Source organism: Moritella sp. JT01, from assembly GCF_001574435.1.
In the GTDB taxonomy this organism is placed as follows: Bacteria; Pseudomonadota; Gammaproteobacteria; order Enterobacterales; family Moritellaceae; genus Moritella.
This window is the reverse complement of record NZ_LOCN01000007.1, coordinates 513,543-571,213: the sequence shown is the minus strand read 5'-3', so window position 1 is coordinate 571,213 and position 57,671 is coordinate 513,543. Positions and strand designations below refer to the sequence as shown.

The following is a 57,671-nucleotide window of genomic DNA, read 5'->3' as shown; positions in this document are numbered from 1 at the left end:
GATGGAAAAAAACACATTTTGATTGTTGAAGATGATTTAGAGATTTGTCGTCTTCTCGACATGTTTTTACGTACTAAAGGATACCAAGTATCACTCAGTAATAGTGGTACCGAGGGGCTTGCGGATATAGTTCGATTACAACCAGATCTCGTGGTATTAGATATTATGATGCCGGGTATGAACGGTATTGAAGTGTGTAAGCAAAGTCGTGAAACGTATACGGGGCCTATTATTATGCTTACCGCTTGCAGTGAAGAGATATCTGAGATTGCCGCGTTGGATACGGGCGCTGATGGTTATTTACATAAACCGTTGCGCCCGCATATTTTACTCTCTCATATTGAAGCATTGTTGCGCCGCGGAAAAAGAAGTAAGAAAAACGATAATGCGTTAAGTCATACGGGTACGTTAACGATAGATACATTGAAACGTTTGGTTACCCGTAATAATGAAGAGATTATCTTAACCGGTGCAGAATATGAAATGTTGGAATATTTAGCAAAACAAGCAGGAATAATTGTTAGCCGTGATGAGTGTTACCAAGCGTTAAAAGGGGTTGAATTTGATGGTTTGGATAGAGCGCTAGATATGCGCTTATCCAGTTTACGTAAAAAGATAAAAGATGATGTTGCCCCGTATCAAATTATTAAAACAATCCGTTGTAAGGGCTACCTATTTGTTAAGCAATAATATATTTACGAATTTCAATCGAGTAATAAACCGTAATACGGCTCATACGCTTTTTTTTAAGCTGTATCTCAGTATTACTACTGTTATCATTGGTAGCATAGTATTATTTGTAATCATCATTTACAATTATTTTAGCTATGTTGAATTTGTACACAATGCTAATTTTTCTGCACGTTTACTGAATGATTTTGAGGAAGGTAGTGAACGCTGGGATATGGAAGTGGATCTGTTAAGCCAGTTCACGGGTTTTTCAATTCAAACGTTATCTGCGAAAGCAGTATTAGAATATCACCAACAACATCAATTATTGGATGTTATTGATATGGATAATGATACTCCACCTTTACCCATTGGTATTGGTCGGGGCGGCGTGCATGTATATGATAACGATAATGATAAACGCTTGGCTGTAATCATCCCGTCTCATGACAAGTCACTGCTCATTATTGATACTATTTCTAGTATGGACGCCCCCATGGATGGGCCTGATTACGATGATTCTGAATTTTTATTATTAGGCTTGATCTTTTTGAGTATCGCATTCGTGCTGTATTTCGCTGTGAAAAATATATCCGATCATGTTTATAAATTGAGTTTGGCAAGTCTGGCATTAGCAAATGGTCAGCTTGATACAAGGGTTGACGATAAGATACCCGCCCCCTTAAATCAAATGGCGGTAAGTTTTAATAAGATGGCGATATCCTTGCAGTACTCACAGCATCAACAAAAGGTTATGGCCAATGCAATTGCGCATGAGTTACGGACACCGTTAACGCGAATTCAATTAGTGATGGGATTATTAAGTGATGAAGAACATAGTACATATACGACTGAACTACATAATGATTTAAGTCGCTATACGGTTGAGATGGAAGCGTTGGCCAATGATATTTTGATGTTACAAACGATCGAACATAAACCTTCTTCGGCACATCAAATAGTCGATTTAAGTGAGTTGATGCAATCACGTGAAATTGAGTTTCAACGCCAATATCCTCATGTATTGCTTTCTTCATATATCGATGTGCTTGAGGTAGATGCAAATCCTCGTTACCTGCAACTTATTGTTGATAATTTGGTGAAAAATGCGTGTTTATATGCGGATTCAACCGTCAAGCTTAGCCTGAAAAGTGATCCTGAGTATTTCAGTATTGTTGTTGAAGATGATGGGGAAGGTATTTCGCCATTACAGCGTGAACAAGTATTGGATGCCTTTACACGCTTAGATAACAGCCGAAGTCGGCAAACGGGTGGTTTTGGCTTAGGTTTAGCGATTGTAAGTACGATAGTTAAAACAATGAAGGCAGAGATTAATATTGGCACTAGTGAGTTGGGTGGCGCTATGTTTGTCGTTAAGTTTAAGCTCGACGTTTAATTTAGAGGTTGTGGTTTAACGATCCTTAAAGTCTAGCTGTAGTGGTCGGGTTATTCCCGTATCAAATCATTAAACAAGCTATTGTAAGGGCTACTTATTTGTTAAGCAATCATATATTTACGAATCTCAATCGAGTAATAAACCGTAATACGGCTCATACGCTTTTTTTTAAGCTGTATATCAGTATTACCGCTGTTATTATCGGTAGCATTGTCATTGTTTCGATATTCATGGATTACTACTACGATAATCTTAGTGATGTTGGATTTGTGCACGATGCTAGCTTTGCCGCCACATTACTTGATGACTTTATCGAAGATAGTGACCGTTGGAATATGGAGGTCGACTTGTTGAGTCGATTTACCGGATTTACTATTGAAAAGATCTCGATTAAAAACGCATTGGCGTATCATCAAAAGCATGAGTTGTTGGACGAAATTGATATAAAGCAAGATAAACACTATCCACCATTACCTGCTGGGATTGGGAAGTGGGGCGTATATGTATACAGGCATGAAGAAGAAAGTGGACGTCTTGCTGTGATCCTTCCACATCATGAAGGGCTATTGCTTATTATTAACCGTTTAGAAAATATTTACCCGATAAATGGTCCAGATGATTGGGATGATGATGATGATAATGATGCCTCACTGTTTTTACTCGGTTTTATCTTTTTGAGTATCGCATTAGTGTTGTATTCCTCAGTAAAAACTATATCTGATCATGTTTATCGCTTGAGCTCAGCGAGTTTAGCCTTAGCAAATGGGCAGTTAGATACGCGAGTTGACGATAAAATACCTGCCCCGTTAAACCAGATGGCGGCAAGCTTTAATGAGATGGCGACATCCTTGCAGTACTCACAGCATCAACAACAGGTTATGGCCAATGCAATTGCGCATGAGTTACGCACACCGTTAACGCGAATACAATTAGTGATGGGATTATTAAGTGATGAAAAACATAGTACATATACGACTGAACTACATAATGATTTAAGTCGCTATACGGTTGAGATGGAAGAGTTGGCCAATGATATTTTGATGTTACAAACGATCGAACATAAACCTTCTTCGGCACATCAAATAGTCGATTTAAGTGAGTTGATGCAATCACGTGAAATTGAGTTTCAACGCCAATATCCTCATGTATTGCTTTCTTCAGATATCGATGTGCTTGAGGTAGATGCAAATCCTCGTTACCTGCAACTTATTGTTGATAATTTGGTGAAAAATGCGTGTTTATATGCGGATTCAACCGTCAAGCTTAGCCTTAAAAATGATCCTGCGTATTTCAGTATTGTTGTTGAAGATGATGGGGAAGGTATTTCGCCATTACAACGTGAACATGTACTGGATGCCTTTACACGCTTAGATAACAGCCGAAGTCGGCAAACGGGTGGTTTTGGCTTAGGTTTAGCGATTGTAAGTACGATAGTTAAAACAATGAAGGCAGAGATTAATATTGGCACCAGTGAGTTGGGTGGCGCTATGTTTGTCGTTAAGTTTAAGCACGACGTTTAATTTAGAGGTTGTGGTTTAATGATCCTTAAAGTCTAGTCGTAGTGGTCGGGCTATTCCCGTATCAAATCATTAAAACAAACCGTTGTAAGGGTTACCTATTTGTTAAGTAATAATATGTTTACTAATCTTAATCGAATAATAAACCGTAATACGGCACATACGCTTTTTTTTAAACTGTATATCAGTATTACCGCCGTTATTATTGGCAGTATTGTGTTTGTTACTATGTTGATGAATTATTATGACGATACTGATGTTGGGTTTATACATGACGTTAGTTTTACGGCAGCGTTACTCGATGATTTTGTCGAAGATAGTGACCGTTGGAACATGGCGGTGGAATCACTGAATAAACTCACTGGTTTTACTATTAAAAAAATGACCGTTAAACAAGCGTTTGATTATCAGCAGCAGCATGAATTATTATACGTAATCAATCTTAACAAGGAGAGCGACGCTCCGCCTTTACCAGCTGAAATTGGTAAGATAGAGGTATATTTACATACCGAAGAAGAAAATGATCTTCTTGCCGCGGTACTCCCGCACGATGATGGTTTGTTACTTATCATTGACAATCCTGAAATGATTTATCCTACGGGTGGTCTAGAAGATTGGGAAGATAGTGGGCCAGAACTATTTCTATTGGGTTTTATCTTCTTGAGTATCGCATTAGTCTTGTATTCCTCAGTAAAAACTATATCTGATCATGTTTATCGCTTGAGTTCAGCGAGTTTAGCCTTAGCAAATGGGCAGTTAGATACGCGAGTTGACGATAAAATACCAGCCCCGTTAAACCAGATGGCAGCAAGTTTTAATGAGATGGCGATATCCTTGCAGTACTCACAGCATCAGCAACAAGTTATGGCCAATGCAATTGCGCATGAGTTACGCACACCGTTAACGCGTATTCAATTAGTGATGGGGTTATTAAGTGATGACGTGCATAGTACATATACGACTGAATTACATAGTGATTTAAGTCGTTATACGGTTGAAATGGAAGAGTTGGCCAATGATATTTTGATGTTGCAAACGATTGAAAATAAACCTTCATCGGCACATCAAATCGTCGATTTAAGTGAGTTGATGCAATCACGTGAAATTGAATTTCAACGCCAATATCCTCATGTATCGCTTTCTTCAGATATCGATACGGTTAGGGTCGATGCAAACCCTCGTTACCTGCAACTTATAGTTGATAACTTGGTGAAAAATGCGTGTTTATATGCGGATTCAACCGTCAAGCTTAGCCTTAAAAATGATCCTGCGTATTTCAGTATTGTTGTTGAAGATAATGGGGAAGGTATTTCGCCATTACAACGTGAACATGTATTGGATGCTTTTACGCGTTTAGATAACAGCCGAAGTCGGCAAACGGGTGGTTTTGGCTTAGGTTTAGCGATTGTAAGTACGATAGTTAAAACAATGAAGGCGGAGATTAATATTGGCACCAGTAAGTTGGGTGGCGCTATGTTTGTCGTTAAGTTTAAGCACTCAAACTGAAGTTGAGTACTTAAACTAAAAATAGCTTTCGTTATTTATACGGTACGTAATTCACGACGTAAAATCTTACCTACGGCTGTTTTTGGTAATTCATCTATAAATACAATCTGCTTAGGCACTTTGTATGCGGTTAAGAAATTTTTACAATGTGAAATAACATCTTCTTCAGCAAGGTCTTGGTTTTGTTGTGATTTGACGATAAATGCTTTAACGGCTTCACCTGTTTTTTCCAGTGGTACGCCAATCACAGCTGCTTCTTGGATCCCCGCGTGGTTAGATAAAATCTCTTCGACCTCATTAGGGTAAACGTTAAAACCCGACACAATGATCATGTCTTTTTTACGGTCAACGATTTTGTAATACCCATTATCAAGTCGCTCTGCAATATCACCAGTTTTGAAGTAACCATCACTTGTCATTACTTCTGCTGTTGCATCATCACTACGCCAGTATCCTTGCATTACCTGTGGACCGCGAACGGCTAATTCACCAGCCTCTCCAGGCGCTACTTCTTTATCACTTTCATCAAGCAGTTTAATCTCTGTCCCTGGTACGGCAGATCCAATCGAACCAATCAAAGTTTGCCCTGGTAGGTTAAAAGTAACTACCGGTGCTGTTTCAGATAATCCATAGCCTTCACAGATATCGCATCCGGTTACTTCTTTCCATAGCTTCGCGGTTGAGCTCGTTAATGCTGTACCACCAGAAGTCGTAATTCTTAATTGACTGAAATCGAGATCTCTAAATTCAGGGAGAGAACATAAGCCTACGAATAAAGTATTAAGACCTGAAATCGCAGTGAATTTGACGGTCTTAATTGAATTAATAAAACCAACCATGTCACGTGGATTTGGAATCAATACTGAGTGAGCACCAGTGCTGAAGTACAGCAGTAGGGTGATATTAAATGCGTAAATATGATAAAGCGGGAGTGGTGATACAAGAATTTCTTCACCTTCAGTAATCAAGTTGGATAAACGACCCTTGGTTTGAAATGTATTACTTAATACATTGCTGTGACTTAGCATTGCGCCTTTTGATAAACCAGTCGTGCCACCTGTGTATTGTAAAACGGCTAAATCATCAAGATTACAAGTAACAGGTTGATAAGCGCTGTTTTCACCTAGGGCAATTGCATCGAGTAGTGAAATAGTATCTAGCTGCGTCGAGCCTTGTTCTTGTGGCGCAAGTAAATCGGCTGCATGCGTTGTGATCACTGTTCTGATGTTGGTATCAGGCAGGACTTTTTCTGCTACAGGGAGTAGATCTGATAGGATAACTAATGCAGTGGCTTCTGAGTTATTAAACTGGTGTAACATTTCTCTTGGTGTGTAAAGTGGGTTGGTATTGACTAATACTAATCCTGCACGTGTGGCACCATAAGCTACAATTGGAAATTGAGTGATGCTGGGTAACTGAATTGCAATTTTATCACCGGGTTTTAGATCAGTATGATTTTGTAAATAAGATGCAAATGCGGCAGAAAGTCGATCAATTTCTTTAAAGGTAAGTGTTTTTCCTAAGCAAGTATACGCTGGTTTATCAGCAAATTTTTCACATGTTTGTTGTATCAAATCTGCAATACAATTGATTCCATTCAATTCGATTTTTTCTACAGCGGCATTCGATAACATATAATTCTTCCTATCTATTAAGTTGTGTTGTGAATGTAAGGTGAAACCTAGTTTTGAAATTTGTTGCTACATACCCGTTACAAACGGGTTATTTAACCTGAAATTATTTGAATAATAAACTCAAACGCTTGTATGATTTATTATATTACTGTTGAATTTATGGATTACTACGATCAAAGCGATGTTTTTATAAATAGATTAACTGCAATCATCAATGGTACTGCAGTAAATTTAGATAATATTTGTACTTGGGCACTTATAAATCGAGGTACATCAACACTGGAATTAGAATAATATTAAAAACGACGAGGTAAGTTGCCAAGGTAAATATCTTTTTAACCTTGTTACAACGATAGATAAAGTATTCATCAAAATGATGTAGATGTTCATCACGGCGAATATAATGGAACAGTTGCATCTGCTTGCTGTAATTACCTTCGGTACTGAAAAATATGCGCCCATTAACACGTTGGTAAAGCAGCGGATCAATATCTTTCATGCGATATAGCAAGCAGCGTAATGATGATACTGCCCGTGCGATATTAACTAGAGTAATAATAGAGAAGGCGATAAAGATTAGATCACTATTATTCATACTATCTCCTCAGTGACGGCTTTCATTGTACCTAACTGATAATCCATCTTACTTTAATGAGTTTAATATAAATTCTAGTTTTCGGTAGGCATAAACCAGAAAAGCCGCGTTAATTTTGCTTAATCGTATTAGTGATGGTAAATATTTTTGAATTGAGTTCAGATTGTGATTGCTGTGCTGCAATTGTAAAACGGTAATTTCCTATTATCGGGTTATACCAGCGCGCTTGGTAGATCCCCATAGCCATGCCGATTGATGCGATAGTGGCGGTATTAAGTTAAGCTTTTTTTATGGTTGAGCATGCTGGCAAACAAAGTGTGATGACCAAGAAAACGAGGTTGAAGTAATTAAAAACTAGTGAGATATGCGACGTTGATAAATATATGTTTATCCATTAGTTAAACTAATGTTTTAGTGCGTAAAAAGTACGGTGTTAATACTTCTTTTTTACTTGCTCTGTGGTGGTTTCAAGATTATTATGCCGCTTGAAGTGCAGAGTAAGATATTGCATATATGGATTTAGCCTGTCACCAATCTTTTCATTATCAATCAAACTAGAGTTTAACTCTATAATCTACGGTTTTTAGTCATAAATCCCGATTTTTATTCGTAACTTATTGTGAGGGTATGGTTGTGCGTCAACAATCGTCTTCTGCCAACATGGCAAAATTACTATTTCTAATTATTATTCTGACCGCTGTTGGGCAAATGACACAAACGATGTATGTGCCATCTATCGCAGCAATGGCAAGCGATTTTGCTGTACAGCCCACGTATTTACAAGCTGTGATGGCCGCTTATTTGATCCCTTATGGGTTATCACAGTTTGTCTATGGACCATTGTCGGATCGTATCGGTCGACGTCCGGTGATCATCGTGGGGATGCTGATATTTTTACTCGGTACGTTAGGCGCGCTGTTTGCATCGTCTTTTGAACTGTTTCTATTGGCAAGCTTTATTCAAGGTACTGGTACGGGCTGTGCAGGTGCTATGTCGCGGACGGTAACGCGTGATTGTTATGATGGGGCATCATTACACAAAGCAAATAGCTTAGTGAGTATGGGCGTGATTTTTTCACCTTTACTTGCACCTGTGGTTGGTGGTTATCTGTCAATGGCGTTTGATTGGCATGCCAGTTATGTGTTTCTACTGATTTTTGGTGCCTTGGTTACATTAGCTATGTTTGTGATGTTTGATGAAACATTGCCCAAAGAAAATCGTCGTAATGAACGCGTTTGGACAAGTTATAGTTATGTGCTGAGTAATCGCCAATTTCAGGGGTATGTATTTTGCTTGATCGCAACATTTGCGGGTATTGCCGTATTTGAAGCGGCAGCTGGGGTATTACTCGGCAGCGTGTTAAAACTCGATCCAACGACAGTAAGCTGGTTGTTTGTATTGCCACTGCCGGGATATTTGCTGGGTGCGTGGTTATCAGCCACATTAACAGCGCGTATCGGTCAACGTCATCTATTTAATATTGGCATGGCGACACTGATCATTGGGGCCTTGATTATCTTTATACCGGGTATGGCTGGACTTGTTACTGTGGTATCGCTGATTGGTGGTGGGTTTGTGTCGTTTATTGGTGCTGGCATTATATTCCCTGCAGCAACGACAGCGGCTATTCAACCTTTCCCACATCACGCAGGTACAGCGGGCGCTATTTTAGGGGGCATGCAAAATTTAGGCGCAGGTCTTGCGACGCTAGCTGCATCTTTAATGGGCGCAAAGGATCAATTTAACCTTGGTTCTGTGATGTTAGTGACTGCTGTTCTGGTTGTGATGAGCTTACTTTGGGTTCGTCGTCGTTTCGCGAATGACGCAGCAATGACACCGAGTTTATAAATGAATGAAATGGGAACAGGGATGTTCCCGTTTGAATTAATGCTCATGTTCTCGATAATGAGGATCGGTCCAGCAGCGCGGTAGTTCTTCACCTGATAGAAAAATGAGATCTGATTTCTTAAATGATTCAGGGTCTTGTTGTTCTTCACCTACCTGATAACGGCCCAATACAGTATCGTGGAATAGATTAGTGAGATCATCTTGTCCTATTACTTCTATCATGTCGTTATTGCTTCTATGTTTAAAAAACATAATTCGCTCCACTCATTAGCTGTTTCCTCCTAGTAAAGTATAGCTTGCGATAACCTTTTATTTTCATTATCAGTTAAACTGCTAATACGAGTAATCATGGTCATGGACAACGGATGCAGGTGGAATATGACAAAACCGTTCTCACAATCTTGTGAAAATAATAAACACGCTATTTTAAGTGTACTCACTGGTGAGTTCATTCAACCCCAGCGCGTATTGGAAATTGGTACGGGAAGTGCACAACATGCTGTGTATTTTGCGGCTAAGTTACCGCATCTTACTTGGCAAACAAGTGATTTAATCTGTAATCATGCTGGTATACACAGTTGGTTAGACTGTGTGTCGTTGGTTAATTTACAGCGCCCTTTATGCTTAGATCTAAACCAGCCTTGGCCGATTGAAAAAGTGGCTGGTATTTTTACTGCGAATACTTTACATATTGTCAGCTGGCCCTTAGTTAAACGTTTCTTTCAAGGTGTTGGTGAACATTTGTCATCAGCTGGGAAACTGTGTATCTACGGCCCATTTAATTATCAGGGACAATTTACCAGTCAAAGTAATGCTGATTTTGACGTGTGGTTAAAGAATATTGATGCGGAGCGTGGTATCCGCAATATTGAAGCGATTAACAAGCTTGCAAATGAACAAGGACTCACATTAATACATGATCATGCTATGCCAGCTAATAATCGTTTATTAGTGTTCGTGAAGTCTTAGCTTTCGCTAACAGATTAACGTCTTTCACAAGAGGTGCAGCCACGACAAGCTGAGCGTGTTTTACTGCTGCGGTCTAGTCGGGCACGCTGCACTTTACAATAGGCATTCTTTAAACAGCGACGATAATCAAACCAATCCTGTGGTTTTGTTAAGAGCACATAACCGTTAAAACGTTTAAGCAGATCACCTTGCCATTCATGCATCAAGCCACTGTCGAAGCCAATATCAAAAAAGTGTAATAACGCCGAGATACTCGTTAATTGTTTTAATTTGTCTTCAATGCTGGTGGCGGGTGCTGTTGGCATGGCTATATGTATCTTAACTGGTTGTGGTGACGGTGAATTATGACAGTACACATTTTCTCATGTTGCTTGGTGAGCGTAAATGTAAATCAGAGGTTTGATTGAAGTAGATCAAAATAAATATTCTATCCGAGCATTTAGTATTATCTAAAAAATGCTTTACTTAATAATGATTATCAAATATAAATAAGAATTATTATCATTTGTAAATCATAATTAAACAGGATGTTTATGACTCAATCTTTCACCACCCATAAAATATTGACCGTGTTAACTCTTACTTTAGCGAGCCCGATGGTTTTGGCGCATTCAGGACATGATCATAGCGATCCACTTTCAGGATTAATTCATTTACTTTGGATTGCACCTGTTGTGTTAGCTGCTGGATATGCAGTATTTGCTATTCGTCGTGCTAATCGCATTAAATCAACGGAAAAATAAGGGAACAGTATGTTATTTAAATTAGTCTCGGCAATGGATAAGAAATTGTCATTTAGTCAGGTATCTGCGCATTGTGATATTCCATGCAAGATTTATGATCCTATCTCGGCGCAGTTAGCTGTACTCACAATGATACGTATGGTTGATTTATTGGATGAGTTTGGCTGTAAAGATTCTTTCAGCTTAAATGATCAAGCGCAATTTGGACGTTTAATTACCGAGAAAGAAGTGCATGGTTTAAAAGTGAAAGAAGAAATCCGCGTTATTTGGGGGGATTATATTAAACAGCCGCAACTAGAACAGTTTCCTGAACTACACGAGTTGACCCATAGTATTATGCTCGCAGCATCTAAAGCTAAGCAACATATAGATAAAGATGCGACACTGGACTTATTAGAAAAAGTAAATCGATTTGCCGAAATATTTTGGGCAACAAAAGGTGTAGACACATTTACCGCTACATCACCGTACCCACCAGCGCAACAACTTGTTTATCCTAAACTCGATTGCTAGGTTTTCATATTAGCCGAGTTCGGGGGACGAGTATGTCATCTTGTATTCCCGAAGGAAGTTATGTCTTGGTTAACTGTTGGCATTCTCTGCTATCGGTAAGACCAGGACGAATTATTAAGGTTCGCCATAACCGTTATGGCGATATTATAAAAACCCTTGATCATATTGATGAACAAGGGTTTTTATGGTTACGTGGTGAACATAAAAGCAGTATATCTACGCTTGACATGGGGCCTGTTAATCATCATCAAGTGATTGGTATTGTTAGTTTTGTTATTCGGTCTACACCTAAAGTAGCACTTTAGCACACACTTAAAGTATTAAATGATAATAATTCTCATTTGTATTGAGAAGTTGTTTATTCCTTGTTAGTATTATCGGTATTGGATTAATAACAAGGAATAAACATGCTTCGTCAGTTTGGTTTTACTACATCATTACTACTCTTCTTTTCTCTTTTTTTATCCACCTCAATTTGGGCTAACCCTGCTTTAAAATCAGGGCATAAATTTAAAGTTGTCACTACGTTTACTGTGATTGCGGACATGGCCAGAAATGTTGCAGGCGACGCTGCTATCGTCACATCCATCACTAAGCCGGATGCAGAGATCCATAATTATCAAACAACGCCGGGTGATATTCGTCGTGCGCAAGGCGCCGATTTGATTATTTATAACGGACTTAATCTTGAGTTATGGTTTGATAAATTTTTTCATAATTTACGTGATGTGCCTAGTGTTGTTGTTACAGAGGGAATCGTGCCGATGGGGATAGCGAAAGGACCTTATTCTGGAAAACCCAATCCTCACGCTTGGATGTCTGCCGATAATGCCTTGGTTTATATTGAAAATATTCGTCAAGCTCTGGTTAAATATGACAGTAAGAACACTGCTATTTATAATCAAAATGCCAAACGTTACAGTGCTCAGATTCTCGCTGCGGTTAAGCCATTTAAGCTGAAACTTGCAACCTTACCAAAAGACAAACGCTGGCTCGTCACTAGCGAGGGCGCGTTCAGTTATTTAGCGCGTGATTATGACTTGAAAGAACTCTATCTTTGGCCCATTAATGCTGATGCACAGGGCACTCCACAGCAAGTAAGGAAAGTCATTGATGAGATGAAAGCCAATAATATCGTCGCAATTTTTAGTGAAAGTACAGTATCAGCTCGGCCTGCACAGCAAGTCGCTCGTGAAACAGGTAGTCGCTATGCGGGTGTGTTATATGTTGATTCATTAAGTGCGATTGATGGACCAGTACCAACCTATATTGACTTGCTTAAAATAACGTTGAGTACTATAGCAGAAGGACTAAATCAATAATGATGGGATTAGAAGTTAACGATATCAGTGTGACTTATCGCAACGGTCATACCGCATTATTTAATGCCAGTTTTAGCTTACCTAAGGGGTCTATTACTGCGTTAGTGGGCATCAATGGCAGCGGTAAATCAACCTTATTCAAGGCGATAATGGGCTTTGTTACTTTGGCTAAGGGCTCTGTAAATATTTTGGGTTTACCGGTTAAAAAGGCGTTAAAAAATAATTATGTTGCTTACGTTCCACAGAGTGAAGAAATTGATTGGAACTTTCCGATTTTAGTCAAAGACGTAGTCATGATGGGACGTTACGGACATATGAATATGCTACGTATGGCAAAGCCAAATGATCACGATAAGGTCAATATGGCGCTTGATCGCGTCAACATGGGGGAATTTAAACACCGTCAAATTGGTGAGTTATCTGGTGGTCAAAAAAAACGGGTGTTTTTAGCACGTGCATTAGCCCAAGAAAGCCAAGTTATTTTGCTTGATGAACCTTTTACGGGGGTTGATGTAAAAACGGAAGAACAGATCATGGCGTTATTACGTGAATTACGCGGGGAAGGTAAAGTTATCTTAGTATCCACGCATAATCTTGGTACTGTCCCTGAGTTTTGTGACAGAACCGTGTTAATTAATCGCACCATATTAGGTGCAGGATTAACGAGAGAAATTTTTACCCAAGAGAACCTGCAAAAAACCTTTGGTGGGGTGTTACGTCATTTCATTCTCGCGGGTGATGACCTACATGACGATGATGATGCAAGGCAGGTGACGGTACTTTCTGATCATGAACGTCCGGTGATACTTTATGGTGAAGGTGAACAAGCACCTGTGGTGAGCGAACGATGCTAGACACATTACTCATGCCATTTAGTTATGACTACATGGTCAATGCTATTTTTATTAGTGCACTGGTGGGCGGCGTCTGTGCTTTTCTATCTGCATACCTGATGCTGAAGGGTTGGTCATTAATTGGTGATGCGTTATCACACGCGATTGTTCCCGGTGTTGCAGCTGCATATATGCTCGGTTTACCGTTTGCTTTAGGGGCTTTTTTCTCGGGTGGTTTAGCGGCAACCACTATGTTGTTTTTAAACCAACGCACAAAGTTAAAAGAAGACGCAATCATCGGCTTAATCTTTACCTCATTTTTTGGCTTAGGTCTGTTCATGGTGTCACTGGCACCGACATCGGTGAATATTCAAACCATTGTCTTGGGTAATATACTGGCAATTACGCCTGCGGATACAGTGCAGTTACTCTTAATTGCGGGCATTTCACTGTTTGTATTAATCTTAAAGTGGAAGGATCTAATGGTGGTTTTCTTTGATGAAAACCATGCCCGTAGCATTGGCTTAAACCCAAATGCGTTAAAAATATTATTTTTTACCTTACTCAGTGCATGCACCGTGGCGGCACTGCAAACCGTTGGCGCATTTTTAGTGATAGCGATGGTTGTGACACCTGGCGCGACAGCCTACTTATTAAGTGACCGGTTTTCTCGTGTGATCATATTAAGTGTAGCAATTGGGGCCATTAGTTCATTTGTTGGCGCTTACTTAAGTTATTTCATTGATGGTGCTACAGGTGGGGTGATTGTGGTCTTGCAGGCGATGGTATTTATTTTAGCGTTTGTATTCGCCCCCAAGCATGGTTACCTCGCCGCAAGGTACAAAGCCAGAAAAATAATAAGGACATTATAATGGTTACATTACTTGATACGTTATCTGAGACAATATTAAACACAGTATTAGAGCCTTTTTCATTTACCTTTATGCAGCAAGCATTCGTTATTGTGTTGTTAGTTGCGATTCCGACTGCTTTGTTGTCGTGTTTCTTAGTATTAAAAGGGTGGTCCTTAATGGGCGATGCAATATCCCATTCTGTCTTGCCAGGCGTGATCGTCGCTTATGTACTGGCCATTCCTTATATTATAGGTGCATTTGTCGCCGGCATGTTTTGCGCCTTAGCGACGGGCTTTATTAAAGATAATAGCCGATTGAAAGAGGATACCGTCATGGGCGTCGTGTTTTCGAGTATGTTTGGTTTAGGCTTGGTATTAATGACCAAAATAGAATCGGGTGTACATTTAGATCATATTTTGTTTGGTGATGTACTTGGGGTTACATGGCATGACGTTCTAGAGGTAGGTATTATCGCCTTTCTGGTCGTCGCGTTTATGTTGATTAAAGGTAAGGATTTACTGGTTTTTGTATTTGATCATCAACATGCTAAAGCCATTGGACTATCGACAACGATATTACATTATGGTTTGTTATCACTATTATCCTTAACCATAGTGTGTGCACTAAAAGCGGTTGGCATGATCTTGGTGATCGCGATGTTGATTGCCCCAGGTGCGATTGCATTTTTGCTGACAAGTAAATTTCAAAGTATGGTGTTTGTTGCCTTGCTAATTTCATTACTAACGTCGTTTTTCGGGGTTTATTTAAGCTTTTACCTCGACAGTGCGCCAGCGCCTACGATAATAATGTTATTGAGTATTACATTTATTTTGGTGTTTATTTATAGCAGCTACCAAGCGAAAGTAACTGCATCAAAATATTTACACAGTGATGTAGCGGGTGAGTTAAGCTGTTTGTAAGTCAGCAAGCCATTGCTGTTCAAAATCTTTCATCCGTAAGTGCTTACGTGAGTTTTCATGGGCTTGTTTGTGTTGGTCAGACGTAAATGGACCGGCTTGACAGTAATGACAGCAATCGTCACCTAATATTGGCTGTTGCGTGAGTTGGGAACTGAGTGCTTGTGTAAGCTGGTTCGCTGGTCGTTGACTCCATACGTAAGTAATACCTTTGGTATCTTTAACATGTTTATCACGATCGACATTACGTACACGGTATCCTGGGAAGTTTACAATGTCGAAATTCATTTCACCCAAGTAATTTATATCGGTATTGAGTATCAGCGAGTGTTCAATATTCCATTCAGAATAGGGTTTTACGTCTTTACTGGTGATATAACACAACTGTGGGCCTATGGGATCTAACAATTGTTCGCTTGCATTAATCAAAAATTGGCGTAAAAGCCGACGATTAAGCGTATTGATCCCAATACCCGCGCATTTTTCATTAAATTCTGTTTTAGACGTGAACCCTGGTACTAATGGAAATTGAAAAATAACCAAGTCAAAGCTATGTTTCGTCACTGTAGACCAAGTCTCTGGGTTGGTTATATCGAACTCAGTTAAAACTTGGCAATGGCGGTTTAATAGTTGTTGATGAAAATCATCACCGTACTTAGATTGTAAGGTGTTGAGAGAATCATAAATCGTTGCTGTTAAGTGTTGCGGAGCATGGTGTCGAAATAAAGCATTGGAGAATGATAGATCACCATCACCAACTGTTAATATGCGCCATTGTGGGTCAATATACATGGTCAGAAACACTCACTAATACTATAAAACAGAATATTATACGGTAGACCAGTCTAAAATTCACTTCCGCAATGCCAATATCATTATTATTTCTATACTTAGGTTAACTTTTTTGCTTAAGGTATCGCAATGAAACATATCGCGATTGTTGTTCCAGAATTTCCAATTGCCTCAGAAACGTTTGTTGTTACTGAGATACAGGCCTTAGCGAAGGCGGGGCACAGGGTCACGGTATTTTGTTTTATTAAGCGAGAGCTAGCCATTACATTACCTCAAAACGTCAGTGTGATTGATGTAAACAGCGCGTCAAATAGGGAAGTCTCAAAATTTGTAGCAAAAAGACCATTCGCAATGGTTAAGGCATTGATGTGTGCTCATAATCAGCATGCAATTTCAACCAAGTCATTACTGCTATATGGGGCAAAGCTGGCTTATCTTGCAAGTAAGTTCTGCTGTGCGCATTTTCATTGCCATTTTATGCATTGCAGTTTGGCCTATACTTTGGTTGCAGCCCGCTGGCTTGATATTGCCACGTCGAGTGTCGGTCATGGTCATGATGTATACGTGAATAATGATGATATTCAGTTTAAGTTATCTGCTTGTGATTTTAATATTGCGGTATGTCAAAGTATGGTTGATACATTTGAGAGGTTAGGGGCTAAGCATACCTATCTGTTACACAGTGGTGTTGATATATCTCGATTTGTTGCTCATCCCGCGCCTGTCCATAAGCAACTTGAGCTCCTTTTTGTTGGTCGGTTAGTAGAAAAAAAAGGCATTGTATATGCGCTTCAGGCGCTCGCTTTAATTGCTGAGAACCAACGACCTCATTTAGATATTGTTGGTCAAGGACCATCACACAAACAATTATATGACTTGGTTAAAAAACTAAAGTTGAACGCATTTGTACGTTTACTTGGCTACCGTTCCCCGCATTGGATAGGGCGAGAAGGCGCTAATTATGATGGCTTTGTTGCGCCGTTTTGTACTTCGGAAGACGGTGACCGTAATACGGAACCTATGGTCTTAAAGGAAGCTATGGCAATGGGGTTACCTGTGATCACGAGCGATGTGATGGGCTGTAGTGAAATAGTGACCAAAGATACTGGTTATATTGTTGCGCCGAAGGACACTATCGCGCTAAAACTCGCGATTGAAAGCTTTATGCAATGTCAAAATAATGTCAGGGAGCAGATGAGAGTATTAGCAAGGCAGCGCGTTGAACAATGCTTTAACGCGCAGGTACAAGCCCGTCGTTTATCTCATTTAATTGAAGGAACCAGAATTAAATGAATAGTCTGAGAGAGATGTTTATTTATGGTTTTGGTATCTTTCTGCTAAAAGGATTGGGTTTCATTATGATGCCCATCGTCACCCGAATATTAACGCAAGTTGAATACGGTGAGCTTAATTTTTTAGTCAGTGTTGCGTCGATGATTAGCTTGTTCCTGACATTAGGGCTTGGTGATGTATTATTCCGTTTTGCGAGTAGTCAGGTGAAAGAAGATAACGCCGCTGTAATGCGCCAATGTTTCCGATTATCACTCTTGTGTGCTGCTATATTTCTTGGTCTTGCTTTACCTTTAAGCGGGGTGATCATGACGTGGCTACCCATTAGCTTACGTTTATTTGATCTGCAATTATTACTCATTAGTTTATCTTTATCTTCATTACTTACCGTGCCGTACTGCTATTTTAGAATGACACATAGGGCATTGCCCTTTATGTTCTTTTCCATTGCGCAAGGCGGGCTACAAACCACGCTTTCGATAGTGTTCCTTTTATCAGGTTATGGCGTTACGGGGATGATGTTATCGAGTGCGCTTAGTAGCTCGGCTATTGCAATCGGGGTGTTAATCTATTTTCGCCGTCACTTACAAGGCAGGCGTGCTTCTTTTTCAATTCAGCATTATCGCTATATTGTATTTATTGTTTTCTCGGGTATTTTTGTGTACGGCCTTAATGGGGCTGAGAATTGGCTGGTGGTTATTCATTTAGGTAAGCAGCAATTAGCGATATTTTTTGCGGCAGGACAGTTTGGACTCATGATATCAGTCGCGTTTGAACCCTTCCGTATGTGGTGGTATGCGCGGCGTTTTCAGGTTCATGATACGGACCCAAAACAAGGCGCTAAATATGCAATGTTAGGTGTACAAATTGGCATGTTGTTAGCCGGAAGTATGTTATTTATGGCGCCGATTTTAATGGATGTAATGCTCCCAGACAGTTACCGAGATAGCGTTAGTTTGATCCCTTGGATGTGTTTGATTATGGCGTTACGTTTTCATTCTGAGTTGTTGAATATCGGCTGTTTTTTAAAGAAAAATGCGCAATGGACATCGATTATTGATGGCGTGTGTGCATTACATATGGTGCTCATTGGTTACTGGGCTATTGGTGAGTTTGGACTTACTGGTTTATTGCTTACCATGATATTCACAGTATTCATTCGCGGTGTGCTGTTTTATGTGATAAGTCAGCGATTGGTTTACTTATCTTATTGTAAATCACACTTATTTATTTCGTGGCTAGTTTTTATTATTTTATTGCTTGTGCATATTAGCAAAGTTGATGGTTATCGTGTTATTGAATTTATTCTTCTCGCGATAAATACATTATTATTGGTATATTTTTATCGGGATTTATGGCGGAATTTACAATTGACGGCATGGCGAAGATATATATCTCACTAATTTTTAATTCGTGACTAAAGTTAGAATATTAAGGTATGTGCCATAGTGTTGGCATGACAAGGAGTCCTTGTATGAAGTTTACTGCGTTATTAGTTGAAGACAGTGCTTCTGTAGGTGCTATTTACAGTACTTACTTGCGTACTGAAGGAGCCAAGGTTACTCATGTTCAATCAGGGCGAGATGCACTTGCTGAGCTTACTCGATGGCAACCTGATTTACTGATTTTAGATATCCAATTACCTGATATGTCAGGTATGGATATTTTGATAACTGTGCAGCAACGACACCCTGATATCAGTATTATTATGATTACGGCTTACGGTTCAATTGATATTGCGGTCGATGCAATGCGCGCTGGCGCATTTGATTTTTTGGTTAAACCTTTTGATGCGAAGCGTCTTTCAATTACAGTACGTAATGCGGTTAAGCAGCGGAATTTAATTAATTTGGTTGCCAATTACGAAAATAGTTTACCTAAAAATAATTTTCAAGGTTTCATTGGGGAATCACTCGCAATGCAGGCGGTATATAAAACGATTGATTGTGTCGCAAGCAGTAAAGCGTCTGTCTTTATCGTCGGTGAAAGTGGGACAGGTAAAGAAGTTTGTGCGCAAGCTGTTCATGATTGTGGTATACGAAAAACGAAACCTTTTGTTGCACTTAATTGTGCTGCGATACCTAAAGAATTGATTGAAAGCGAAATTTTTGGCCATATGAAAGGTGCGTTTACAGGTGCAACATCTAATCGTGATGGCGCAGCAACTCGCGCGCATGGTGGGACGCTTTTTCTGGATGAAATATGCGAAATGGACCTTGATTTACAGAGTAAGTTATTACGATTTATTCAAACCGGCGTATTTCAACGTGTTGGTGGGTCACAAGAAGAGCATGTTGATGTGCGTTTTATTAGCGCAACCAATAGACAACCTTGGAATGAGGTGACGGCAGGCAGATTCCGTGAAGACCTTTTTTACCGTTTACATGTGATCCCCATTGAGTTACCCCCTTTACGTATGCGTAATAATGACTGCCTTATAATCGCTCAGCAATTACTGAATGACTACAGTATTGAAGAGGGCAAAAAATTTAAAGGTTTTGATAATAAAGCAATTGAAATGATTACGAATTACTCTTGGCCGGGTAATGTGCGTATGTTGCAAAATGTGATCAGACAAATAGTTGTTTTAAATAATTCGGGTCTAGTAACAAGTGCAATGTTACCAATTGAAATGCACCAAGAAAATATAGTAGATGAACAGAAAAGACATCCACATTTATTAGCGTTTGATGACTGTCTAAATTTATTACCTCCACGCAAGAATTTACCAACGCTGATCTCTCATGATAGTGATAATTTTAAGCCTGAGAATGTAAGACTGATTACAGAGGTAGAGGACGATATAATCCCATTGTGGCAAAGTGAAAAACAGATTATTGAAAATGCGATAGCACACTGTAATGGTAATGTGCCAAAAGCCGCAGCTTTGCTTGATATAAGTGCATCAACGATTTATCGCAAACGTCAGAGTTGGGCACAGTTCTCATCAATTAATGCGAATTGATGAATGATATAAATTATATTTTGGTTTTGCACTAATTTAGCTTTACATGATAACGATTATCAAATATAAATGAGAATCATTATTATTAAGGTGGTGTTATGCAAACTTGGAAAGTGTTGATGGAAAATGGAAATAGTTGTTTTGATTCAAAATCTTGGCAGGATGCTGAATTTTGTTACCAAAATGCTGTCGAACAGATAAAGCAACAATGGGATAATGAGCCTGAAAATGAAGAGTTACTTATGGCATGGATATCTGCTCAGCATAACTTAGCAGCAGTCTATGAAGAGCAAGGCCAACATTATACCGCACTACGCTATTTAACCATGCCTCATCAGTGGATGATGTCATTATTACGTGGCGAGTTTGTATCAGACTCTTTTAAGGCATTGGCGACACAAGGGGTCAAAGTTACTTTGATGCCGTTATTAGATTTTAGTCGTCGTCACCCAATCTGTGAATCTTGCTTTGATGCTTTACAAGTATCACCCGAATGGCTTGCAGATCCTCACCCAACTATGCATTAGTCTTAATTATATTAAATAATAATCTGTTTATGGAATAGGGGGAATGATGAGTTTCTTATGGACTGTACCTGTGATTCTGACGGTGCTTTATATCATGATATGTGTTCGGCGTGCGAATCGAGTTAAGCCAAAACTGAAGTAACTTGGGTATATGAGTATTTTTAGGATTATCAGGCCTGAGATTCACAGACCTGATACATCGGAAGTTTATCCAATAAAGCTGATATAACCTTGCAGGATAATCAAGTTAACAATATCAATAAAGAATGCGCCAACAATAGGCACGACCATAAATGCTTGTGGCGAAGGGCCGTAGCGTGAAACAAGTGAGCCCATGTTCATTACCGCTGTGGGTGTTGCGCCAAGACCAAAACCACAATGTCCGCCAGCAATAATCGCTGCATCGTAATTTGAACCCATTATTTTAAAGGTGACAAAATACGAGAATATCGCCAGTACAACCGCTTGCACTGCTAATATGATAAGCAGTGGTAATGCTAAATCAAAAATATTCCACAATTTAAGATTCATTAATGCCATTGCTAAGAACAGTGATAAGGCAACGGTACCAAGGATATCAATGGCTTCACTGTTTACTTTATAACTTTTGGTTACTTCAGTTGTATTAGTAAAGATCACGCCTAAAAATAATGCATAAACAAAGTCAGGAATTCTTAACCAAGAGATATTAAGCAGTGATACGGCTTGTTCAACATAGCCTGCACCAACAACACAAGTTAACAGAATAAATAGCGTTTCAATGATGCTTTTACCTGTAATACGATCTTCTTCTAATTCATTGTAAGTGACGAGTTCAGGAAACTGTTCGTGGTGGTTAGTACCAATACCATACTCGGACACTAAATTATGTTTGGTAATGAGTCGTTGTGCAATCGGACCACCGATAATACCACCAATCACTAAGCCAAAAGTCGCGGCTGCCATTGCTAATTCAAGGGTGTTCATCCCGTACAAATCATAAAATGTTTGAGACCAAGCGGCTCCTGTGCCATGACCACCTGACAAGGTGATTGAGCCCGCAATTAAACCTAGGATGGGATCGAGGCCAAGCATCGTTGCTAAGCTCACACCAATACCATTTTGAATAATAATATAGAGTGATGCTACGGCTAAGAAAAGGAACACTTTTGAGCCGCCTTTCAATAGCTGAGTATAACTGGCGGCTAAACCGACGGTACTAAAGAACATGAGCATCAATGTACTTTGTAGCGGTAGGGAAAATTCAAGTGTGATATTTTGAAAGTGTAAAAGGGTAATGATTATTGCCACGAGCAATCCACCGACAATCGGTTCGGGGATATTAAAGCGTTGTAGTACTGGGACTTTTTTATTAATGAGATGCCCTAAAAACAGTACTAAAAATGCAATTAAAAAAGATTCGAGTTCACCAATTGAATAAATAGTATTCATATTACCTCTTGGTTATTTATCAGTCGGATGTGTTTTACTTAATCTGAAATGAATGTGAGTAAACAGATCACAATGCTGATTTTATGATTGAAGTTGAGATTTAATACCGAGTAAATAGTGTGGTGGGATAAATCCTAACCATTGATATTCACAGCCTCATGATTGATGACCGGATTGTTTACTCTGAGCGTTAAATGCTTATTAAATATATAAAAAATATATTTAATACCTAGGTGCCATACCTAAGTACATAAACAAACTTTACCCTGTGATCGGCAAAACTTGCAGTTTAGCTATCTATTATGGATAGGTTAATTAAAAAATAGCGCCTGAATATACCATATTTTCATTTTTATTCATTATTTATAGTTTAATGTTGATTCTTGAACGACATAAATCACTAATAGTGTTTAAAAAAACGCACAAAACCTACGCGTACCATTAATTACAATAAAATACTTTATCCTAAATCCTAAATCCTAAATCCTAAATCCTAAATCCTAAATCCTAAATCCTAAATCCTAAATCCTAAATCCTAAATCCTAAATCCTAAATGTGAATATTTAGTGGGAAATTAATGTAAATATTAATGCGAATGATAGTAATTCTTATTTGTCTTTGGTAGTATGCTCGACAAATTAGTTATGACACTTGAAGGAAAAAACATGTCAGCTCAAATGAATATACTAACTAGCGCTATTTTACTTGCCATCTCAACAAATAGTTACGCAGCTGCTGTAACATCCCTTGATGAGGTTGTTGTCTCTGCAACGCGTACTGAGCAAAGTATTAATGATGTTTCAAGTTCCATTAGTAGTGTGTCAGCAGACAGCATTGATAAAACCATGGCTGCAGATATTAAAGAAGCCTTAAAAGCAACACCTGGTGTTGCGGTAAATGGTTCTGGCCGTTTTGGTATGTCTGGTATTAATATTCGTGGTATGGATGATAGCCGAGTAAAAATCATGGTTGATGGTGTCGCGCAGCCTGTACCTTATAATCCAGGTTCAAACGAACAGCGTAAATATCCGAGTTCAATTGAAGTAGATACACTGCAAAGTATCGAAATAAACAAAGGTCCTTCATCTACTTTATATGGTTCTGATGCATTGGGCGGCGCAGTCGTTATGCGTACTAAAAACCCAGACGATGTTCTAAAAACAGATGGCAATGAAAACGCATTTGGGATTAAAAGCGGCTATAAAAGTGTTGATAACAGTTTCAAAACCACTGGCACTTGGGCAATGCGTAAAGATAAGTTAGAAACGCTCGTTATGCTAACGTATAAAGATGCAAATGAATATCAAACACACAGTAATGGTACCGACATTAATGGTCGTGAACGTGGTGCGGCTAACCCTGCAGACCAGCAAATTGGTAATTTACTGGCAAAAGCATTTTATCAATTAAATGACCAGCATCGTATTGGTGTGACAACTGAATATTATACCAATACTTATGATGAAGATGAGCTTTCTGAAGAAGGCTTCGATATGTTCCCCAACCCTCCCGCGCCGGGCTCACCAATGCCAGATTTAACTGGTAAATATATTTATGTCGATAATTATAATGAAGATTTGACTACGCGCTTACGTGTCGGCTTTGAACATCAGTGGACAGGCAATAATGCCGCGTTCGATTCATTAGATTGGAAGTTAAACTTCCAAAAAACTAATTCATTATCAAAAAATCATGATACAACCGTTGCGAATGGTCGTCGTATGCGTGAACGTGATGCAAATGATGAATCAATTCAATTTGACGCTCAGTTTGATAAATTGATTGAATTGGAAAATAGTTACCATCAGATTACTTATGGTACAAGTTTCTTACAGAACGATTTTTCGACTAAAAATGTCGATTACAAATATGATAAGAATACTGTTCGCCCTGGTCACACCGATATGCCAGATGCGACCCTCACTCAATGGGGTGTATTTGCTCAAGATCAGGGCTTTTACTTAGATGAACGTCTGATCGTCACTGCGGGTTTACGTTATGATTCATTTAAAGTATCACCAGAAACGAATGATGGCTTAGATACTGAATATCCAGATAGTTCAAGTGATGCATTCACTGCTAAATTAGGTTCTGTTTACCACTTCACTGACAACTTCAGTGGTTTTGCGCAAATCAGCCAAGGTTTTAAAGCGCCGACTGTTTATGATTTATATTACTTCTACGATACAGGTGCTGTTATTGATGCTAATCCAGATCTAAAACCTGAATCAAGCGTGTCATATGAGATGGGTATTCGTACTCAGACCAATGCAGTTCGTACTGAACTTGTGGCATTTTATAACGATTACACAGATCTTATTGCCGAGGTTAATTTAGGTAAAGTTGGTAATAAGGATCATTCGACTAAAGGCAATATAGCAAGTGCTGAAATCTATGGTGTTGAATTTAGTTCTACATTATTACTAGATGAAGCAATTAATGCGCCTGAAGGCATGTACAGCAAGTTCAGTATTGCTTATTTAGAAGGTTATAACAAAGATACGAATGAAACGTTAGATACGATCGCACCGTTAACCAGTGATTTAGGCTTAGGTTATGATGCCGCAAACGGTAAATTTGGTTCATTGTTAAACATTAATATGGTTGCAAGTAAAGCCGACTGGGCTGATGACGCAATCGCATCTGTTGCTGGCTACACGGTTGTTGATGTTACTGCATATTATCGTCCTATCGCTGATGTGACACTGACTGCGGGTCTATTTAATGCCTTTGATAAGCAATATTGGTTATACGATGACGTAAGTAAGGTAAAACCTGGTGATAAAGGTGTTGACCGTAAAGCAGAAGCGGGCCGTAACTGGGGTGTAAGTGTAGATTGGAAATTTTAATATCTGTTTATAAGCGTTAATTATATATAAGTTTTATGCATACATAAATACGCGTATATAAAAACAACAAAGTAAAATCGTCCTGAATATTAAATGCAAATGATAATTGCTATTGTTTGCATTGTGAATAATAATGACTCTCATTGTTATTTACAAGTCAGTATTTCAGGACGATTAGTTTGAATTTAAACCGTTATTTAGTCGCAGGCGCGTTATCGCTAACATTGCACAGTGCAATGTTGTGGTCAGCACCTGAAAACACAACGTTTGCTATGCCAGTGGGTAGTAAATCTAATAGCGTATCAGTGAACTTTATGAAAGCGCCAGCAGTACCCGTTGTTGACACAAAAACTAAAACGCAGCCACCAGAGAAGGTAAAACAAGCCGAAAAGGCAAAACCTAACGTTGAGCCTAAGCCTAAAGTTAAGCCTGTCACGAAAGCGAAACCACATCCGGTCGAATCAGACGTAAAAAAGAAAAAGACAGCGATTCCCAAAGAACAAAAGCCTGTCGCATCAAAGGCTCCTGAACCTGTGACTTCTGATAAAGAAGAACCGAAGCCTGTTAAGCCTGAAAAATTTGAACCAAAAAAAATAATCGAACCAGAACCTAAAATAAGACAACAAGCCAGTGCAGACGCAAAAGCCGGTGTGACTGATGTACCACAGTTAGTAAGTGAATCTCGTTTTGCTGAAACGCCACAACCACCAAGTTACCCTCGACTCGCAAAGCGTAAAGGGATTGAAGGAACGGCGGTATATGAAGTTTGGTTAGATGAGAATGGTAAGCAAATTAAGATTAAATTAAAAGATTCTTCAGGCACTAAAATGTTAGACAAAGCTGCTTCTAAAGCTATCGTTAAGTGGAAATTCTTACCTTATAAAGTGAATGGTCAAGCTGTTGCCCATCGTGTTTATGTTCCGATAAAATTTAAACTGGATTAATCATGCCGAATTTCCCCGATTTACAAAGCCACCTAGAGTTAATGACACAAACGTTTCTGGATCTACAAACCCAGTTAGGGTTAATGACGTTACCCTTATTATTATGTTCCGCGATCACACTAACGATTGTACTTGAGCGCTTAGTTCAGTTATTTATCTTTACTCGGGTTGGGCCACATCGTATAGGTAAGCTTTTGAGCCAACACCAACCAAGTAATGATGCTGAATTAACACAATTAGCTCAGAATTTAGGTAAAGAACACGTTTTAATGAGTCGTGGTGTTGCGATGTTGATCCAGCATCGTCATTTTACCAAATCGTTACGTGAAGATGCCGCTGGAATGTGGTTACAACAAAAACGTCAACAACTACGTGCTGGATTAAAATTATTGGCTTTGATTGGTGTATTAAGCCCCTTATTAGGTCTATTAGGTACAGTCATAGGCTTAATCGATATGTTTAAAGCTGTCGCGGCAAGTTCGGGGGCGGTAACGCCTAACGATCTTGCTGATGGTTTAGGCATTGCAATGCATACCACGGCAGCAGGACTATTGGTGGCTTTACCGGCCATTGCGGCATCGCAGTTATTAGGGCTTTGGGCTGATAAAGTGATCAATAAATTAGAACATGCGCTTAATTTTTGTAATCTGTGGTTAGAAGGATTACAACTCGAAGGTAAGGCTAACCCAGTCAGTCAGGATACTGAAGCGGTAAACGCTAGCACTAAAGAACAGTGTCATTCACCGATTAGCAACAACCTAGGCAGTGCAGCATGATCAAAGTTAGCCAAGATAATGAGACAGAGAGCATATTACCGGATTTAACCCCGTTATTGGATATCATCTTTATTGTCATGGTTTTTTTGCTGCTGACGGCGAGTATTAAGTTACAAACATTAGAAGTAGACCTACCGACTTCAGACAATGCCGTGACAAGTGAAGTTGATAATAAATCAGTGACGATTAATATTTTAGCACAAGCACCTTATTGGGCGCTGCAAGGTGAACAGTTTAGTGATTGGGAGTCGTTCACTACCGCACTGGTGAAGTTGGTGACGGATAAATCGGATGCTGAAATTGTGATAGCGTCAGATAAAACCGCTCAGATTCAGCACATGGTTAAGTTGCTCGCCTTTTTACAAAAGAATAAAATTAGTGCGACTCAGTTATTAATTGAGGAAGAGTAGGGGGTCACCCAAATTTCTTCTCATGTGCTTTTAATATATGCTCTACTTTTTTTAACGCTGATACTATTTTATCGGCGACAGAAGGAGATACGTGTTTATTACCTAATAAAGTAGACGGGTTTTGTTCAAATTTAAATCGAAGGGCATGCAAAGTGTTCATGCGAAATGAGCAGGCTTGTATGTTTAAACTAACTGTTGCATACTTTCCATCGAAATAACAGACGGTCTTGCTAACGTTGTTTAGCGAGATAAGTCGAAAGTTAATGGCGGTTGTAGCTCAGTTGGTAGAGCCCCGGATTGTGATTCCGGTTGTCGAGGGTTCAAATCCCTTCAGTCGCCCCATATTAAAAAGCCTGCTTATATAAGCAGGCTTTTTTGGTTTTAGCACTCCCTAAAAGTCCAAAATTACTTATCGTATTTCTTCTTGAATTCTTCAGCACTCATTATCTTGATTTACGCTTATCTTCGATAAATAATATGTAACTACCGATACTATATTTTTTAACATAAATACGCTGTTTAAATATTAATTTATAAACACCTTCAAATAGTTAGCTAATTAATCTAAATCACAAAAATTTGTCATTTATATGACTTAGATTCAAATAATAAGTGCATAACTTGAACAGGTAGAGAAAACGGTCAGCTGAATGTATGCTCATCGCTTTTTCTCCGGCAAGAGATGCAAGAATGAAAACATATAAACAGCTGACTTATGAACAACGATGCCAGATTTATGCTTTAAAGAAAATAGGTATGAGTCAAAATAAAATAGCAACGCAGCTAAATGTTAGCCAATCAACCATTAGCAGAGAGTTTTCCCGCAATACAGGCAAGCGCGGATACCGTATTAAGCAAGCTCAACATTCAGCAGACAAGCGTCGATTAATCGCTTGTAAAGCCATTAAAATGACAGCTGATATCATTGAGTTAATTGATTCAAAGATTAAAGAACGATGGAGTCCAGAGCAGATATCGGGATGGCTTAGAGAAGACCAAAGCATCTATATTAGCTATGAAACCATCTATCAACACATTTGGGTTGACAAACAATGTGGTGGTCAACTATTTAAGTTTTTACGTAGGAAAGGAAAAGTGTATCAATCACGCAGTAAGGATAAACAAGCAGGTAGAGGCTATATTAAGAACCGTATAAGTATTGATGAACGACCTCAAGTTGTTGATGATAAAAGTAGAATCGGTGACTGGGAAATTGATCTAATCATAGGCAAGGGACACAGTGGAGCGCTGCTGACTATTGTCGAGCGGAAAACCAGCTTTACCGTGTCGACGCGTAGATGATAAATCAGCAAAAACAGTAACAGTAGCAGTAGCAACCATTGCTTTGCTGAAACCGTTTAAAGGTGGCGTACTAACGATCACTGCGGATAATGGTAAAGAGTTTGCCTACCACGAAAAGATGACTGATAGTTTGAAGTGCGATGTATATTTTGCAGATCCTTACTGTTCATGGCAACGAGGATTGAATGAAAACACGAATGGCTTATTGCGACAATATTGGCCGAAATCTACAGACTTCAAAAAAGTATCGCAATCAGAAGTGCAAGATGTAATAGTAAAGCTCAATGATAGGCCAAGAAAGAAGCTAAATTACAAAACGCCAGCCAAGTTAATGGCTGAACACATGGTGGCAATTGCTGCTTAGTGGTTATGCACTTCACAGCTGAATCTGCCTGATATAAAACATCCCTAGTAACGTAATGGTATGAACTTTATAGTCTATTACGTGCAGGGCTCTATAAGACTATTCTATTTAACAAAGTATACTGTGTTGAATTACCAACAATCGAAAGGCATGGAGGGACGCTGGTTTTACTGATAAAATGGTGAAATGATTGTACAGTAGTGGCAGAGTGCTTGGGGTGATGATCAGCTTGATTGGGTCAAGCAGAGCTAGATGAAACTCAAGCCACATGGCGTTTTGTTGCGAACTTCGTCTCTAATGCGGCAATGGTTGTAGACTTAAGTACAAAATATGTGGATCGTTTTGAAGAAAAATATGATAAAAACCCGTATTCATCTGACAGTAAATATCCAAATGGCATTACGCGGACGAGAATAGAGCAAGCGCGATTAATGGAGACTGTTTTACCAGCAGTGATGGGAGACGATAAAATATTAATCTCGATTGATCAGTGGGATGGTTTACCTCTCGCACGTAAATATTTACAAGAAAACGTGTATAAAAATGAAGATAATAACACCATCTTATTATCTGGCGATATTCACTCTTCTTGGGTAGCATAATCATCAGGATAGAGACAGTCAAAAATTATTTGAATTTACCGCTGCCTCAATTAGTTCTGCATCAGCACTGGTTTAATTGAAGGGATTATTGAAAGTATTGAAGAGGGTATAGGTCAAGACTGAAGTGATCTAAAAGACTTCATTATTTCAGGCACCCCTGCAGATCATAAACTGAAATTAACAAAAGATGAGCGTTATAGCTAATCATTGTTGATTGACTAACCTAAAATAAATTTACAATTTTTAGGAGTTTAAAACACCTGATGCCAGGTATAAAACCCGTATAATTGCCTGTTATTAACTTAATCATATTAAGCAAAAACTTGAAGCTGCGATTCATACTGAGTGACCCCCTAAATAAAGACACCTCGACAAATGACCGGAATGGTAATTTCTCCAAGACAGCGAAAAGCTGAAGGTGGTCAATTTAAACTTGATATACCAAGAGTTCGTGAAGGTAATTCTGATTATAAGCTAGTCAATAAAATTAAACTAGTTAACTTTAACTGGCGGTAAAGTTATTATTTGTCAGGCGGATGTACTCAATATTGATGTCGTTGACTAATTTAAATAAATGTATAATTCTGATATTTCGTAAACGCTCATTTCGAAAGTAACTAATAAAATGATTGAAGAGAATCTATCATGTTTTTTATTGAGATTGAATTGTCGATAAAATACGGCAAGGGAATCGCGTAATTAACAAAACTGTATTTCTCGTATTCCTATTAACTTTAATGGTGAAGGTATAGCGTGAATGGTACGAGATGTATGTTAAGAACTCTGGGATAATGAATACCCTAAAATATCAAAATTAGTTGACCACTACTTACTAACAGGGAGAGTTTTACACATTTTTAAGAGATCCTAAGGATATCAGAAAGGTGATTGACACAACGAATGCTATTGAGTTACTCAACAGTATGATGCGTAAATAATGAATGATTTTTAAGTGTTTCCAAACGATGAATCGATTTATCATCTTACTAGTAGTTCATCGTATAGGTTATAACTTAATTCGACCTCGCACATAGCGTAATGATTTGATACGAATTGCTTAACATGCTGAGCTGGGTTAACCGTGCTGATAGTATAGTAATGGCTCCCAATAATATTAGCTATTACACCATTAAAGAAAGAACATAGTGGCTAATGCCGCTCACTTAAGGTGTACGGCATTTTTATTTCTGGCATATCGTTGAGGTCTTGGTTTCACCATTAGAGGAAATGTCAGTTCTCTTCTGGGGGTTAATATTAAACTTTCTACTATGGCATAAAAACTTTTTAATTGGCGCGGAATTGCACCTGGCGTTGAATAAGGTAAACCAACTAATAGTCGTATTATATGCGCTAATGAACCATTAAAACTTAGCTGATAAGGTAAATAATTTCCTTACCCGTGAGTGACACATTTGCACCATTTGATAACGGATCATATTGTAAGATAATAATATTATCCACAACTCTTGTTTAACCAATTCTGGTAGCCTACTGCGTAGTGTCAATCTGCTACCTACATATATTGTTTTTGTTCACGGTAACCCAGCTCAATTTCCCAGCGGTGACCATAAAAGCTGCCTATATCAGCAGCCGGATAACGCATCGGGGCTATCATCGAAGTGATGACCTCATAATTTTTACCATTAATTTTCTGGTGATTAATCTTACTGTTATTTCAGCGGGCAATTCTGGCCACAGCTTTCTTGCTCTTGGATTACTCATCAGTTTGAGAAGTTTATCATTACGCCCTAGTGAGCGAATAACCTCATATTGTAAGTTGTTTTTGACGGGTATCAGCCAGTGACGTTCAGTTTTTGTCTCTTGTCATTTATGTAATAATCCCAGTGAGTAAAAGCCTTTGTCGAATAATGTGATGCGCCTATCAGGCGTAGTGTCTATGAGCTGCTCGGCTAGTTTCATCTCATTCACGTTGTAGTTATCAAACGCACTATTAATGATGAGATGACTGCTCAATTCCATTTGGCATACCATTCTAATTTGTGGGTATTTGGTGCACGATAAAATGTGGCCTTATTCTCTGGTGAATCTGGCGTGCGACAAACTACACCGTTAACGCTTAATAAACTGAGACCATTCCATTCTGGTAACTTAGCATCTTTAACCCATTGACTGCTCATGTGCTGAAAGACTGCTTTCATCGCGTTTTCCCCGAGGTTTTTTCGTCGCTGGGTTAACGCGCTTGGCGCTACAAATGCCTGCCTGTTCGGTCTACAATATCAAGTTGATTAACGATATCTGCCATCGATTTATCATTATAGAGAGTCATCCCGACAAGTAACCAAACCATCGATTCAAGGGTTAATTTACGTAAGGTGACTGTATCAGTCAGTGAATAAGCTTCATTTATGAGCTCAATAGGCAATAAATCAGATAACGTTTCGACCTGATTAGGCTTCCATTGACAGCTGAGAAGGATCAGTCAACCGATCATATTTCTCTTAACTGATCGGCATTAGAACATAGTGGCTTCTTTTAAAATATCCCAGTCTTCGATAACTCATTTTCGTTATTCATAATTATTACCTGCTGTAGCAAGGTGGGAGTATGAATTTGTGTCGATTACCAAAATTATTATTTAGCATGACTAGCTCTTACAATATGGGGTTAAAAATCGGTGGCTAATATTTATTATTATCCACGACTTTAGAGTATTGTTTAAATTAGTGAAAACCAGTGTAAGTCTCTGTAAATATCTATAAGTGAGCTTTATATTTTAGTTTTGTAGAGATAATCACTATTGGTGATCCGGGTCTGATTTTTTTATTATTTTTGTGATCTTGATCCTAATTTATTGTTTTACATAATTCGAAGTATTAAATTTTGTTATTCATCATTAGGTTAAGTGTTAACGTCGTTTGGAAATACCTCTGTATGGATGTTTTCATATTTGTGGTTTATTTGTTGTGTAAATGCATTTTTGTATACACTTTTTAACTTGCAAGTATTTTTATTAGAAATTTAATTAAAATATTTGGAATATAATTTAAACTTAAACCGGATGTAATCGAAATGAACAGTACTAATGTATTGGAACGTAGTTGTCAAAATTCGACGTCAGACAATGGCATTAAAATCAGTTTACTTAATAAACTTACCATTGCCGATATTAAAAAATTCACAGATGAAAAGCATCTTTGTGTCCATTTAAAGGATGATGTGCACCGTTCTGTCATAAATGAAAATAGAAATTATCTAGATAACAAAATTGAACTACGTGAAGATATTTACGGTGTCACTACTGGATTTGGAAATTCAGCTAGTAATCGAATCTCACCGGATCTATCGACGGAACTGCAGCATAATCTTCTTGCTTATCATGGTTGTGGTGTAGGCAAATTTCTGTCAGAAAAAGATTGTGCTGCGACCTTGTTAATTAGGCTTAATTGTAATGCTAGGGGCTTTTCTGGTGTTAGCTGGGATTTATTAAAGCAAATGGAATTATTGTTAGAGCATCGAATATACCCTGCTATTCCTGAGATGGGTTCTGTTGGAGCTAGTGGTGATTTAACTCCTCTTTCTTATGTCGGTGCTGCACTTTGTGGCATGAGACATGTTTATTATCAAGGTAAAATTACTCGAACAGATGAAGTTTTTTCATTATTAAACATCAAACCATATCAGTTAAAACCCAAGGAAGGTCTGGCTATTATGAATGGTACTTCAGTTATGAGTGCCATTGCTGTTAATGCCTGTAATGAAATTGAACATGCTATTGATATTTCTTGCAAGCTTGTAGCGCTTTTTGTTGAGTTAATTGACGGGAGAGCATCTCCTTTTCACCCTCAGGTACATAACCTTAAACCGCACGCAGGTCAAAAATATTGTGCTGATACTATTTATCAGCGTCTTGCAAATCCAGAGCAACGTTTGGGTAGAAAATCAAAAACTGATCAAGTTATTGATCATGGTATGCAAGATAAATTTAGATTGCAGGATAGTTATTCTATCCGTTGTGCTCCGCAGGTCTTAGGGCCATTAGTGGACACTTTAACTTGGGCAAAAAATATATTAACAATTGAAATAAATTCGGTTAATGACAATCCCCTGATAGATCATGAGCAAGATTTAATACTTAATGCTGGTCATTTTTATGGTGGTCACGTCGCAGCTGTCTGTGATTCTTTGAAGCCTTTAGTCGCTAATATGGGAGCTCTTTTAGAACGTGAATTAGGGATTTTAGTCGATGAAAGACTTAATGGAGGTATTTCTAATAACTTAGTTGCTAAGGAAGATTTAGGAACTAAATCTTGGATAAACCATGGTTTTAAAGCGATGCAAATAACCTCATCGTCTTTGGTTGCTGAAGCCCTCAAACAGTCAATTCCTATGTCTATTTTTTCTCGTACTACAGAGGCGCTTAATCAAGATATTGTTAGTATGGGAACAATTGCAGCGAGGGATCTTTCTCGTATCATATCATTAGTCAAGCCTGTTATAGCAATTCAATCAATGGCAATTCGTCAAGCTTTTTATGTATTAGATAAAGATAAATCGGTTGATAAACTTAACCCTAAATCACGTGAGTTTTTTGATTCTATAGCAAGTACTTTTCAACCAGTAATTCAAGATCGAGCTTTAGATAAAGAAATCGATGAAATGGTGAAATTCCTATTTAACGAATGAAGATAAATAGCTAATTTTAAAATAAAATATGAACAGAAGGTAAATGTAAATATGTTAGATGAGATATTACTATTTCTTAAACAAAACATTCTTATTGATGAACTTGAAATTGTAGATTCTATTGCTGAGATCGATGATAACGATCAGTTAGTTGGTTCTGGATTAGCATTAGATAGCATTGAAATACTTGACCTTGTAGCATCTATAGAGAAAAAATATTGTATTAAATTTAAAAATTATTCTAATGAAATTATTCAAAAAAAAATGACATCAATTTTACAACTAGCTCAATTCATCGCAGAAGAAAGCGCCTCAAGTTAACTTTGGATATAATAAATATGAATCTTTATACACCAGGGAAAACTTACCGTGAACTAAAAGTTGGTGAATTTGCAACTCATAGTAAAACTATATCTGAGTCTGATGTTTATAACTTTGCTGGTATTACAGGTGATTTTAATCCTCTACATGTTGACCGTGTTTTTGCTCAGAAAATCGGATTGAAGAGTCGAATAGCACATGCTGGATTAGCTCCTGCGATGATAGCTAAAGTGATTGGAATGAAGCTTCCTGGTGTAGGTTCTATAGTATCAAAGCTATCTATTGAGCTGCACCAACCTATTTATATTGATGATACTATTTTCGTCAAAGTCACGATGGTAGAGAAGTTACCTGAAAGAAAGGTCAAATTGTTATTTAAAATAATAAATCAAGGTGGGGAACTCGTTTGTTCAGGGATTGTTTATGTTTTACCCCCTAAACCTAGATTTAAAAAAATGGTCGAAAATATGATCTTGGAATTGGAAATATGATCTCGGATATGCAAGAGATTAGCTTGAAAGTCAGACAACAAATCGCATTATCTACTGAAATTGAGTTGGCTGAAATAACAACATTACAGGATAGTGACGATTTACTCGGTTCTCCATTATATCTGGATTCAATTGATATGTTACAAGTATATGCAGATTGCCAATGGTTATTTGGTGTATATCTTGTGTACGATGTAATCGGAGAAAACTCTATAAATTCAATTGTAAACAGAATTAATTCACATGCTGATTCGGATGAAATATCCAATAACAATGATGCATTTTTTAATGACTTCAACGAGCAGTCTATAACACTTCGGGAATTCTCGTCTATGGTTACCCGTTTTTCAAAAGAGAACATACGTTGTACTTTTGATAAATCTCAACCTGTTCGTGTTGTAGATAAAAATCCCATTGAGATGATGCTGTCTATGTCAGTCTTATTATTATCAGGGTATCAACCCCTGTTAAGTAATCAAGATGGAGAAAGCAATACCTGTTCATGGTCACTGTTAACATATGGTGCGAGCTCTCAGTTAGAACCCGTTAAATATTATCCGTTATATGACTTGTTCGCAACAGAATGTATTGATAGAACTGTCGCCTTTGAGACTTCTGGAAGTACGGGTAAAGCTGAAATAATTTATAAATCAGTTGGTAGTATGCTGACTGAATTAGCATCTATTGATAATTGTTTTGACCTTGCCAAGGTAGATTTAATTAACTCGTATGTTTCACCTGTTCATTTGTATGGATTTATTTGGTCTTTTTTACTGCCTTTGAAATTAAACAGTCCTGTTTTTTACCAATCTAATGTTGAATTCACTAATGTCGGTGAAAGTTACAATAATATTATGTGTATTATAGTGCCTTCCGTTTGGTCTATTTTATTACCTGAAATTAAAGATAAAGTAGAATTTATTATAAGTTCAGGCAGTGCTTTTGGATCGTTACGAGAGTGCGAATTAGTAAATGTTAAACAAGATAAATGTCTATCTTTCATCGGAATTGAAATTTTAGGGAGTACCGAAACCGGAGCTATAGGTTATCGTATTATCGGGGACTCAGATGTTTCTACTTATAAGCTTTTTTCTTCAGTTGAATTAATATTATTGGATGAAAATCAGGTGAAAATATGTTCACCATTTTTACCTTATCAAGTTACTCATCTTATTTTGAACGATGATCTTTTACTTTTGCCAGACGACTACATTAAACATTTAGGAAGGAAAGATAGTGTCTTTAAATATAAAGGTAAGAGATATTCTTTATGTATGTTTAAAGAAAAACTAGAGCAATTATTTGGTGAAAATAGAGTGTGTGTGTTCTTCATTGAACAAGAAAGTGATAATCGTGGAGGAAAACTTGTTTCATTTGTTGAACGTAGAGGGAATCGGGATGAGTTGAGTTATGGAATAAGAGAATTATTTCATGGACTACCTATACCTAAAATTGAATTTATGGATGAATTCCCTCGAAATGATATGGGTAAGATTACATTAGATGGGTTATTAGAGCGAGCTAGTTATGACCGAAATTGATCCTAAAGTTGTTATTACAGGTTATGGTATAAATTGTTCCGCTGGTGAAAATGCTGATGATTTGTTTCAGAATATGATGTTAAATTACTCTGGGATAAGAGCAATAGATTGTTTTGATACTGGTGATTTACCGAGTAATAAAGCTGGTACATTAGCCAGTTATCGAAAACGCTATCAAAGCGTTGAGCGTAAATATGATTATTCAACATTGTTCGCGATAGATGCTATAAACCAAGCTCTTGAGATGTCTAATTTGTCTGCAGATGATATTGCGAATAAAAGAATTGCATTATGTGTCGGTAATGCGAATTCTGGTATGGAGATGCTTGAGCAAGCTGTTAATAATAATTGTGCCGCCAAATTCGGTCAATACGCATCTCATCAGCAAAGTGACAATATAGCTAATCATTTTGGTATAAAGGGACCTGTATTTACTTTTACTTCTGCATGTACAGCTAGTAGTAGTGCTGTCGGTTTTGCTAAGCAGTTACTAGAGCAAGATCTTGTTGATATAGTTATCGCGGGAGGAACTGATGCTTTAGCGTTAACTATTTATGCTGGTTTTCATTCATTACAATCGGTATCTCCTTCGATCTGTTCTCCTTATGATGTAAAAACAGGGTTGAGTTTAGGTGAAGGCGCAGGTTTTTTAATCCTCGAAAAGAAATCGTATGCAGATACTAGACAAATCGAAACCATAGCTCAGCTTGTTGGCGTAGGGTCCAGCCTTGATGCTTATCATGCTACTTCCCCTGAACCCAAAGGGTTAGGGGTTTGCCGTTCTTTTCAAACAGCCCTAAATAATCATGGCGTAAATTTAAAAAATATAGAATATGTTAATACCCATGGAACGGGGACTCCAGCCAACGATTCAGCTGAACTTATGGGTATTTGTCGTGCTGTTGGTGTTAACAATGAGCTTAATATACCCGTCTCTAGTTCTAAATCATATTTTGGTCATACGCTAGGAGCAGCAGGAGCAATCGAGTTTATTTCGACCTTGATTACAATTAGACGTGGATATTTACCCTCGACACTGAACCATGAGGAAATACGTGAGGATTGTAAGGGGTTTAATATTATTGTTAACGGTTTGAAAAAGAAAAAGGTTACTTGCTTTGCTTCGACTAATTCAGCCTTTGGTGGACATAATACAACGCTTATAGCTTCTATGGAGCCTCGGAATACCATTTCTGACAAAAGCCACAAAGTATTTATTCTTGGGTTCGGTAAAATTGCTCAACAACAAGTATCCTCGAACATAAATGGAAGTGAAACTTTTTCCTTCGATGGCAGATTCTCATTAAAATTTTATCAGAAAAGTCTTTATCGCCGTCGAATGAGCACTATTTCTCAATATGCCATTGGATCTGCATATGCTGCATTTAGAGGTTGTAATATTGATAAAACTTACTTAACTGAAGAAACTGTAGGGGCTTATTTTGGTACATCGTTAGGGGCTACTGAGGTTCAATCAAAAAATCTTCAAGATTTGATTCTGCATGGGCCAAGTCATATCAAAAGTATATTATTTCCTGACACTGTCCTTAATTCTGCTCTTGGAAATCTTGCTGTAGCCTTTGGGCTTAAGGGCTGTTCGGCCAATTGTAGTGATCTTGGAAATGATGGTATGCATGCTATTTGGCATGCTTATAATGATTTATTTGATAACAAACTTAATTGTGCTTTGGTTAGTAGTGCTGAGGATTGCAGTTCTATTTCATCGGAAGTATGGCGGCAGTATGGTATTAATAATACGTCATTGTTAATACCCGAAAGTAATTCCGTCGTGTTAGGTAATGATTCTAATAAATTATCTAAGCAAGCGTTAGCTGAAATAGTACAGCTCGGTGCTGGTCGTTGGTATTTATGTCCCAAATTAAAGAAATGGGAATGCCCTTCTTTGTTTACTCGATTAGAAACCAATGAAAGTATCGATGTTGTTATTTTCTCAAGCGTAAATACAAGCTATACCGATAATTTACTGGAAGTAATCTATCAACATTACCCTACGGCTAAAATTATTGACTTACACTCGATTTTAGAACCTAGTATTAGCTGTCAAAGTATTAATGCAATTATTTATGGCACTGAACTGTTATCAGGTACTAAGTATCTTCATAGCTCTTGTAGTGGTGAGTTATTAGATATAAATAAAGTATTAGTTATGACAGTTAATGTTTTATTGTCGGCCACGTCTTGCATTCTTCAGCGGCCTAAGGGGTAGTGATATGTCAGTTATTATTGATGTTGATAGGATAGTAAAAAAATACGGTCAGAATGAAAAAAAAGTTGTTGATGAACTTTCTTTTCAGGTAAAGAAAGGACAATGTTTTGGGCTACTAGGACCAAATGGTGCAGGTAAATCTACTACATTGGAAATGATGCAAGGTTTGAGAAAAGTATCATCTGGTCGTATTACTTTATTTGGTATGGATTGGAAAAAAGATGAGAAAAAATTGCGAGGCAGAATTGGGGGATTACTTCAAACTAATCACTTGTATGAGCGCTTAACGGTAAAAGAAGCAATTAATTTATTTGGTAGTTTTTATCATAATGCTTCTTGTACGGATGAAGTAATTGAACGGTTTAATTTAATCGAACAAAAAAATACGTGGCTATCGTTATTAAGTGGAGGCCAGAGGCAGAGAGTCTTTTTAGCTATGACTATTGTGGGAAGGCCCGAATTAATTTTTTTAGATGAACCTACGACTGGTTTGGACCCCTCAAGTCGGCAAGAATTCTGGGACATAATTAAATCGCTAAAAAATAGCGGTACTACGGTAATCCTAACCACTCATTATATGGATGAGGCAGATTATTTATGCGATGAACTAGCCATTATAGATCATGGGAAAATTATTGAATCCGGCTCACCTGATGAAATAATTAAACGCACCTTCACTGATCCTGTTCTTAATGAACCTAGGCGAGCAACCCTTAATGATGTTTTTTTAAAATTGACAGGGTTTGGAATCAATACTCAGGAAGATAAAAATGTTGTTTAAACAAAAAATCATAAAAAAACCGTTTTGGCAACTTATGTTACTCAATATAAGGCCATTTTTTAGAGAACCAGCCATATTGTTTTGGACATTTGGTTTTCCTATTTTCGTTGCATTATTAATGGTGCAAGCATTTTCAGGCGAACGCTCAATAGAAAAAGTTAATCTAGTCGTGATGGAAAGTTCGAGTATAGATTTAGTATGGCTTAAGTCTATGGAACTGGATCCTAAAATAAATATTATTAGAATTAATTATGATGATTCATTGTTTTCTGATGATAGTACTGAAGTTGTCCCTAATGAAGAGTTAAAGGTTGCACTTTCTCATTATTCATCAGTTATGTTACTAACAAAAAATGGATTATATTCAACGCGTAATACTCAAGAGCAGTCTATAGCGAGAAGTTATATATTAGAATCAAAGGATCAAACATCTTTTGTTAATGGCCATATAAGTTTAATTGGCTATCGATATGTAGATTGGCTAATCCCGGGGATTATTGTATTGCAAATTATAGGAATTGGTTTGATGTCGATTTCAAATAGCCTTGTATCAGATCGACAGCAAGGACTTTTTAAACGTCTAAAATTATCACCTTTTAAGCGGGTAGATTATGTTATAGGAATTATTTTTGCTCGAGTTTTTTTACTAACATTTCAACTTATCCTACTATTTACTGCGTTCTATTTTATTTTTGATTACCGTTTAACGGGCAGTTGGCTTAATACTATTCTTATTTTATTTTTGGGTTCAACTGCGTTGTGTTTATTAGGTGTACTTGTTGGATCTAGAAGTAAGAGAGTTGAAGTAGCTACAGGAATCGCTAATTTATTATATTTTCCGCTGATGTTTTTATCCGGAATCTACTTTGAGACTACTAACTTTCCGGAAACTCTGCAAAAAATAATACACTGGTTACCCTCAACAGCTTTTTTGGATGCATTTAGAATGGTGGCTAATGAGGGAGCATCACTCTATCAGGTTGGTACAGAAATAGGGATACTCCTCGGGTTTTCTGTATTTTTACTGATCTTAATTAGTTTCTTATTTGATTGGGGGGATGAACGATGAGCTTATTAGAACAGTTACCACATAAACCTCCATTTAAATTCGTTGATAAGATTGTGGAAATTAAATCGGGTATATTTATTCATGGATTAAAATTTATTAGTTATAACGAGCCTGGATTAGAAGGACACTTCCCTGACGAGCCCATTTTCCCAGGGGTTCTGATTATAGAAGCTATGGCGCAAGTAAGTGGATTATGTTTTGAAGGTCGGAATAAAGGTTTACTAGCGGCAATAGATAAAGCTAAGTTTTTATCACCAGTACTTCCTGGTGATATTTTATCCATAAAGTCTTCAGTTATTACTGAAATAGACGATTTCGTTTTATTTAAAACCAGTGCATTTGTTGATGATTGCTTAGTTGCATCAGCTCGTGTTTCTATTCGATACATCCCAAGTTAAGAGATCATTATGTTTGAAAACAAAATAGTTATTGTTACAGGATGTTCAAAAGGGATCGGAGAAGATATAACAAAAAGTTATCTTGAGTTAGGTGCTGTTGTTTACGGAATTGCACGCTCCTCAATTGTAACCTCATTGATCAATAAACCTAAATTTATATTAATGCAAGGCTCTGTTGCTGATGAGGTGTTTGTTTCTGAATGTATTAATACAATTACGTCTAATCATGGACGTATTGATATATTGATTAATAATGCAGGAATTAGTGCTGATAATCTTTTTCAAAGAATGACCGATGAAGAATGGAAAAAAGTTATAGAGGTTAATTTTAAAGGGACTTTTAACTTTTGTAGAAACGTATTACCTTATTTTAAATCCCAAAAATTCGGACGTATTGTAAATGTAGTATCTAAAAGTGGAGTAGTTGGGCGTGAGGGGCAAATAAATTATGCTACTTCAAAGGGCGCCATTATCGGTCTTACTCGTACTATAGCGAGAAAATATGGTTCGTTCAATATTATTTGTAATGCTATTGCTCCAGCATTAGTTGAGACTCAAATGGTCGCTGAAATACCAGCTGATAAAATATCCTCGATAATATCTTGTACTAGTATGCAGAGGATCGCTCAAACTAAAGATATCACTTCTAGCGTTCTTCATTTAACTGCGATATCACCTAGTTATCAAAATGGTGCAGTAATACAACTCGATGGCGGTTTTTTGATATGAGTAAACCATTTTTATTATTTATTATTCAAGCTAAAAGCGAGTTTGATAGAGCATTAGTCCAATACTTTCATAAAAACAAATCAATGGTTTTAATTAATCCTTCAAATGAAATTAAAGAGCTTAATCCTGATGTATCCACTATTGATGAAAATGAGTTAATAAAATGGTGTGAAAATGGAAGTGAGGCTCTAATTAATTATATGAAATGTAAAGGAGTCGAATTTAATAATGAACAAATTATTGTTATTCATGGAAGTGAAAAAACTAGTGAAAAAAACATATTTTCTGAACCGAAAATAATAAGTTATTTACTTAATGACTTTTATAATACATTTAAATTGTATCGCTCAATATCTAATTTTCTTAAGGAGTATGGAGCTAATATATTGTTCCCTATTTATTCAGATAGTTTGAGTTATTTGGATAAAGACGTAGGTAGTATAACTAATCATGCAAAGAATGCATTTATGATGACATTAGCGAAAGAAATGAGTGTGTCAGGTGTTTATGTAAATAGTATAACCATTCCGTTTTGGGCAAATAATGATCTTGAACGAAAAAAAATACGACGACAGTTACGAAACTCAGCTTTTGGTATTAGACCTAATGTCTATTTGATTGAACAGTTAATAATATATATTGAAAACTTCACCTTAGGTAATAGGGTAATGACTGGACAGTGCATAAGCCTGCTTCCTGGGACTGAAATGAAGTTATAACCTTTATCAAATTTTATATAAAGAGTAATAAAAATATGGGGATTACTTCAGCTGAAGGTTCTGAAAAACGCATTTTAATTATAGGTGCAACATCGGATTTGGGCAGTATAACTTGTCATGATTTAGCTAAAAAAGGCTATTCTATTTTATTAATTGGTCGTAGTGAAAATAAACTTAAAGAGCTAAATGATTTACTTCCTGGTGTACATCAAATGGCCATTGTCGATTTGTTAATCCCTGATCAACTTACAGATATTATAGTTAATAATGCGAATGAGTATGGCGGTTTTAGTGGCGGAGTATATTGTGCGGGTGTTCATTCAATGATGAGCATTCGTAAATCTACTTATCTTGATTTTGAACAAACTTATAGAGTCAATTGTGGTGGTGCATTAGCTATGATAAAGGCTTTCACACGTAAAAAGGTGCGGAAAAACGATCATACATCTCTCGTTTTACTTTCATCGGTTAGCCAATCGGTTGGAGAGCAAGGGGTCGCTGCATATGCTGCTAGTAAGGGTGCTCTTGGTAGTTTATGTCGCTGTGCAGCACTGGAATTAGCAAAAGATAAGGTAACTGTAAATTGCATTGCTGCGGGGATGATTAAAACAAGTCTAAATATTGGTTATCAAGGGGTAGCTCCATCAGGTCATTTTCAACAACTTTCGGAGTTGCATCCATTAGGCTTTGGATCTCCTAGCGACATTTCGGAGGCTATTATCTATTTATTAGAGAGTCGTTGGACCACTGGAAGTACACTATATGTTGATGGTGGTTACACTTGTCGCTAATTAAAATGGAATTTGTATGAATATTGAAAAAAATAAATTATCTCCACGTCAGTTACAAGTATGGCAAGGACAGGAATTAGATCAATTGAGTCCAGTTTTTAATGTATCATGTGCGTTAAAAATAACGGGTGAAATTGAGTCTGAGAGGTTAATGTTATGTTTAGTTTATTTGGTTAATCGTCACCCTATAATTAATAGTTTTGTTGATACCCGAGATGATGTACCAATATTAATAATAAAATCACAAAATCTTGATCCGATAAATTGGAATAATATTAATGTATCAAGTACAAAAGTAGATCTATCGTCCATATGTAAAGAACATGCGAATAAAGTTATTGATTTTAATTTACGAACCTTTGAATTTTATTGTTTAAGTATAGATGACTATAAGGTGTTGATAATTAAAGGACACCATATAGTATGTGATCAATGGTCATTACAACTAGTTGCTAATGATTTATTAAGGCTTCTAATTAGCAAAGATATTTCTGCAGAACTTTCGCCGTCAATTAATTATTTTTATAATCCAAAAAATGAAAATGAAAATGAAAATGAAAATGAAAATGAAAATTTAGATTTTGTGGATAGTGAAACTGTTTATCCAGTTGATTTCACTTCTGATATTGAAAGTTCAAATGTAAATATAGAAAATTATGTTGTTTCACTTGATGTTATATCTAAATTGTTCCCAAAAATAAAAGACATAGCATCAGTTTATAATGTTAGCTTATTTTCGGTAATATTAACAAGTGTATTTTTTACTATTAGTAAATTCACTAATAATAGTAGTGTCACGATTGGTGTTCCTATCGCGCGACGTACTAGGAAAAGTCGTTATTTACTCGGACATTTTGTTGATTTAGAGCCTTTATCTATTTCGAATATAGATAAAAAAAACATTAGAGATTTATTACTTGAAGTGAGTGGGAAAATCACGGAGTTATTGCTTTCTAAAAAAAAACCTCAATTGACCAGAAAAAAAATTAACGTTGTATGTAATTACTTAGTTCAATTAAAAAGTTCAGATGTTATTTCCGGGTTATTGCCAATATTAGCTGGTGTTCCTGACTATGAGCTAGTACTTGGTGGAGATAATAATCAATTAAAAATAACAGGTATTAACCTTCCGCCAGTATCGGCTCAATTTGATCTAGATTTTACTTTGTTTGAATATAGAGGATCATTATGGCGTAAAGTCATGGCATCAAGTTCAGTATTCACAGATGAAAATGTAATTAATCTAATTAATATTCAGGCCGAATGTATAAATGATTTTGAAGAGAATAATGAAGTTCAGAGTAATAACAAATCAATAAAGTCAAAAAAATGGTTGCTGATACCCCCACAAAACGATGTTAATGGACTATTGGGTGGAACTGGTCATCTATCACGAGTTGACTTGATACGTACGACTGGAGAAAAAATATTATTAATTGAAGGTGATATTTATAATAAATTGGAATTCTGCTGTGATCGCTTTGATGTAACAATGGATATTATCACACAATTTGTGTGGCATAAGCTGTTGAGAACTTATACACAAGATGAGCAGACTACTGTAGGGATGAGGGTTTTAAATAACGATAAAATAAATATTCGTCCTTTAACATTAGATTGGAGAAATTCTGAAAGTATTGAATGTATATTGATTCAGCTTCAACAAACGTATTCCACTTCTATATGTAACCATAATGACTATATTGATAATATAGAGCTGCAAGACGTATTATTTAGCAGTGTCTTTGTATTCGATGATGAACTTAGAGAGGGGGTATGTGCTTTTAATATGCTCCCTGATAAATTAGTTTTCCCTATAATGGTTACTACTGTTCTTAAAAGATCCAGTTTGGCTTTCAAGTTTAGTTATAATAAAGAATGGATTAATGATGTTCAGGCTACTCGGTTACTCCACCAACTAGAGCTTATTGTTAATCAATTGGTATTAATAAAAATGGTTGAACATGCTCAGATATCTTTGGTCAGTGAGCAAGAGAGACATACTTTATTACATACATGGAATCATTCTGATATACCTTATTCGCGGAATAAAACCGTGCATGAATTATTTGAAGAACAGGTAAGACGAACACCTGATAATGTCGCTTTAGTATTTGAAAATGAAGAAATAACTTATCTAGAATTAAATAATAAGGCTAATCAATTAGCTAGATTAATACGACAGAAATATCAAGAAGAGCATGATCAATCATTATCTCCAGATACATTTATTGCACTGTATTTAGATCGTAGTTTAGAAATGGTTATAAGTATACTAGCGGTACTAAAGGCTGGGGGAGCTTATATCCCAATATCCCCGCAATATCCATCTGAACGAACGAAGTTTATACTTGAGAATTCTTCTCCGGGATTATTACTCACACATCAATATCATATTACAATATTAAATAAATGTGTGAGCCTGTTATCTTATGCTCCTGTCATTTTATCAGTTGAATCAGTTGAATCAGTTGAATCAGTTGAAGTGGAAAACCTAGACGTTACTAGTGACGAATTCGACTTAGCGTATGTTATTTATACATCAGGCACAACAGGACAGCCTAAGGGCGTACTTCAACCGCATAGAAATGTAGTTCGTCTGATCAATATTACTCAACTTGATTTTTCATTCAGTAATAAAGACGTGTGGTCATTATTTCATTCATATACATTTGACTTTAGTGTTTGGGAGCTATGGGGGGCCTTGTTACATGGAGGAAAGCTTATTATTCCGACGGATTATTGTATTCGCGATTTTGATTCATTCGTTAAACTATGTGTTACTCAAAAAGTTACAGTATTAAATCAGACTCCAAACGCATTTGATGTATTTTCAGAGGTAGCTCTGAATCATAGGTATAATTTACCTCACTTACGCTATGTTATTTTTGGAGGCGATGTATTACATATTAGTAAATTGGATAAGTGGAAAAAACATTTTCCTGAGGGTTATCCTAAATTGATTAATATGTATGGAATTACAGAAACAACAGTTCATGTTACTTATAATCATCTCGATCAAAACGTGGATACAAACTCTTCTAATGTGGGGCGACCACTTAGAGATGTTAAGTGTTTTGTGCTTGACCCTAATCTTAATCTACTTCCGTGGGGAGCTCAGGGTGAACTTTATGTGGGTGGTGAAGGGCTTGCTCGGGGTTACTTAAATAATCGCGAATTAACTAATGAGCGTTTTATTGATAATCCTTTTGCTTCTGAAGACGATATAAAGAATGGGTATACTCGACTTTATAAAACAGGTGATTTAGCTCGTTATTTGTCTGATGGTACTTTAGAGTATCTAGGTCGAAATGATAAGCAGGTTAAAATACGTGGTTTCCGTATTGAGCTGGGGGAAATTGAAAACTGTATTTTGAAGCTACCTGAAGTTAATCATGTTGCAGTCATTGAGCATGTCCAGCAACAAAAAATTCTTGTAGCATACATTGTTTTGACACCTGAAAATCGAATTATAACTGATAAGATCAGAGCATTTTTAGTTAACCAGCTACCTGAGTATATGGTTCCATCTTCTTTTGTAGTGCTTGACAGTTTACCGCTAACTATTAATGGTAAGTTAGATAAACAATCGCTACCTGAACCTATATTGATCTCCGAAGATACTTTCTCTAAGCCGACATCGACACTTGAAGCTACTTTAATTGAAATATGGAAGCAAGTTCTAGGGACCGATAAAATAGGTATTCATGACAATTTTTTCCGTATCGGTGGTGATTCTATTGTTAGTATGACTTTAGTTTCAACATTAAGACAGTCGGGCTTTGATATTCAAGTTAAAGCTATATTTGATGCTCCGACGGTAGCTGAATTAGCTATACTAATTGCTAAAAGTTCATCAGAAACAGACGTTATAACAGTTAAAAATGAGCAGGGATTACTAGATGGAATATTTGATTTACATCCGATCCAAAATTGGTTCTTAAATCAATCCTTGGTAAACCCATCACATTATAACCAAGCTTTTATTATTAAAATTCCTCAAGACCTAGATAATGAAAAGTTACAACAAGCATTGGCAGGATTAACAAAGCAGCATGATATGCTGCATGCTAATTTTGTGGCGACAGAAGCCGGGTTTAAGAATTGCTACCAATACCTTTCAGAAGATAAAGCTGAGATAGATAATTGGGTTCCTCAGCTAGTCACTGTAGATATAAGAGGACTGACTGATACTCAATTGAAAATATTACTGACACAATATCATGCGGACTTAGACTATCAATCTGGGCCTTTATGGAAAGTTATACGTTTAAATGGCTCTAAGGATGGTGACACTAGGTTGTGCTTTGTATTCCATCATCTAATAGTTGACACCGTTTCGTGGAATATATTAGTTTCAGATCTTAAACAATTATTAGCTTCCAAACCGTTAGTGAAAAAAGGAACAAGTTATAGGCAATGGATTGATGGATTGCAATGTTATGCTCAGGAAAATAAATCACAATTTGATTATTGGAAACAAGTATTAAGCGAGCAAACTGATTATCCAAAATGCGTAATTGAAATGCGTGAAAAGATTAAATTAACTAAAATACAAACAGATATTTTGTTACGTAAATCAAATGGAGCCTATAATACCGAAATACAAGATTTATTACTTAGCGCACTTTCGTTGGCGTTAACCCCTTTATCTGGTAATGACATAAACCATATATTATTGGAAGGGCATGGTCGAGATCATATTTTTGATGATTTTGATATATCACGTACGTGTGGTTGGTTTACTTCTTTATATCCAGTAAAACTGATGAACTTCGTTACTATTGGTGAAACTATAATTCGAACTAAAGAAATGATGAGAGAGATCCCAGATAAAGGTATTGGATTTGGTTTTGTTTATCAAAATGATCGCTATTTTACGAAAAATAACCTGCCAACAGTTCGTTTTAATTATCTTGGGCAGTTTAAACAAAATAAAGAATTAACTCGTGAACTAGATTTTTGGAGCGTTACGGGTGAAGATGTTGGAATAACAAATGATAAGCGTAATTCAGAGGGGCTAATCTTAGATATTCTTGGTGTAGTGAAAAATGGTCAGCTTGTTTTTGAAATAACTTCAGGACTAGAAACTGAACTTAACGATAAATTTGTTAAGGATTTTGAAAGTACACTTGTAGCGATGATAGAACACACTTTTCAAATTTACTCAAAAGGCGGAGTTACTACTCCATATGATTATCCTGAGGCCAATTTAACTTGTGAACAACTGGAATTATTACGTAAAAGATATGATATCGAGGCTATTTATCCAGCCAATAGCTTGCAAAAAGGGTTCATTTCTCATCATCTACATCATCCTGATGATGATGCTTACCGTGTTCAGTTATTACTTGATATTCATCATGATCTAGATATTTTGAAATTTAAACAATCTTGGTCGCTAGCGTCAAAGAGTTATCCTATTCTTCGTACTGCATTTAATTGGGACGGTGAAATAGTGCAGGTGGTCACTAAGGATGCGAGTATTACCGATGAAAACTTCATATTAAAAGACATAAGCCGTCTTTCAGAAGCAGAACGGAATACTGAAATTGAATTGATACAAAAACAAGATCGGGCGCTAGAGTTTAATTTGCATAAACCGGGACTTATTCGTTTTATTTTGATCAAGCATCATAGTTCTTATTATACGTTACTCAAGAGTGAGCATCATAGTATTAGTGATGGTTGGAGTGGTTCAGTAGTATTGCAAACAGTGTTCAGCTATTACGACTCATTAGTGAAGGGGGAAACTCCTATAGTTGAAATTGATACCGCATATGCTAAGGCACAGCTATATTTGGCTCAACAAAATAAATATTCTGAGATGTATTGGGACGAAAAAATTAAACTGCTAAATGGTACCAATGACGTTAATTCCTTACTTAGTCAATCAATTGATTTGTCACAAAGTATAGTGATTGACAAACCAATTGAGAGAGTTCTAACTCTCAGAGGTGGTATATATTCACAATTAAAGCTGAGTTGTCTCCAACTCGGGGTTACGATAAATACGATCACTCAGTTTGCATGGCATAAATTATTGCATATTTACACCCAAGATGATCAGACTGTTGTAGGTACTACCGTATCAGGTAGGAATATTCCTATTGACGGAATTGAGAAAAGTGTAGGCTTGTACATAAACACCTTGCCACTGATTGTTAATTGGGCTGAAAATGTTAGTGTAAATAAGATACTAGAATGTATTCAAGAGGCTACATTTGAGCTAAATAATCACAGTAATATATCCTTATCTAGTTTACAGCATAAGGGTGAACGTTTGTTTCATAGTTTGTTTGTGTTTGAAAACTATCCATCATCTACTAACTCTCAAGGTGGAAGTATTAATATATGCTTGAGAGATTCTATAGAGAAGGTAGACTATCCTGTATCTATCGTTGCTTTTGAGCAAGATGAAAGTCTAGTTATTAAATTAAACTCTGCTGAAGAATGGCTGTGTGAAACACAGGCGACTAATTTACTAAGTCAGATAGAAAAAATCATTACTCAAGTTATATCTAATCCAAATATGCCACATCAACAGATTTCTTTGGTCAGTGAAATAGAACGCTATAATTTACTTAATATACAGAACGATATAGATGTACAATTATCGCAGCACGAGACCCTTCACCAGGTGTTTGAAGCTCAAGTAAATACGACACCAAATAGTACAGCTTTGAGTTTTGAAGGTGAAAATCTTACCTACCGTGAATTAAATGAGAAAGCAAATCAATTAGCTAGAAAAATTAGATTTCAGTATAAAAAACAATATAGTCAAGTATTACCGACTGGTAACTTGGTTGGATTATATCTGACACCCAGTATAGAAATGATTATTAGTATTTTAGCTGTACTGAAGACCGGTGGTGCTTATGTTCCTATTTCACCTGAATATCCAGAAGAGCGAATAAATTTCATATTAAATGATACTGGAACATCGTTACTTCTGACGCAAGAGGTACAAAGCGCTAAATTAAAAGAGCTAGTCAGTAATCGAGTGACTCCCCCAGCTATATTTATCGTAGATATTCCCACTGCGATGTCTGGAATGGCGAAGAGTAATCTAAATATAACTTGTAGTAGTTGTGATTTAGCCTACGTCATTTATACATCGGGAACTACCGGTAACCCGAAAGGGGTTATGATTGAGCATTTTAATATAGTGCAATCTAACCACGCAAGATTGAAATATTATACTTCATATGAATCATTTCTTTTAGTGTCTCAATATGTCTTCGATAGCTCTATTGCGGGTATTTTTGGAACGCTATCAAGCGGCGGTAAACTTGTGATGACTAGGAGTCTGGATGTCCATCATGTGACAACCTTACTTAAAAAACATTCAATAACTCATACTTTAATGACTCCAACGTATTATTCATTATTTTTACGTGAAGTATTTAGCTTCTCTATAGAATTAAATTTAAAACAAGTAATTGTTGCCGGAGAGGAACTAACTGCTCATTTGCATAAACAACATTATGAAATTAATCAAAAGGCATTACTGGTTAATGAATATGGACCTACTGAGAATAGTGTTTGGAGCACAGCGCTATTATGTAATAAAAACACTTTTTCATGCTCAATCGGTGTGCCTTTAGCTCATACAAAACTATATGTATTGGATATTAATAAGCAGCTTTTACCTCCTGGGATTATAGGTGAGTTGTATATAGGGGGCCCTAGTTTAGCCCGTGGTTATTTGAATCTTCCAGAGTTAACGGCTGAATGTTTTATAGAAAGTCCATTTTCGATTGGAGAGGATATAAAAGAAGGTTATACACGCTTATATAGAACCGGTGATGTGGTGCGTTGGTTAGCCGATGGTAGCTTAGAGTATTTTGGGCGTAATGATAGTCAGATCAAGATCCGTGGTTTCAGGGTTGAACTATCAGAAATAGAAAATAAACTGACAGAATTTGATGGGGTACAGCAAGCAGTAGTTATAGAGTGTGAACGTAATGATAATAAATATCTTGCTGCATACATAATTATGGATATTGGATGTCAATTAGAAATAGATAAATTACGTGACGCTCTCATTTCCCAATTGCCTGAGTACATGATTCCTGCTAGTTTCTTGGTTATAGATAAAGTCCCTTTAACATTGAATGGCAAACTTGATCGTAGTCTTTTACCTGCTCCGCAGCTAATTACTCGTGATATATACGTTGCCCCTAGAACAGTATTGGAAACTCAATTCTGTAATATTTGGCAAGATGTACTTGGTATTGATCAAGTCGGTATTCAAGATAATTTCTTTCGCATTGGTGGCGACTCTATAACCGCGATCCGTCTAGCTACAGCTAGCAGTCAATTAATGAATATAGATATTTCGTTACCACTCTTGTTTGAATATAAAACTATTGAAAACTTACTTCATCACATTGAGTCAACTCAATGTTATGAAGAAGAAACAGTAATGATATTTTAAGGATTATGATGCTTGATTTAATTAATCGATTTAAAGAACAGGGTGCGTCGCTGTGGGTTTCAGGCTCTGAACTTAAATTATCTTATAAAAGTATGCCTGATGAGTTTGATATTAATGTTGTAAAAAAACGTAAGTGCGACTTAATTTCGTTATTGGAAAAAAATAGAGTCTATTCTAAAACAGACTTTGAAAAAAAGACTATTTATCAAGGTCGTGAAGGTGATGCTACGGTACTATCTTTCGCGCAAGAAAGGCTATTATTTATTGAAGAACTAAATAAAGGAAGTGATGCTTATCACATATCAGCTTTATTGAAAGTCGATATAGATGTTGATATCAATATATTGAAAAAAGCTATTTATTGTGTAATAGATCGACATCCTGTTTTGAATACTGTATTCCGTATTGATAATAATGGAGAGTATTATCAACATTTACTCACGTCACCTATTTCTCAACCGCAGCATATAGCTAAAGATAAACATAATCTCATTAGAGATGTTAAGAAAATCATTGAAAAACCTTTTAACTTAGCTAATGAAGCCCCAATGAAAGTGCACCATTACAATCTTGGTGAGGAATGTTATGTACTTATTATTTGGCATCATATAGCTTTTGATGGTTGGTCTACAGAAATATTTATGAATGATCTATCTAAAGTGTATTCGACACTATCTGATGAGAAGTGCGCTCCACTTCCTGAGTTAAGTATTACTTATGGTGATTATGCTGTTTGGCAAAAAAAATATTTACAAGGCGACATACTTAAGCAGTTATTAGAGTATTGGAAAACTCAGCTGTCAGGCTATGAGACTCTTACTCTTCCTATGGATAGGAACCGTCCAACGGAAATGGATTATAAAGGTAAAGACTATAATGTTATATTGGATGCGAATCTCTCTGGTCAGCTTGATATTCTAGCAAAGGAGCAAGGAACTACACTATATACTGTGATGTTAAGTGCTTTTTATATCACGTTATCGACGTGGTCTGGACAAGATGATCTTATAGTGGGAACACCATCAGATAATAGGCATCATGCACAAACTCAATCCTTAATCGGTTTTTTTGTTAACTCTCTTGCGCTTCGCTGTCAACTCAAATCAAAGCAAACGATTAAAGGCTTTATTGACTATATTCATCAAATAGCCGCAGATGCTAAAAAACACCAAGAATTACCACTAGATCGTATTATTGATGCTTTAGATATAGAGAGAGATATCGCTAGACATCCATTATTTCAAGTAGTTTTTGGTGTACAACATTTTACAAGGAAAAAAGATCGGAAAGATAGATTAAATTTAAACATTGTGGATCTCGGGGAGCTAGTTAATTCTTCCGCTAAATATGACTTAAGCATGTTTGTAAATAATGCGGAAGAAAATTTTGTTATTAATGTTAACTATGCTACCAGTTTATTCGAAGACGAAAGTATAATTCGTTTTACCAATATGTACCAACACGTATTGTGTTCTATGGTGGTAAACCCACATCAGCTACTGTCTGAGATAGATATGTTGTCTGACCAAGAACGCTATACATTATTACATTCTTGGAATCAGACCGATACACTACACGTGGAAGATAAAACTATCCATCAGCTATTCGAGGAACAAGTTGAAATATCACCGGATAATATAGCTATAGTTTGTGCCGGTGAGGAGTTAACTTATCGTGAATTAAATAATCGGGCTAATCAATTAGCGCATGTTATCAGAGCAACATATCAGGAAGAGCATAACAAATTGTTACAACCCGATACCTTCATTGCACTGTACTTGGATCGTAGTATGGAAATGGTTATCAGTATATTAGCAGTCTTGAAATCGGGTGGGGCTTATATACCTGTATCGCCGGAGTATCCTGTAGATCGGGCTCAATTTATCTTGGAAGATACTAACGCGAGTTTACTGTTAACACAAAGTCATTATGTATCGACACTTGAACTATTGTTAGATGAAGAACCTAACTCACCAATTATTTTTAATGTACTAGAGTTGGAGGATAGTCCGCAATTATCTACTGATAATTTAGGTATAACGAGTGCTGCGACTGATCTGGCTTATATCATCTATACCTCAGGTACCACTGGTAAGCCTAAAGGTGTCATGATTGAGCATAAGAGTGTAATAGATTATGCATCAACTTTTTTTAAAAAAATTGGAGAGCCCTTAGGTAATGTTGATTTCTCTACTAATTATTGTTTTGACTTATCAATAACCACCATGCTTTGCCCGTTATTAGAAGGGAGTCGAGTATGTATTTTTGCAGGTGAAATAACTGATATAGCGCTCTATAAAACGCATTTACTTACTAATCAAATCAATCTGATCAAAACAACCCCTAGTGTTGCACAAGTTACGTTGGAGCATAAAGATATTCATATAAAATACTTAGTTTTAGGGGGAGAGAAACTTACAGATACCCATATAAGACTGCTGAAAGACTCGGTTAATATTATTATTGATGAATATGGTCCTACAGAGACAACTGTTGGTGCTATGTATTCTTGCGTTAAACCAATAAAGAACAGAGGAATAGGTGAAGCTTATGCCAATACTAAACTTTATGTATTAGATCAAAATACACAAATTACGCCCATGGGTTGTGTTGGAGAACTGTACATTGGTGGAGGAGGTTTGGCTCGAGGTTATTTGAACCGTCCAGATATAACTGCGGCTAGCTTTATCGAGAATCCGTTTGCTTCAGAAACTGACATTGAGAAAGGGTATAATCGATTATATAAAACCGGAGATCTAGTTCGTTGGTTTACGGATGGTAATTTGGAGTATTTGGGACGTAATGATCGCCAGACTAAAATCCGCGGTTATCGTATTGAACTGAGTGAAATTGAGACTGTATTAACCGCACATGAAAATATTAAGCAGGCAGTCGTTATTGTTAAAGAATGTAATAGTAGTAAATATTTGGCTGCTTATCTTGTTGGAGATTTACAATATCAGAATGACAGTGTTTTAACCAATAGCATATGTGACTACCTTGCCTCTAGGTTGCCTGAATATATGGTTCCTTCGATATTTACTGTTATTAATAGTCTACCTTTAACCATCAACGGGAAGCTTGATCATCGCGCACTACCTGAACTCAATTTTACAGCTAGTGAAGATTATATCGCACCACGTACAGAGTTAGAGGCTCAGCTATGTGAAATTTGGCAGGATGTATTGGGCCTTGATAAAGTTGATATTCAGGATAACTTCTTCCGTATTGGTGGTGATTCAATTACCGCGATCCGTTTAACGGCGATTACCCGACAGCGTATTAATATGGATATACCTATATCATTGCTATTTGAGCATAAAACTATTGCTAATCTAGCTCCTAAATTAGGGCATTCAGCAATGCTCATTATCCCTAAATGCCAGAAAATTGAGCCGCCATTATCTTTTGCTCAAGAACGACTATTGTTTATTGAACAGTTTGAGCAAGGAAGTAACGCGTATCACATACCTGCACTGTTACAATTAGATGATGACATTAATATAGATGTATTAGCTCGGGCGATTAACTGTGTTGCGACACGCCATCCTGTGTTGAACTCTGTGTATCGTCTTAATGATAGAGATGAATACTATCTGCACTTACTTACAAGCCCAATTGTTGTACATTCTCAGGTAGTTGTTGATAGTGAAGAGTTGAGGTCTTCGGTTAAAAGGCTTATTGAATTGCCGTTTGATCTGGAAAACGAAGCGCCAATGCGTGTTCATCATTACGAAAAAGATGGTTCACATTATTTATTAATACTTTGGCATCACATCGCTTTTGATGGTTGGTCAACAGAAGTATTTACAAATGAAATGTCTGAAGTGTATCAGGCATTTTCCCAGAATATGGATGTTAGCTTACCTGAATTAAGTATTAGTTATGTTGATTATGCAGTTTGGCAACGCGATTATTTACGAGGAGATAACCTAACGAAATTACTCGATTTCTGGGGAACACAGTTATCTAGTATAGAAACACTTATGTTGCCAACGGATAAACCTCGCCCCTCCCAGAACGACTACAAGGGACGTAATTATTGCTTTGATTTAAGCGACATTTTATCTACTGAATTACGTCAATTGGCTCGTAATCAGGATACCAGTTTGTATACTGTAATGCTCAGTGCTTTTTATCTGATACTCTCTAGATTATCCGGACAAGATGATATTGTAATCGGCACACCCTCAGACAATCGACATCATGCTCAAACACAATCTTTGATTGGTTTCTTTGTTAATTCTCTGGCAATCCGTAGTCAGGTTGATAAGGGTAAAACAGTGACGGAGTACATCAGTGATACACATGCATTGCTCACAGCAGCAAAGGCGCATCAAGAACTGCCATTTGAACAAATAGTCGATCATCTGAAGATCGAAAGGAATATGAGTCATCACCCACTGTTTCAAGTAATGTTCAGTGTTCAAAATTTTGCTGAAAAAGAATTAAAAAAGAGTCGGCAAGTATTTTCATCCGCCGAATTAGAGAATGAGATATACGCACCAGCTAAATACGATATTAGCTTATTCGTCAACGATGGGCAGTCTAAGTTATCTGTTAATCTTAATTATGCGGTTAGTTTATTTGATGCTTCGAGTGTGATTAGGATGGCGGATATGTATCAGCGTGTTCTTCATGCAATGGTTGAAACACCCTCTCAAAAACTGTCAGATATCGATATGCTGTCTGAGCATGAACGTCATACTTTACTGCATGCTTGGAATCCGGTAGATACACCGTATCCTAAAAATAAAACGGTTCATCAGCTGTTCGAAGAACAGGTAGACAAAGACCCGGACAACATAGCGTTGATTTTTGAAGACGAAAAGCTGACATATCGCGAATTAAATAATCGTTCCAACCAGTTAGCACGAGTTCTCTGCGTGCAATACCAAGAACGCTATAATAAACCGTTAAAACCGGGCACATTAATAGTACTTTATCTTGACCGTAGTTTAGACATGGTGATTAGTATGTTGGCTGTGTTGAAAGTGGGTGGTGCTTATGTTCCTATTTCACCGGAGTATCCGATGGAGCGTACCCTCTTTATGCTTGGAGATACGCAATCTGATGTAATATTGACCCAGCACCAGTATGTAGAACTTCTTGATGATGAATTGAGTACACAATCTCTTACACCTTTGGTATTGATTGCTGAGCAGTCTGGAAACACTACGTTACAACCGACCGGAAACTTGGAAGGAGGGACTAGTTCTGAGCAGATTGCTTACGTTATTTATACCTCTGGAACTACAGGTAAACCCAAAGGAGTTTTGACAACCCATAAAGGTGTTGTTTCACTAATTGAAAATAATGACTTTATTGAATTATCCTCTTCGGATGTATTGTTACATTGTTCAAGTCCTAATTTTGATGCCGCTACGTTTGAAATATGGGGCGCGTTGACACAGGGAGCTAAGCTAGTCGTCGTGCCGAGTAATATGGTATACACAGAGGAAACACTTGACAGGATATTGAATCAGCAGCGAATAACAATATTATGGTTGACTCGAACATTATTTGATAGTTTATTTATTAACGCACCCAATTTATTTGATGGATTAAACTATTTGTTAATTGGAGGTGAAGCCCTTACTGCTAGACTAATTAGGCAATTGCTCGAACGTGAGTTTGCGCCTCGTTTTGTATTAAATGGTTATGGACCTACAGAAAGTACGACATTCACGACGATATATAAATGTGATGTGTTCTCTAATTCGGTTCCAATAGGAAAACCAATAAATACCCGTAAAGTGTATGTACTAGATGATAATGAAAAGTTATTGCCGATTGGTTCTTATGGTGAACTTTATATTGGTGGTGCCGGTTTAGCATTAGGTTATTTAAATCGACCAGAACTAACAGCTGAATGCTTTATTAAGAACCCTTTCACATCACCATCGGATATTGAGAACGGTTATACTCGTTTGTATAAAACAGGTGACTTAG

At 37.1% G+C, this 57,671-nt stretch carries 43 protein-coding genes, 1 tRNA gene and 1 pseudogene (2 of these 45 cut by a window edge); 38 read left to right on the top strand and 7 right to left on the bottom strand.

Translation table 11 applies throughout. The annotated features are described in order from the left end of the window. From AKG98_RS09125 to AKG98_RS09110, 4 genes are all read left to right on the top strand, one after another. A protein-coding gene (locus AKG98_RS09125; protein WP_067044576.1) for a response regulator transcription factor crosses the window boundary here: on the top strand, positions 1-690 show its 3' portion. 9 nt of this gene lie to the left of the window's left edge; only the last 690 of its 699 coding nucleotides appear in the window; the start codon falls outside the window, past its left edge; it ends in the stop codon at positions 688-690. Further along, a complete protein-coding gene (locus AKG98_RS09120) occupies positions 677-2,065 on the top strand; it encodes an ATP-binding protein (protein WP_067044573.1) in 1,389 nt (462 codons plus the stop codon). The genes AKG98_RS09125 and AKG98_RS09120 overlap by 14 nt, the downstream gene beginning before the upstream one ends. Positions 2,066-2,163: 98 nt before the next feature. Further along, positions 2,164-3,585 carry an ATP-binding protein gene (locus AKG98_RS09115; RefSeq protein ID WP_067044570.1) on the top strand — a complete coding sequence of 474 codons (1,422 nt, stop codon included), beginning with the start codon at positions 2,164-2,166 and terminating at the stop codon, positions 3,583-3,585. Between the two features lie 114 nt (positions 3,586-3,699). After that, the gene (locus AKG98_RS09110) at positions 3,700-5,088 is read left to right on the top strand and encodes an ATP-binding protein (RefSeq protein WP_083543923.1); all 1,389 of its coding nucleotides are present in this window, start codon (positions 3,700-3,702) and stop codon (positions 5,086-5,088) included. A gap of 35 nt (positions 5,089-5,123) precedes the next feature. Here the strand turns inward: AKG98_RS09110 and AKG98_RS09105 are convergent, their stop codons facing one another. Both AKG98_RS09105 and AKG98_RS09100 read right to left on the bottom strand, forming a co-directional pair. Further along, complete coding sequence (locus AKG98_RS09105; RefSeq protein WP_067044565.1) at positions 5,124-6,722, bottom strand: AMP-binding protein; 1,599 nt, start codon at positions 6,720-6,722, stop codon at positions 5,124-5,126. Between the two features lie 256 nt (positions 6,723-6,978). After that, positions 6,979-7,317, bottom strand: a complete 339-nt coding sequence (locus AKG98_RS09100; protein ID WP_067044562.1) for a universal stress protein UspB — start codon at positions 7,315-7,317, stop codon at positions 6,979-6,981. Positions 7,318-7,944: 627 nt separating this feature from the next. Between AKG98_RS09100 and emrD the strand changes: the two genes are divergently transcribed. Further along, a complete protein-coding gene (gene emrD / locus AKG98_RS09095; protein WP_067044559.1) occupies positions 7,945-9,165 on the top strand; it encodes a multidrug efflux MFS transporter EmrD in 1,221 nt (406 codons plus the stop codon). A gap of 36 nt (positions 9,166-9,201) precedes the next feature. On the opposite strand, the gene AKG98_RS09090 is transcribed toward emrD, so the two are convergent. Then, positions 9,202-9,417: an acetyltransferase gene (locus AKG98_RS09090; RefSeq protein WP_067044556.1), complete on the bottom strand. Its 216-nt coding sequence runs from the start codon at positions 9,415-9,417 to the stop codon at positions 9,202-9,204. 126 nt (positions 9,418-9,543) lie between these two features. Here AKG98_RS09090 and AKG98_RS09085 point away from each other — a divergent pair, with 126 nt between their 5' ends. Next, positions 9,544-10,134 (top strand): DUF938 domain-containing protein, encoded by a 591-nt coding sequence (locus tag AKG98_RS09085; protein WP_067044554.1) that lies wholly within the window; start codon positions 9,544-9,546, stop codon positions 10,132-10,134. A 14-nt stretch (positions 10,135-10,148) separates the two neighbouring features. On the opposite strand, the gene AKG98_RS09080 is transcribed toward AKG98_RS09085, so the two are convergent. Beyond that, the gene (locus AKG98_RS09080) at positions 10,149-10,439 is read right to left on the bottom strand and encodes a nitrogen fixation protein NifW (RefSeq protein WP_067044552.1); all 291 of its coding nucleotides are present in this window, start codon (positions 10,437-10,439) and stop codon (positions 10,149-10,151) included. A 228-nt stretch (positions 10,440-10,667) separates the two neighbouring features. Between AKG98_RS09080 and AKG98_RS09075 the strand changes: the two genes are divergently transcribed. From AKG98_RS09075 to AKG98_RS09045, 7 genes are all read left to right on the top strand, one after another. Then, positions 10,668-10,877: a hypothetical protein gene (locus AKG98_RS09075; RefSeq protein WP_067044549.1), complete on the top strand. Its 210-nt coding sequence runs from the start codon at positions 10,668-10,670 to the stop codon at positions 10,875-10,877. A gap of 9 nt (positions 10,878-10,886) precedes the next feature. Beyond that, positions 10,887-11,390, top strand: coding sequence for a superoxide dismutase, Ni (gene sodN, locus AKG98_RS09070; protein ID WP_067044546.1), 504 nt, complete (start codon positions 10,887-10,889; stop codon positions 11,388-11,390). Continuing rightward, positions 11,384-11,695 (top strand): nickel-type superoxide dismutase maturation protease, encoded by a 312-nt coding sequence (gene sodX, locus AKG98_RS09065; protein WP_228140261.1) that lies wholly within the window; start codon positions 11,384-11,386, stop codon positions 11,693-11,695. Before sodN ends, sodX begins: the two co-directional genes overlap by 7 nt. A 102-nt stretch (positions 11,696-11,797) precedes the next feature. Then, the gene (locus AKG98_RS09060) at positions 11,798-12,712 is read left to right on the top strand and encodes a metal ABC transporter substrate-binding protein (protein ID WP_067044541.1); all 915 of its coding nucleotides are present in this window, start codon (positions 11,798-11,800) and stop codon (positions 12,710-12,712) included. Then, positions 12,712-13,566 carry a manganese/iron ABC transporter ATP-binding protein gene (locus AKG98_RS09055; RefSeq protein ID WP_067044538.1) on the top strand — a complete coding sequence of 285 codons (855 nt, stop codon included), beginning with the start codon at positions 12,712-12,714 and terminating at the stop codon, positions 13,564-13,566. Before AKG98_RS09060 ends, AKG98_RS09055 begins: the two co-directional genes overlap by 1 nt. After that, positions 13,560-14,417 (top strand): metal ABC transporter permease, encoded by an 858-nt coding sequence (locus AKG98_RS09050; RefSeq protein ID WP_067044535.1) that lies wholly within the window; start codon positions 13,560-13,562, stop codon positions 14,415-14,417. Before AKG98_RS09055 ends, AKG98_RS09050 begins: the two co-directional genes overlap by 7 nt. Continuing rightward, the gene (locus tag AKG98_RS09045) at positions 14,417-15,319 is read left to right on the top strand and encodes a metal ABC transporter permease (protein ID WP_198155465.1); all 903 of its coding nucleotides are present in this window, start codon (positions 14,417-14,419) and stop codon (positions 15,317-15,319) included. The genes AKG98_RS09050 and AKG98_RS09045 overlap by 1 nt, the downstream gene beginning before the upstream one ends. On the opposite strand, the gene AKG98_RS09040 is transcribed toward AKG98_RS09045, so the two are convergent. Then, on the bottom strand, positions 15,305-16,108 hold the full coding sequence (locus AKG98_RS09040; RefSeq protein WP_067044529.1) for a class I SAM-dependent methyltransferase: 804 nt from the start codon (positions 16,106-16,108) through the stop codon (positions 15,305-15,307). The genes AKG98_RS09045 and AKG98_RS09040 overlap by 15 nt on opposite strands. A gap of 129 nt (positions 16,109-16,237) precedes the next feature. On the opposite strand from AKG98_RS09040, the gene AKG98_RS09035 reads away from it, so the two are divergent. The 4 genes from AKG98_RS09035 to AKG98_RS09020 all read left to right on the top strand — a co-directional run bounded on the left by AKG98_RS09035 (position 16,238) and on the right by AKG98_RS09020 (position 20,890). Beyond that, a complete protein-coding gene (locus AKG98_RS09035) occupies positions 16,238-17,401 on the top strand; it encodes a glycosyltransferase (protein ID WP_067044525.1) in 1,164 nt (387 codons plus the stop codon). Beyond that, the gene (locus AKG98_RS09030; RefSeq protein WP_067044522.1) at positions 17,398-18,801 is read left to right on the top strand and encodes a lipopolysaccharide biosynthesis protein; all 1,404 of its coding nucleotides are present in this window, start codon (positions 17,398-17,400) and stop codon (positions 18,799-18,801) included. The genes AKG98_RS09035 and AKG98_RS09030 overlap by 4 nt, the downstream gene beginning before the upstream one ends. A 71-nt stretch (positions 18,802-18,872) precedes the next feature. Beyond that, positions 18,873-20,363: a sigma-54 dependent transcriptional regulator gene (locus AKG98_RS09025; RefSeq protein ID WP_067044519.1), complete on the top strand. Its 1,491-nt coding sequence runs from the start codon at positions 18,873-18,875 to the stop codon at positions 20,361-20,363. A 98-nt stretch (positions 20,364-20,461) separates the two neighbouring features. Beyond that, positions 20,462-20,890, top strand: coding sequence for a tetratricopeptide repeat protein (locus tag AKG98_RS09020; RefSeq protein ID WP_067044516.1), 429 nt, complete (start codon positions 20,462-20,464; stop codon positions 20,888-20,890). 207 nt (positions 20,891-21,097) lie between these two features. Here AKG98_RS09020 and gltS read toward each other — a convergent pair whose 3' ends face one another. Continuing rightward, a complete protein-coding gene (gene gltS / locus AKG98_RS09015; protein ID WP_067044514.1) occupies positions 21,098-22,321 on the bottom strand; it encodes a sodium/glutamate symporter in 1,224 nt (407 codons plus the stop codon). Between the two features lie 665 nt (positions 22,322-22,986). Between gltS and AKG98_RS09010 the strand changes: the two genes are divergently transcribed. From AKG98_RS09010 to AKG98_RS22705, 8 genes are all read left to right on the top strand, one after another. Further along, entirely contained in the window at positions 22,987-25,170 is a 2,184-nt protein-coding gene (locus AKG98_RS09010; RefSeq protein WP_067044511.1) for a TonB-dependent hemoglobin/transferrin/lactoferrin family receptor, read from the top strand. A gap of 179 nt (positions 25,171-25,349) precedes the next feature. Further along, positions 25,350-26,114: an energy transducer TonB gene (locus AKG98_RS09005; protein WP_067044510.1), complete on the top strand. Its 765-nt coding sequence runs from the start codon at positions 25,350-25,352 to the stop codon at positions 26,112-26,114. Positions 26,115-26,116: 2 nt separating this feature from the next. After that, positions 26,117-26,890: a MotA/TolQ/ExbB proton channel family protein gene (locus tag AKG98_RS09000; protein WP_228140259.1), complete on the top strand. Its 774-nt coding sequence runs from the start codon at positions 26,117-26,119 to the stop codon at positions 26,888-26,890. After that, the gene (locus AKG98_RS08995) at positions 26,887-27,300 is read left to right on the top strand and encodes a biopolymer transporter ExbD (protein ID WP_067044509.1); all 414 of its coding nucleotides are present in this window, start codon (positions 26,887-26,889) and stop codon (positions 27,298-27,300) included. Before AKG98_RS09000 ends, AKG98_RS08995 begins: the two co-directional genes overlap by 4 nt. Before the next feature lie 266 nt (positions 27,301-27,566). Continuing rightward, a tRNA-His gene (locus tag AKG98_RS08990) sits at positions 27,567-27,642 on the top strand. A gap of 348 nt (positions 27,643-27,990) precedes the next feature. After that, complete coding sequence (locus AKG98_RS22870) at positions 27,991-28,602, top strand: IS30 family transposase (protein WP_255358628.1); 612 nt, start codon at positions 27,991-27,993, stop codon at positions 28,600-28,602. Beyond that, positions 28,559-28,966 carry an IS30 family transposase gene (locus AKG98_RS22865; RefSeq protein ID WP_255358627.1) on the top strand — a complete coding sequence of 136 codons (408 nt, stop codon included), beginning with the start codon at positions 28,559-28,561 and terminating at the stop codon, positions 28,964-28,966. The genes AKG98_RS22870 and AKG98_RS22865 overlap by 44 nt, the downstream gene beginning before the upstream one ends. Before the next feature lie 233 nt (positions 28,967-29,199). After that, complete coding sequence (locus AKG98_RS22705; protein ID WP_067044502.1) at positions 29,200-29,568, top strand: alkaline phosphatase D family protein; 369 nt, start codon at positions 29,200-29,202, stop codon at positions 29,566-29,568. Positions 29,569-30,727: 1,159 nt separating this feature from the next. Here the strand turns inward: AKG98_RS22705 and AKG98_RS08970 are convergent. Then, positions 30,728-32,008: pseudogene (locus AKG98_RS08970) on the bottom strand (IS4 family transposase). Positions 32,009-32,598: 590 nt separating this feature from the next. On the opposite strand from AKG98_RS08970, the gene hutH reads away from it, so the two are divergent. The 13 genes in view from hutH to AKG98_RS08905 are tightly spaced (at most 51 nt apart) and all read left to right on the top strand, a layout consistent with a single transcriptional unit that may run on beyond the window. Next, the gene (hutH, locus tag AKG98_RS08965) at positions 32,599-34,212 is read left to right on the top strand and encodes a histidine ammonia-lyase (protein WP_083543922.1); all 1,614 of its coding nucleotides are present in this window, start codon (positions 32,599-32,601) and stop codon (positions 34,210-34,212) included. Positions 34,213-34,263: 51 nt separating this feature from the next. Then, on the top strand, positions 34,264-34,533 hold the full coding sequence (locus AKG98_RS08960; RefSeq protein ID WP_067044500.1) for a hypothetical protein: 270 nt from the start codon (positions 34,264-34,266) through the stop codon (positions 34,531-34,533). 17 nt (positions 34,534-34,550) lie between these two features. Beyond that, positions 34,551-35,024: a MaoC family dehydratase gene (locus AKG98_RS08955; protein ID WP_067044491.1), complete on the top strand. Its 474-nt coding sequence runs from the start codon at positions 34,551-34,553 to the stop codon at positions 35,022-35,024. After that, positions 35,021-36,565 (top strand): AMP-binding protein, encoded by a 1,545-nt coding sequence (locus AKG98_RS08950; RefSeq protein ID WP_067044489.1) that lies wholly within the window; start codon positions 35,021-35,023, stop codon positions 36,563-36,565. Before AKG98_RS08955 ends, AKG98_RS08950 begins: the two co-directional genes overlap by 4 nt. Continuing rightward, positions 36,552-38,792, top strand: a complete 2,241-nt coding sequence (locus tag AKG98_RS08945) for a beta-ketoacyl-[acyl-carrier-protein] synthase family protein (protein WP_067044487.1) — start codon at positions 36,552-36,554, stop codon at positions 38,790-38,792. Before AKG98_RS08950 ends, AKG98_RS08945 begins: the two co-directional genes overlap by 14 nt. 4 nt (positions 38,793-38,796) lie before the next feature. After that, a complete protein-coding gene (locus AKG98_RS08940) occupies positions 38,797-39,573 on the top strand; it encodes an ABC transporter ATP-binding protein (protein ID WP_067044484.1) in 777 nt (258 codons plus the stop codon). After that, a complete protein-coding gene (locus AKG98_RS08935) occupies positions 39,563-40,642 on the top strand; it encodes an ABC transporter permease (protein WP_067044481.1) in 1,080 nt (359 codons plus the stop codon). The genes AKG98_RS08940 and AKG98_RS08935 overlap by 11 nt, the downstream gene beginning before the upstream one ends. Continuing rightward, on the top strand, positions 40,639-41,040 hold the full coding sequence (gene fabZ, locus AKG98_RS08930) for a 3-hydroxyacyl-ACP dehydratase FabZ (RefSeq protein ID WP_067044479.1): 402 nt from the start codon (positions 40,639-40,641) through the stop codon (positions 41,038-41,040). The genes AKG98_RS08935 and fabZ overlap by 4 nt, the downstream gene beginning before the upstream one ends. A gap of 9 nt (positions 41,041-41,049) precedes the next feature. Continuing rightward, the gene (locus tag AKG98_RS08925; RefSeq protein WP_067044477.1) at positions 41,050-41,769 is read left to right on the top strand and encodes an SDR family NAD(P)-dependent oxidoreductase; all 720 of its coding nucleotides are present in this window, start codon (positions 41,050-41,052) and stop codon (positions 41,767-41,769) included. Beyond that, positions 41,766-42,488 carry a hypothetical protein gene (locus AKG98_RS08920; RefSeq protein ID WP_067044473.1) on the top strand — a complete coding sequence of 241 codons (723 nt, stop codon included), beginning with the start codon at positions 41,766-41,768 and terminating at the stop codon, positions 42,486-42,488. The genes AKG98_RS08925 and AKG98_RS08920 overlap by 4 nt, the downstream gene beginning before the upstream one ends. 35 nt (positions 42,489-42,523) lie before the next feature. After that, positions 42,524-43,279, top strand: coding sequence for an SDR family NAD(P)-dependent oxidoreductase (locus tag AKG98_RS08915; RefSeq protein ID WP_067044469.1), 756 nt, complete (start codon positions 42,524-42,526; stop codon positions 43,277-43,279). A 16-nt stretch (positions 43,280-43,295) separates the two neighbouring features. Then, complete coding sequence (locus AKG98_RS08910) at positions 43,296-51,719, top strand: non-ribosomal peptide synthetase (RefSeq protein ID WP_067044462.1); 8,424 nt, start codon at positions 43,296-43,298, stop codon at positions 51,717-51,719. Positions 51,720-51,727: 8 nt separating this feature from the next. After that, positions 51,728-57,671 carry the 5' portion of a non-ribosomal peptide synthetase gene (locus AKG98_RS08905; protein WP_067044459.1) on the top strand. Its footprint extends 2,720 nt past the window's final position, so the window shows 5,944 of its 8,664 coding nt (coding positions 1-5,944); its start codon is at positions 51,728-51,730; its stop codon lies beyond the right edge, outside the window.

Coding starts and splice junctions, on each gene's coding strand:
- AKG98_RS08910 (WP_067044462.1), top strand. CDS start 43,296: ATGAATATTGAAAAAAATAAATTATCTCCACGTCAGTTACAAGTATGG.
- AKG98_RS08945 (WP_067044487.1), top strand. CDS start 36,552: ATGACCGAAATTGATCCTAAAGTTGTTATTACAGGTTATGGTATAAAT.
- AKG98_RS09075 (WP_067044549.1), top strand. CDS start 10,668: ATGACTCAATCTTTCACCACCCATAAAATATTGACCGTGTTAACTCTT.
- AKG98_RS09110 (WP_083543923.1), top strand. CDS start 3,700: ATGTTTACTAATCTTAATCGAATAATAAACCGTAATACGGCACATACG.
- AKG98_RS09035 (WP_067044525.1), top strand. CDS start 16,238: ATGAAACATATCGCGATTGTTGTTCCAGAATTTCCAATTGCCTCAGAA.
- AKG98_RS08915 (WP_067044469.1), top strand. CDS start 42,524: ATGGGGATTACTTCAGCTGAAGGTTCTGAAAAACGCATTTTAATTATA.
- AKG98_RS09100 (WP_067044562.1), bottom strand. CDS start 7,317: ATGAATAATAGTGATCTAATCTTTATCGCCTTCTCTATTATTACTCTA.
- hutH (WP_083543922.1), top strand. CDS start 32,599: ATGAACAGTACTAATGTATTGGAACGTAGTTGTCAAAATTCGACGTCA.
- AKG98_RS08935 (WP_067044481.1), top strand. CDS start 39,563: ATGTTGTTTAAACAAAAAATCATAAAAAAACCGTTTTGGCAACTTATG.
- emrD (WP_067044559.1), top strand. CDS start 7,945: ATGGTTGTGCGTCAACAATCGTCTTCTGCCAACATGGCAAAATTACTA.
- AKG98_RS09085 (WP_067044554.1), top strand. CDS start 9,544: ATGACAAAACCGTTCTCACAATCTTGTGAAAATAATAAACACGCTATT.
- AKG98_RS09080 (WP_067044552.1), bottom strand. CDS start 10,439: ATGCCAACAGCACCCGCCACCAGCATTGAAGACAAATTAAAACAATTA.
- AKG98_RS09030 (WP_067044522.1), top strand. CDS start 17,398: ATGAATAGTCTGAGAGAGATGTTTATTTATGGTTTTGGTATCTTTCTG.
- AKG98_RS09055 (WP_067044538.1), top strand. CDS start 12,712: ATGATGGGATTAGAAGTTAACGATATCAGTGTGACTTATCGCAACGGT.
- AKG98_RS08960 (WP_067044500.1), top strand. CDS start 34,264: ATGTTAGATGAGATATTACTATTTCTTAAACAAAACATTCTTATTGAT.
- AKG98_RS09045 (WP_198155465.1), top strand. CDS start 14,417: ATGGTTACATTACTTGATACGTTATCTGAGACAATATTAAACACAGTA.
- AKG98_RS09000 (WP_228140259.1), top strand. CDS start 26,117: ATGCCGAATTTCCCCGATTTACAAAGCCACCTAGAGTTAATGACACAA.
- AKG98_RS08995 (WP_067044509.1), top strand. CDS start 26,887: ATGATCAAAGTTAGCCAAGATAATGAGACAGAGAGCATATTACCGGAT.
- AKG98_RS09025 (WP_067044519.1), top strand. CDS start 18,873: ATGAAGTTTACTGCGTTATTAGTTGAAGACAGTGCTTCTGTAGGTGCT.
- AKG98_RS09040 (WP_067044529.1), bottom strand. CDS start 16,108: ATGTATATTGACCCACAATGGCGCATATTAACAGTTGGTGATGGTGAT.
- gltS (WP_067044514.1), bottom strand. CDS start 22,321: ATGAATACTATTTATTCAATTGGTGAACTCGAATCTTTTTTAATTGCA.
- sodN (WP_067044546.1), top strand. CDS start 10,887: ATGTTATTTAAATTAGTCTCGGCAATGGATAAGAAATTGTCATTTAGT.
- AKG98_RS08955 (WP_067044491.1), top strand. CDS start 34,551: ATGAATCTTTATACACCAGGGAAAACTTACCGTGAACTAAAAGTTGGT.
- AKG98_RS08940 (WP_067044484.1), top strand. CDS start 38,797: ATGTCAGTTATTATTGATGTTGATAGGATAGTAAAAAAATACGGTCAG.
- AKG98_RS09010 (WP_067044511.1), top strand. CDS start 22,987: ATGTCAGCTCAAATGAATATACTAACTAGCGCTATTTTACTTGCCATC.
- AKG98_RS09105 (WP_067044565.1), bottom strand. CDS start 6,722: ATGTTATCGAATGCCGCTGTAGAAAAAATCGAATTGAATGGAATCAAT.
- AKG98_RS08925 (WP_067044477.1), top strand. CDS start 41,050: ATGTTTGAAAACAAAATAGTTATTGTTACAGGATGTTCAAAAGGGATC.
- AKG98_RS09090 (WP_067044556.1), bottom strand. CDS start 9,417: ATGTTTTTTAAACATAGAAGCAATAACGACATGATAGAAGTAATAGGA.
- AKG98_RS08920 (WP_067044473.1), top strand. CDS start 41,766: ATGAGTAAACCATTTTTATTATTTATTATTCAAGCTAAAAGCGAGTTT.
- fabZ (WP_067044479.1), top strand. CDS start 40,639: ATGAGCTTATTAGAACAGTTACCACATAAACCTCCATTTAAATTCGTT.
- AKG98_RS08950 (WP_067044489.1), top strand. CDS start 35,021: ATGATCTCGGATATGCAAGAGATTAGCTTGAAAGTCAGACAACAAATC.
- AKG98_RS22870 (WP_255358628.1), top strand. CDS start 27,991: ATGAAAACATATAAACAGCTGACTTATGAACAACGATGCCAGATTTAT.
- AKG98_RS09050 (WP_067044535.1), top strand. CDS start 13,560: ATGCTAGACACATTACTCATGCCATTTAGTTATGACTACATGGTCAAT.
- AKG98_RS09020 (WP_067044516.1), top strand. CDS start 20,462: ATGCAAACTTGGAAAGTGTTGATGGAAAATGGAAATAGTTGTTTTGAT.
- AKG98_RS09060 (WP_067044541.1), top strand. CDS start 11,798: ATGCTTCGTCAGTTTGGTTTTACTACATCATTACTACTCTTCTTTTCT.